Source organism: Streptococcus oralis (genome assembly GCF_001578935.1).
GTDB classification, from domain to species: Bacteria; Bacillota; Bacilli; order Lactobacillales; family Streptococcaceae; genus Streptococcus; species Streptococcus oralis_R.
In genome coordinates this window covers 415,906-464,119 of record NZ_KQ969521.1, presented here as the reverse complement: position 1 = coordinate 464,119, position 48,214 = coordinate 415,906, and the positions used below count along the sequence as shown (strand labels likewise).

The window sequence follows — 48,214 nt, the reverse complement described above, 5'->3', positions numbered from 1 at the left end:
CCGAGAGATCTATGGAGAAATCTCTCATATCAACTCCTTCCACCACCAGAGCATTAAAGATCTAGCCTCAAATCTTAAGGTTGTAGCACATGATCCTAAAGATGGAATCATTGAGGCTGTGACAACTACGGACGGCTTTCCTTATCTTGGTGTTCAATGGCATCCTGAATTTCTCTTTGAAAACCGCCCCAAAGATAAAACGCTATTTGACTATGTTGTTAATGAACTCTAAATCAAATCCGTCTTTTCACGGTAACTAAAGTAATCCGAGTGAGAGACAATCAGATGATCCAGAAACACAATTCCCATCAGTTCGCAGGCCTCCTTGACTAGCTTAGTGACATGGTCGTCATTTCGACTAGGAGATACAGCACCGGATGGATGATTGTGAACGAGAATCACGGAAGTTGCCATATGCTTCAAAGCATAGTGAAGGATTTCTCTCGGTTCAGCAATGCTGCGTGTCGCAGATCCGATAAAAATAGTTTGCTGATGAATGATTTGATTTTGAGTATTGAGATAGAGCGCCACTAGGTGCTCTTGTTTTTTGTCGCCAAGTTCCTGTTGCATTTTCTTGGCTAGCTTTTGACTACTGAGAATACTTTCCATCTCAAGGGTTTCATGTTTGTGAATGCGATGTCCCAGTTCAATCACCGCTTGTAATTCAATGGCCTTAATCCGTCCAATACCAGACAGACTCTGCAATTCCTGCAGGGTCATTTTTTTTTAAATCAGTAAGACTAGTCAGACTATTCAAGACTTTCTGAGCGATTTCAAAAACGTTGGCCTGACGCGTTCCCGTTCTGAGCAGAATAGCTAGTAATTCTTGATTGCTCAGAGCCTCTACTCCTTCTTTAACTAGCCTTTCTCTCGGTAAGAGTGAATCTTCTTGGAATGAAATACTGTACATAAAAATCCTCCTCACTTTATTATTCGTGAGAAGGATGAAAAATTAGATTTTTTTCTCAATTGGGGCTACACTAGCTAAGAGTTTTTTCAGACCGACTTCTGGGAAATTTATTTTCAATTCCTGAGTAGCGCCACTACCCGACACTTCAAGGACTGTTCCTTCACCCCACTTTTTGTGAAGTGCAATATCTCCAATAGACCAACTTGTACTAGTCGAATCTTTTTTATTTCCAGCTGCAAACTGTCCAAATGGGAGACCACTTGACTGGATAGAGCTTGGTGCAGCATTGCGTTTCCGTTCTTGAAGGGCCTGAGCTAAGCTCATACCTTGACCGAAAGCAATCCCACCACTGCTATAAGAGGCTTTAAAGCTAGTATTCGCTGGACGGGCCAAACCTTGATACTCAAGCAAGTCCGAACTAATTTCATTGATGAAACGAGTTGGACGATTGTAGCTAGTACGACCAAAAAGCAAGCGTGAGTTGGCATTGGTCAGATAGAGGATCTTTTCTGCGCGTGTGATACCGACATAGGCCAAACGGCGTTCTTCTTCTAGCTCATCTGGATCTTCAGCTGCGCGGCTAAGCGGAAAGACATTTTCCTCCATCCCGATGATAAAGACAACTGGGAACTCAAGTCCCTTAGCTGCATGGAGTGTCATCAAAGTCACTTCTGATGTCTCCTGACTGCCTGAATCTGTGTCTGCAATCAAAGCCAAGTCATTCAAGAAACGACTGAGTTTATCTAAACCTGTTTCCTCTTCTTGACTATCAGGGTTGTCATCAAAGTTTTTGGTAACAGATAGGAACTCTTCGATATTTTCAACCCGAGCCTTGCTTTCTAAGGTCGCTTGGGCATTGAGAATATCGATATAACCTGTTTTTCTAGAACAGCCTCCACCAGCTCGGTGATGGTTAATTGATCCAGTTTTTCCCGCAAATCCAGAATCATATTGGCAAAGTCCCAAATTGACTGTGCTGCTTTTCCTTTGATGCCAGACAACAGGATATTGGCTGAAGCATCCAGCATAGACATATCTTGCATATTCGCAAAGTCGCGAATTTTCTCAACGGTTCCTGGGCCGATTCCACGTTTTGGTTCGTTAATAATGCGCTCAAAACTGATATTGTCACTTAAATTAGCAATAAGATTCAGATAAGCAATAATATCACGGATTTCCTTACGGCTGTAGAACTTGGTCCCGCCGACCATAGTATAAGGAATATTGGACTTTAGGAGGGCCTCCTCAATAGTACGGGATTGTGCATTAGTCCGATAAAGAACTGCAAAATCCTTGTGGAGGAAGTTTTGACTGCGACCAAGTTCATCGATGGTTTTGGCTACAAAAACAGCCTCGTCTTGTTCGTCATTTGCGCGATAGTAAATAATCTGCTCTCCATCCGCATTCTGGGTCCAGAGATTCTTGGGGCGACGGTTTTTATTGTTTTTGATGACGTCATTGGCGGCTTGGAGAATGGTTTTGGTTGAACGATAATTCTCCTCTAACAAAACAACCTTGGCTTGAGGATAATCCTTTTCGAAGTCCAAGATATTCTGCATATCAGCACCACGCCAACCGTAGATAGACTGATCCGCATCTCCAACCACACAGATATTTTTAAAGCGTGAAGCCAAGAGTTTAACCAGTTGGTACTGAGCATGGTTGGTATCTTGGTACTCATCCACATGGATGTACTGGAACTTCTGCTGATAGTAGGTCAAAACGTCAGGATTTTGATCAAAGAGACGCAGGGTCAGCATAATCAAATCATCAAAGTCAACGGACTCTGACTGACGAAGCTCTTTCTGATAGGCTGTATAACACTGGGCCACGATTTGCGTGTACATATCACCAGCTTGGGCAGCATAAGCCACATCATCAATTAGGTCATTCTTAGCATTGGAAATGGTTCCCAAAATAGTCCGTTCATTCCATTTTTTCGGATCTAAGTTTAATTGCTTGAGAATGCGTTTCATGAGGGTTCGCTGTTCTCCGGGATCTACAATGGTGAAGTTCCGGTTGTAGCCAATATGATCCGCATCGCGACGCAGGATACGAACACACATGGAGTGAAAGGTCGCAATCAGACAGTCCTGGGTGGCTGGGTTGAGCCCATAGGCACGCTCCTTCATCTCACGCGCCGCCTTATTGGTAAAGGTAATGGCCAAGATATTCCAAGGATTGACCATCTTTTCATCGATCAAGTAAGCAATCCGATGAGTCAAGACCCGTGTTTTCCCAGATCCGGCCCCCGCCATGATCAATAAAGGGCCTTCTGTTGTTTGAACGGCTTCTGCCTGACGGTCATTCATCCCGTTTAATAGTGGGTTCATTCTTTCTCCCCTTGTTTTGAAATCAATATTTCTATTATACCAGAAATTAGGGAAAATATCTTTACCTAGACTGGTTGCGTGTTGAATTCTATTCTCTCATATCATTAGGAGGAGTCAGTGACTTTTGCATCCAAACGATATCATGCCATTTTCCAAACTTATAACCTATCTTAGGGAAATGAGCTACTTGTTCATAGCCCCTCTTTCGGTGAAGAGAAATGCTCCTATCATTTGGCAAAGCGATACAAGCTAAGAAGCGTAAGTAACCCCTAGACACTAGTTCCTCCTCCAGACAGTCATAGAGTAGACTCCCTAACCCTCGACCTTTGGCTTCTTGATGCAAGTAAATTGACACTTCAACTGACCAATCATAGGCTTTCCTATCATAATAGGTGGAAGCATAGGCATATCCCAAAATTTTGCCTTCTTCCTCTAGCACTAGATAAGGATATTTGAGCAATGTCTTTTGGATTCTTCCTTGAAATTCTTCAACACTTGGCACCTCGTATTCAAATGTAATGGCTGTATTAAGGACATAGGGAGCATAAATAGCAAGTAGTTCTGGAATATCAGACTCCCTTACTGTACGAATCGTTGGCATAAATTCCCCTCTCTAAAATCGAAAATGAGCTTGGAAAGCTTTTCCAAACTCATTTGAAATCAATTGCAATTTACTAGAACAAGCCTAGAACAGTTCCATCGCTTTCAACATCCATGTTAAGAGCGGCTGGTCGTTTTGGAAGTCCAGGCATGGTCATCACATCACCAGTAAGTGCTACGATAAAGCCTGCACCGAGTTTTGGTACCAATTCACGAATGGTAATTTCGAAGTTCTCTGGTGCTCCAAGGGCATTCGGATTGTCTGAGAAACTGTATTGAGTTTTAGCCATACAGATTGGCAATTTGTCCCAACCGTTTTGAACGATTTGAGCGATTTGCGTTTGAGCTTTCTTCTCAAAGTTCACTTTACTACCGCGATAGATCTCAGTAACAATCTTTTCAATCTTTTCTTGGACAGAAAGGTCATTGTCATAAAGACGTGTATAGTTGGCTGGATTTTCAGAGATTGTCTTGACAAGCGTTTCGGCAAGCGCTACGCCACCTTCAGCCCCATTCGCCCAGACACTTGCTAGTTCAACTGGCACATCAATAGAAGCACAAAGTTCTTTCAAGGCTGCAATTTCAGCTTCTGTATCAGAGATAAATTCGTTAATCGCCACAACTGCTGGAATTCCAAATTTGCGGATGTTTTCAACGTGGCGTTTCAAGTTAGCAAAACCTGCACGAACTGCTTCTACATTTTCCTCTGTAAGAGCGTCCTTAGCTACACCACCATTCATCTTAAGGGCACGGAGGGTTGCGACGATGACAACAGCATCTGGAGATGTTGGCAAGTTTGGTGTCTTGATATCAAGGAATTTCTCAGCACCAAGGTCTGCCCCAAAACCAGCTTCAGTAACTGTGTAGTCCGCTAAATGAAGGGCTGTGGTCGTTGCTAAAACAGAGTTACAGCCATGAGCAATATTGGCAAATGGACCACCGTGTACAAAAGCAGGTGTTCCGTAAATTGTCTGAACCAGATTTGGTTTGATAGCATCCTTCAAAATCAATGCTAAAGCCCCCTCAACCTGCAAATCACCAACAGAAACTGGCGTACGATCGTAACGATAGCCGATAACGATATTCGCCAAACGACGTTTCAAGTCTTCAATATCGGTTGCTAGACAAAGAATAGCCATGATTTCAGAAGCTACGGTAATGTCAAAACCGTCTTCACGTGGAATCCCGTTAAGCGGACCACCAAGTCCCACTGTCACATGACGAAGCGCACGGTCATTCAAGTCCACAACCCGCTTCCAAAGGATACGACGTTGGTCAATTCCTAGCTCATTTCCTTGGTGTAAGTGGTTGTCAATCAAGGCAGAAAGAGCGTTGTTAGCAGTTGTAATGGCATGCATATCACCGGTAAAGTGAAGGTTGATGTCTTCCATTGGCAACACTTGGGCATAACCACCACCGGCTGCACCACCCTTAATCCCCATTACTGGGCCAAGAGACGGTTCGCGAATAGCAATCATGGTTTTCTTACCAATCTTGTTCAAGGCATCCGCAAGACCAATGGTAATAGTTGATTTCCCTTCACCTGCTGGCGTTGGGTTAATGGCAGTAACCAAAATCAATTTTCCAACTGGATTGCTCTCAACTGCACGAATTTTATCAAAGCTGAGCTTAGCCTTGTACTTCCCGTACAATTCCAAATCGTCGTAAGAAATACCAAGTTTCTCAACAACATCAACGATTGGCTTCAACTCAATACTCTGTGCGATTTCAATATCTGTTTTCATTCAAAACTCCTCTAACCTCTAATATGATAATTCATTATAACACAAAACAAGATTTTTAACATCATTAAACTCTCTAAACGTTCGTAAATATCCTGGATTTCAAGATTTTTAGGGCCCTTTGAAAAATTTTATATGGCTTTATAGTTATAAACTATAGTGTAGCTTTGTTTTAGCAAAATTTTATCGCTTTCATTTTACTTACTGTTTATTTTTGTGTACAATAGTCCTATGAAAATTTTAGTTACGTCAGGCGGTACCAGTGAAGCTATTGATCAGGTTCGCGCTATTACCAACCACTCAACCGGTCAGTTGGGGAAAATTATCACAGAAAAGTTACTAGCAGCAGGTAACGAAGTTTGTCTGATTACAACGAGACGAGCTGTCAAACCAGCCCCGCATCCTCAGCTAACGATTCGTGAAATTATCAATACTCAAGATCTCCTAGAAACCGTTAAGAGTGTTGTTCAAGATTATCAGGTCTTCATTCATTCAATGGCTGTGTCTGACTACACACCTGTTTATATGACAAGTTTAGAAGAAGTCGCAAGTATCCCGAATGTAGCAGACTTACTCAGCAAGAAAAACGAAGAAAGTAAGATTTCCTCAAAAGAAGAAGTGCAGGTGCTCTTTCTCAAGAAAACACCCAAAGTCATCTCTCTCATTAAAGAATGGAATCCTGCTATTCATCTGATTGGTTTTAAACTGCTGGTTGATGTCTCTGAGGATTATCTCATTGAGATCGCACGAAAGAGTCTTATCAAGAACCAAGCAGACTTAATCATCGCAAATGACCTGACACAAATTTCAGCAAACCAGCATCATGCAATCTTTGTTGAGAAAGAGCAACTTCAAACCGTTCAAACCAAAAAGGAAATAGCAAACCTCCTTCTTGAAAAAATTCAAGCATACGATTCATAGAAAGGAAAGCTATGGCAAATATTCTCATCGCAGTGACAGGTTCCATCGCCTCCTATAAATCAGCTGACCTAGTCAGTTCCTTGAAAAAACAAGGCCATCAGGTCACTGTCTTAATGACTGAGGCAGCGAGAGAGTTTATCCAACCGTTGACACTACAGGTCCTCTCTCAAAATCCTGTCCACCTTGATGTCATGAAGGAACCCTATCCTGATCAAGTCAATCATATCGAACTAGGAAAAAAAGCTGACCTTTTTATTGTTGTCCCTGCTACTGCTAATACCATCGCAAAGTTAGCCCATGGATTTGCGGACAACATGGTGACAAGCACAGCGCTTGCTCTGCCAGACCACATCAAAAAGTTAGTCGCACCAGCCATGAATACAAAGATGTATGACCATCCGGCAACTCAGGCTAATCTAAAAACATTAGAGACCTATGGTTATCAGATTATCTCTCCAAAGGAATCTCTACTAGCCTGTGGCGATCACGGCAAAGGCGCCCTAGCTGACCTGAATACTATTTTACAAAACATAAAGGAAACCCTCGATGAACAAACGCTCTAACATTGCACCAATTGCGCTCTTTTTTGCCAGTATGATTGTGCTTCATTTACTGAGTTCCATTCTTTTTAATCTCCTACCCTTGCCCATCAAACCAACCATCGTTCATATTCCAGTAATCATTGCTAGTATCATCTATGGCCCTCGAGTTGGTGTTACACTTGGTTTCTTGATGGGGCTACTTAGCTTAACGGTCAACACGATCACCATCCTTCCAACCAGCTACCTCTTCTCACCATTCGTACCGAACGGAAACATTTACTCTGCGATTATCGCTATTGTTCCTCGAATTTTGATTGGTCTGACACCTTACTTGGTTTATAAATTATTAAAAAACAGAACAGGTCTCATCTTTGCTGGTGCTCTTGGTTCCCTTACAAACACCGTCTTTGTCCTTGGTGGAATCTTCTTCCTTTTTGGAAATGTCTTCGATGGCAATATTCAAAAACTCCTGGCAACCGTTATTTCTACAAACTCAATTGCCGAGCTTGTCATCTCTGCCGTTCTAACAGTAGCGATTGTTCCCCGTCTCGAAACCTTGAAGAAATAAAAAATAACTCCACTTTCATCCTGAAGGTGGAGTTTAGCATTTAAAACATGAGAAACAGCAATAGAATGTGAAAGCCAAAGCGCAGGAGCTGATATGAAAGAGGTGTAGGTTGCTGACTTTTTTGGCTATCCAAGTATAGGGTTAGAGATAGTAAAACCAAACCAAATGCAATCACCAATCTGACGAAATAAGCAATTTCTAGTATTGCTGCCATCAAAAGAAAACCTAATAAAGGAAGGCTAAAGAGTGAAACAGCCAGACTGCTTGCTAATAGAGAGAGTAGCGACAGGACCAATAAACTATAAACTAGGAAGCGAGTCCAACCTGAGACTACTTTCCCTTCACTTTTCTGTTTTGACATCATCACGATTACCACGATTAGGTAAACAAAAAGTATCATCACAATTTCTCCTCAGTTCCTATTATTCTTTACCACATTTTAACCAAATTTTCCTGAAAAATCAATAATGCTTCTTGACTTGATTGGTGATTTATTGTACTATACTTGTGTATATACAGATAAATGGAGGTTCTTATGGATATACGGAAAAAAACGCAGTTTATGACCATGACTGCACTGCTCACAGCAATCGCGATTTTGATTCCAATCATTATGCCTTTTAAAATCGTCATCCCACCAGCTTCTTACACTTTAGGAAGCCATATCGCCATCTTTATCGCCATGTTCCTATCACCTTTGATGGCTGCTTTTGTGATTATTGCTTCGAGTCTAGGCTTCCTGATGGCAGGCTACCCTATGGTTATCGTACTGCGCGCCTTTTCTCACATCGTTTTTGGTATTTTGGGAGCATTTTACTTAAAAAAATTCCCTGAAACCTTGGATAAACCAAAGGCATCTTGGATTTTTAACTTTGTTTTGGGTGTTGTTCACGCTATCGCTGAAGTACTAGCTTGTATCATCTTTTATGCTACTTCAGGGACAAACGTTGAAAATATGTTTTATGTTCTCTTCGTCCTAGTTGGTTTTGGAACAATTGTCCATAGTATGGTAGACTATACATTAGCACTAGCTGTCTATAAAGTGCTTCGAAAACGTCGCTAAAAGGAAAAACTATGACAACGGATCGCAAACAAGCTCTTCTAAAACTATTAAAAGAGGCGCCAAAAGCCCTCAATGGTCAAACCTTGGCTGAACACTTCCATGTCACGCGCCAGGTCATTGTACAGGACATCGCTATTCTCCGAGCAGATGGAGCTCCTATCCTATCCACCAATCGTGGCTATATCTACAAAGAAAATGATGCCAGTCCCTACGTCCACAAACTCTTTAAAGTGAAACATGAACTGGAAGAAATCGGTCAGGAACTACTAGCTATTGTAGACAATGGCGGACGCGTTCAAAATATCTTAATCGATCATCCTGTTTATGGCGAAATTGAAACCCTGCTCAAACTCACCTGCCGCCGAGATGTCCAGCACTTTCTGGAGCAAGTCGAGAATTCAGACTTTAGACCCCTTTCTGAATTGACAGACGGCATCCATTACCATCTTGTTGAAGCTGAGACACAACAAGACCTCCACTATATCGAGGAGGCCTTGGATCAGTTAGGTTATTTGGTAAAAGACTAGAAAATTTCTTTCTCCCAGCCGTCCTCTGTACGGTGACGATAGAAGAACTCAGACTTGTCAGGTGCTTCCATCATTTCCATCAAAGGCAACATATCATAGGCCAGTTCCAAGTTTGGAATCTGGTCTTTTTGCACCCAAGATACTTCTCCTTCCTCTGAGGATTGGAGACTTCCAGTAAACTCTGTCGCCTTGTAACAAAAGACGATGTAGCGTTCACCTGTATCCAGAGGCCAATTTTTAATACCGACCAGTTGGGGATTCTGAATCGTTAGACCAGTTTCTTCATAAATCTCACGAATGACAGACTCGGCAAAGGCCTCGCCATTCTCAACATGTCCTCCTGGAAAGGCATAGCCAGACCAGCGATTGTTTTCGGGTGAACGATACTGCATCACCACGCGCTGGGTTTCGAGGTCTTCAATCAGACAGATGTTGGTTAAAATGGTTGCTTGGGCACGGGACATAGATTTGCTCGCTTTCTAAGTTATTAAAATGTATCTTCGTTGTATTTTACTTCTGACTTCATGATAAAGGGATTAATCAATTCATGATGTTCATAAGTACTATGAACCACAAAACCTCTAACAATGATGATTTCCTTATCTTGTATGTGATAGTCTATATTGATGGAAATGGCTGGATCCGACATAATTGACAAAGCAAAAAATGCTGCAAACCAAAGGTAAAGTGCCACTAATCCACTAAATAATTGAAAAATAAGGTGGTACCATTGAAAATCTCTTGTTTTATAAAAGATTCTCCAGGGATGGATTAAGAAGGTCAAACAAAGAATAAAAAACCAACTATTCCACAAAACTGGAGTAAAGGATAGGCCAAAAACTAACAGTACCAAATGAAGAATCACAAAAGCTAGCAAAGCCAAATAAAGTGTTTTAAATGAAAATAACCTAGTTCGATTTTCTTTTGTCATGATTTTTCCTCTTTTTGTCCTTATATTTCAAAATCACCATCAATATCGCTGGAATGATGAAAAAGATTAGATAGGTAGCAATTGGAAGCCAGATGTAGCGATAATCGATAGATAATAGGGAAGGAATTTTTTAACATTTCTCCCTTTCACCCCAACAAGTAAGTGGAGGAGAAAAATAGGTCCGTTTATGAATAGAAAAGTTTTTAAAAATCCTTGTACTGAAGCCTTATTGCTAAAACCATCTCTAAAAATACCTTGATAGAATGTGTGCACCAAAAAGACAAAATTCATAATAATTGGCAAGACATAGGACATTTCTTGATACGGTTTCGGGATAAGTGGCGTCCCGAACAACACATACATGATACCAAAAATAGATAATAATATTGTACCACCATCCATAAAAGAAGCAATCTTTGAATGTCTTTCCAGCCACAATTGGACGTGAGCTATCAAAGAATACTTTTTCTGGATTTTTCTCATTTGTCTGTTCTGTTGTTTGATCTTCTTTGGTTTCTTAATCTTTCGTTCCATTTGCGCCTCCTTCTTCTCTTTTCTATCTGTATAATCAAAAGCAGAATGCCCAGCCCCAAGAAAAAGAAAAAGAGATAACTTACAATAGGAACCCAGACATAGGCTGGATCCATAGAAATTATAGGAGGGAAATTCGTTGACTTACGACGTCCTAGCCAATTCAGACCTACCAAGAGATGAAAGGGAAAAAGAAGACCATTGAACCCAATAAATCCCCATGAAAAGTAACGCCATTTCTGAAGTTTATCACTACTAAAACGAAAGACAAGGAAATAGGTTGATAAGATCAGAAGGATAAGATTGAAGCTTAAGGGGGAAAGATAGTTTATGTTCGGTAATGGATAACTAATGTAAGAGGCGGTAAGAAATGATACAAACATAGATCCAAATAATACACTCGTATCCAAAAGTTGACCAATCCTTCTGTGCCTTTCCATCCAAAGAAAAATCCTCTTAGTCCAAGAAGACCTTTCTTTTGTCTTGTACTTCATTTGTCTACTCATCTTCATTTTCATCTACTCCTTTTTTTGAGCCTTTAGAGAGAAAGAAGATTGCCAGAGTTAACATCAAGGCTAGAAGGTAGATGACAATAGGAAACCAGATATAGGATGACTCCAGTGAAAACAAAGGTGACAGAACAACTCTTCCTCTTTTTCTCACACCAATCAGTTGAAAAATGAAACTAAGAATATTGATATAAATAAAGGGTTCACAAAATCTTTTAAGGGTCTTTTCTTTTTCCGTTTTCACTGACAAAAAGATAGCATAAAACCTGTTACCCAAGATAAAAAGATTCAATTGCAAGGGAAACAAGAGCTCTCTGTACCGAAAATCAGCTGGAATGATTTTGTTCTGTGATGTTGTAAATTCTATAACTAGGAACAAGATGATATAAAAGAACATATCAAGCATAAATTTGACAAATCGATGCCCTTGTAACCAAAAACGAACAGAATCTAAGCCCAATGAGTTCTCATAAGTTTTCTCTTTCAATTTCATAATAACTTCCCTCTATTTAAAATATATTCTAAAACGTAAAGGTGGTATAGGTTCAAAGTTAAATTTTAAGATTTAAAATTTTTCAATTAAGTTTGCATTATCTATTTTAATCTCACTAAATTCTCTCAAACCACCTTCTGCTTTATGTCACCCTCAACTTAACGATAAGGGATTTTTGAACTTTCTATCTCTATATCAGGATTGGCAAGTTTGAGATAAGGAGCAATATAGTCTGCATCCGTAACCTTTGGACCTAGAATAACTTTTGAGTATTTCAAGGGAGCTAGATTAATGTATACAAATAAATCATATCTGCCATTGTCTTTCGAGCTTAATACAATATACTTTCTGAAATCATGATAGTTAACTTTATCAAAAACTTCTAACCCAATTTCTTCTTTCTTCAAGTATTTCTCATTTGATGAATCATTAGCATCTCTATTAATAATATTTTGTATCGCTGTATCATCTAAATTAATTAAAATACGATACTCCATTTCATACTCATAGTCTTTAACTTTAAAAAGGTAAGAAATCTTCTTCAATTTCTCAGCAAAACTTTTTAATTCTTTTTCAGCTTTCAGCTCTTTCAATTTTTTAAATATCTGTTTTAAATCATCAAGAGATTTACCAACATCTGTTTCATCTTTATTCTCTGACATTAAATCTAAATAATGAACTTTAACAAACTCTATCGATTTATGAGCAACTATATCTTCAAGATAAGATAGATCATATTCAAGGAAGGCGCCTTGAGATGAATCTGCATATTCCTTCCACATAGGTAAACTATCAGATACAATGGTTAGAGAAGATATAAAAACATTTGAAGCTTGATATTGTTGGAAAAACGTATTATCTATACCCAAATAATCATATATTACTCTTCCTTCCATCGGGTCATTTAGTTGCTTGAGATTAGTCAATCGTAAAAATGGAGATTGAGTTTCAGAATTTTTTTCATTTTTCCAGTCAGCTTTTATGAGGTAGTTTGTTAAAGTGTCAATCTTAGTATAATGTCCAAAGGAACCAATTTCTTTCAACTCTTCAGCGTCAACAGTTAATTTAGAACGTATATAGTATATAATCTTATCCGCTTGTTCTAAAAGTTGATTAGCATCAAATGACAGGATGAATTCTGAATCACTTTTCTCATTCAAAATATCATGATCATACTTCTCATTTAACTTAATAGCTTGGTTGCGAATTATATCCGAATCATTTTCTTCTGCTATCTTTCGAACAACATCAATCGAATCTTCAATTATATCATCAAAATGCCTTGATACAAAATCCAAGTATTTCTCAACATAATTAGATTGAGGGTTATTGAAATAATGGTTATTAATTTTTTCGAGATGTTCATTTTTAAAAATAGATAGCAACTTATCTAATTCAAAATACCAATAACAAACAACACTATCAATATCGTAATTTTCAAATATGAATCTGAATAATGATTCTAATTCACTCTTAAAATACATTCTCTTTTCTTCTGGTAAACTATTTTGTCTAAATAGCTGAAGAAAAACTGAAAGTAAATCCGAAATAAAGTATTCTCCATCCTCTAGATTTTCATTTAAAATTAAATCAAGGATTTTAAAGAAATAACTATCATTTTCAAACAGTTTAGAATATTCTTCATATCTTTCGGTTTTAAATAAATAGAAATAAAGAGTATCTAAATAATAAAATATTGCATTCCAACTATATACTTGTGAATTTTTTGATAGTATTTTATTTATGGACTCTAAAATCTCTTTTTGGATAATTTTATCAATATTCTCTTCAAAATCTCTAAAAATATAAAGAATAGGTTCAGCATATTTCAATTGTTCTTCTTCAGATAACTTTAAATATTGATTACTAAAATTTTCAAGTTGGTATTTCAGTTTTTCTTCATTTAAGGAATCAAAATAATTCTTTAATTCGGATTCACTAAATTCACCAGTGAAATAATTTAACTTTTCCATTTCACACTTCCCCTCTCTACCCCAACGCCTTCACTTCCAACATCATATCACGAATCTGAGCTGCGAGTTCAAAATCAAGTACTTCGACGGCTTCTTGCATTTGTTTTTCGAGTTTTTTGACGAGTTCTTTGCGTTCTTGTTTGTTAAGGCTATTGATATCGACTTCCTTGTCCTCTTCCTTAGCAACTGCCTTAGTTACAGCAATCAGGTCACGGATTTCTTTCTTGATTGTTTGTGGGACAATACCATGTTCTTCATTATAAGCCATCTGGATTTTCCGACGACGGGCCGTTTCATCGATAGCACGTTGCATAGACTGAGTCATGGTATCAGCATACATGATGACATGACCTTCACTGTTACGAGCGGCACGTCCAATGGTCTGGATGAGGCCACGTTCGTTGCGAAGGAAACCTTCCTTGTCGGCATCGAGAATAGCTACGAGGCTCACTTCAGGAACGTCAATTCCTTCACGAAGTAGGTTTATTCCGACCAAGACATCAAAGACACCCAAGCGTAGGTCACGGATAATCTCCGTCCGCTCCAAGGTCTTGATATCCGAGTGCATGTACTTGACTTTGATACCCATTTCTTTGAAATAGTCGGTTAAGTCCTCTGCCATTTTCTTGGTCAAGGTGGTAATAAAGGTCCGTTCATTCTTTTCAACACGGGCATTGATCTCACCTAGGAGGTCATCAATCTGTCCCATAGTTGGACGGATTTCCACTTCAGGATCCAAGAGCCCTGTTGGACGAATGATTTGCTCGATCACTGTCTCGGTCTGTTCATTTTCATAGTCACCTGGTGTTGCTGAAACGTATACAATCTGATGCACATGACTTTCAAACTCCTCCCGACGGAGAGGACGATTATCTAAGGCAGACGGCAAACGGAAACCATAATTAACCAGCATTTCCTTACGCGAACGGTCTCCATTGTACATACCTTTGATTTGCCCCATGGTCATGTGACTTTCATCAATCATGATCAAGAAATCATCAGGGAAGAAGTCGAGAAGCGTATAAGGAGGCTCTCCTTCGCTACGACCATCCATATGACGAGAGTAGTTTTCGACGCCGTTGGTATAACCCATCTCACGCAGCATCTCAATATCATACTCTGTTCGCTGTTTCAAACGCTGGGCTTCCAGCAGTTTGCCTTCCTTCTCAAAGACAGCTAACTGCTCTTCTAACTCTGCTTGAATCTTGGCAATCGCAACTTCCATGTGGTCGTCATTGGTCACAAAGTGAGTGGCAGGGAAAATCGCCAAATGATCCACTTCTCCCAATACCTGACCTGTCAAAGCCTCAACTTCACGGATACGGTCAATCTCATCCCCGAAAAATTCTACTCGAAAAGCGTGTTCATCACGAGAAGCTGGGAAAATTTCCACCACATCCCCGCGAACGCGAAATCTTCCCCGTTGGAAATCAATATCATTGCGTTCAAATTGGATATCAACCAAGTCATTCAAAAGTTTATCACGAGAAATCTCCAGACCTGGACGAAGACTAACGACGCTATCAGAATATTCCTTGGGCGAACCCAAACCATAGATACAAGAGACTGAAGCCACGACAATGACATCATTTCGCTCCAAAAGAGCCGAAGTCGCTGAGTGGCGGAGCTTGTCAATCTCATCATTGACAGAGCTGTCCTTCTCAATATAGGTATCACTCGAAGGGACATAGGCCTCAGGTTGGTAATAATCATAGTAGGATACGAAATACTCAACAGCATTCTCAGGGAAAAATTCCTTGAATTCTCCATATAGCTGTCCTGCCAGAGTCTTATTGTGGGCGATAACCAGAGTGGGTTTATTGACTTTGGAAATGACCTGACTCATGGTATAGGTCTTCCCTGTTCCAGTCGCCCCCATCAGAATCTGAGCTTTTTCTCCACCCTCGATATTATCAACCAACTGCTCAATCGCTTGTGGTTGATCTCCTGATGGTTGGTATTTTGATACTAGTTTAAATGTATTATCTGTAATGCGGTTAATCATAAGAATCCTCTCTCGATATGCTATTCCTATTTTAGCATACTTATATCATTTTCACGAAGAAAAGGACGGCCCTAAGTCACATCCTTTCATTTTCTTTCTTTAATTGATAGGCGAGATAGACAATCAGCAGTAACAAGACCAGACTTGTCATGAGGGAACCCTCTAGGCCGAAATCCCCACCTAATAGCCAGCCTTGATCGCCTTGTGGTAAAAAGGTCATCAGCGATGTTCCTGACGGCTGACCGCTAACTAAAATCCCAAAAAGATTTCCCTGAGCAAAATTCCAGGCGCCATGAATACCTGCAACACCCCAAACTGTATCGGTTTTGAGAAGGTAAAGAGCCATGGCAACTCCGAATAAAAAGAGATTCACTAGAGATAGTGGTGTTAGACCAGAATTCCCCATATGAAGCAGGGTAAAGAACAGGCTAGATATAAGAACAGCTAGTTTTAGATTGGTTCTTGAGGCCAATTGAGGAAGGAGCCAAGCACGGGCCACCACTTCTTCTGTTGCCCCCTGTAAAATCCAAAATGGAATGGTAAAAATGACAAAGGTAAGCGAATAAGGATTCAAGTGAAGGGACTCAAAACGATATTGCCCTAAGGCTACTAAACCTAACAAGGTCAGAAGGAAAAGTGCCAGACCTAGCCCAAATCCTTTAAGGAGATTGCTGAGGAAATTTTCTTTATAAAATCCTAAAGTTCGAATAGGTCTTTTCTCAACTTTTCTAGTCCATCTGAACACAGTGTTGAGAATAAAACCGAAGGCCAGCAATTCTAAAATTAAACGAAAGTCACTTGTTTTATCCGTCAAGCTCTGCTGCAAGGTCTGTAAGTAGCTTGCAAGATTTTGATCAGCCTCTCCAAGATTTCTAGCAAGTCCAATGAGAGCTAACAAACTGATACCATACAGACTATAAGCCACAAACTCTCCTATGAAGACAAAAAGAAAGGCTAACAAGGGGCTTGTGTAAATGTTTAAACTCATTTTTGAAGTTTGGAAGTCATTAAATATTCTTTTGTTCTTCATATCCCCGTCCTTTTCTCTTCTATTATATACTAGTATTATAGCACTTTATAGTAGCAATTCAAGAAAGAAAAGAAATAACATATGTTACATTTTCTGACACAGAAATATAAAAATTTGCCTTTTTCTACTTTTTCTGCTATAATGGGAAAATATTCGGAAAAGGAGACTAAAAATGAAGAAAAAAATTCTAGCATTTTTGCTAATTTTATTTCCAATTTTCTCATTAGGTATTGCGAAAGCTGATACTGTTAAGATTGTGTCTGATACAGCTTACGCACCTTTTGAGTTTAAAGATTCAGATCAAACCTATAAAGGGATTGATGTTGATATTATCAATAAAGTCGCAGAAATCAAAGGATGGAACATCCAAATGTCTTATCCTGGCTTTGATGCAGCTGTAAATGCAGTGCAGTCAGGTCAAGCAGATGCTATTATGGCAGGTATGACAAAAACTACTGAACGGGAAAAGGTCTTTACCATGTCTGATACTTATTATGATACAAAAGTTGTCATTGCTACCACAAAGGCAAATAAAATCACCAAATATGAGGAACTTAGCGGAAAAACAGTTGGAGTTAAGAACGGAACTGCCGCTCAACGTTTCCTCGAAAGTATCAAAGATAAATACGGTTTCTCTATTAAAACCTTTGATACTGGTGATTTGATGAATAACAGTCTAAGTGCTGGTGCTGTAAATGCCATCATGGATGATAAACCTGTTATTGAGTATGCGATTAACCAAGGACAAGATCTCAGCATCAATATGGATGGTGAGGCTGTTGGAAGCTTTGCCTTTGGTGTCAAGAAAGGTAGCAAGTATGAACACTTGGTTACCGAGTTTAATGAAGCTCTAGCACAAATGAAGAAGGATGGTAGCTTGGAGCAAATCATCCAAAAATGGACAGCTTCTACAACTACGGCACCCCCAACGACAACTACTGCTGCTGGACAAAAAGCTACTCCAGTGAAAAGCAAGTACATTATTGCCAGCGACTCATCTTTCGCCCCATTCGTCTTTCAAAATTCAAGCAATCAATACACTGGTATTGATATGGACCTCATCAAGGCCATTGCCAAAGATCAAGGTTTTGAAATTGAGATTACCAACCCAGGATTTGACGCAGCCATTAGTGCTGTTCAAGCAGGACAAGCAGATGGTATCATTGCTGGTATGTCTGTAACGGATGCTCGTAAGGAAACCTTCGACTTCTCAGAATCATACTACACAGCAAATACGATTCTCGGTGTGAAAGAATCAAGCACGATTGCTTCTTATGAAGACCTCAAGGATAAAACTGTCGGTGTTAAAAACGGAACTGCCTCTCAAACGTTCCTTACTGAGAATCAAAACAAATACGGCTATAAGATTAAAACCTTTGCAGATGGCGCATCAATGTATGACAGTCTGAATACTGGATCTATTGATGCCGTGATGGATGATGAGCCAGTTCTCAAATATTCTATCAGCCAAGGTCAAAAATTGAAAACGCCAATCGCTGGAACTCCAATTGGTGAAACTGCTTTTGCAGTAAAAAAAGGCAGCAATCCTGAACTCATCGAAATGTTTAATAATGGACTTGCCAACCTAAAAGCTTCTGGTGAATACCAACAAATTTTAGATAAGTACTTGGCTAATGGAACCAGCCAGGCTACTACTTCTACTGTAGACGAAACGACAATCTGGGGCTTGCTTCAAAACAACTACAAACAACTTCTTAGTGGACTTGGAATCACGCTTGCACTTGCGCTTCTATCTTTTGCCATTGCTATTGTGATTGGGATTATCTTTGGAATGTTTAGCGTCAGCCCTTACAAATCCCTCCGCGTGATTTCAGAAATTTTTGTAGACGTTGTTCGCGGGATTCCATTGATGATTCTGGCAGCCTTTATCTTCTGGGGAATTCCAAACTTTATCGAATCCCTAACAGGCCAACAAAGTCCGATTAACGACTTTGTTGCTGGTACCATTGCACTCTCTCTCAATGCAGCCGCTTATATCGCTGAGATCGTTCGTGGAGGGATTCAGGCCGTTCCAGTTGGTCAGATGGAAGCTAGCCGGAGTTTAGGTATTTCTTACAGCAAGACCATGCGTAAGATTATCTTGCCACAAGCAACCAAACTCATGCTCCCTAACTTTGTCAACCAGTTTGTAATTGCCCTCAAAGATACCACTATCGTATCAGCAATCGGACTTGTTGAACTCTTCCAGACTGGTAAGATTATCATCGCACGGAACTATCAAAGTTTTAAAATGTATGCAATCCTAGCTGTCTTCTATCTCGTTATTATCACACTCTTAACCAGATTAGCCAAACGTTTAGAAAAGAGGATCCACTAATGGCAAAATTAAAAATCGATGTCCATGACCTCCATAAACAGTATGGAAAAAATAAGGTTTTAAAAGGAATCACGACCCAATTTTATGAAGGAGATGTTGTATGTATTATTGGACCATCAGGGTCCGGTAAATCAACTTTCCTCAGAAGTCTCAACTTACTAGAGGAAGTTTCGGGGGGTCACATCACTGTAAACGGCTATGATTTGACTGAAAAGTCCACCAATGTTGACCACGTTCGTGAAAACATTGGAATGGTCTTCCAACACTTCAACCTCTTCCCCCACATGTCTGTTTTAGACAACATCACCTTTGCTCCTATCGAGCACAAGTTGATGACTAAGGAAGAAGCTGAGAAATTGGGAATGGAGTTGCTTGAAAAGGTTGGACTAGCAGATAAAGCTAATGCCAACCCAGATAGCCTATCAGGTGGGCAAAAACAACGTGTGGCCATCGCTCGTGGACTAGCAATGAATCCAGACATCATGCTCTTTGATGAACCAACTTCTGCCCTTGACCCTGAGATGGTCGGAGACGTACTGAACGTTATGAAGGAATTAGCTGAGCAAGGCATGACCATGATTATCGTAACCCATGAGATGGGATTTGCTCGTCAGGTTGCTAACCGTGTTATCTTTACTGCAGATGGCGAGTTCCTTGAAGACGGAACACCCGATCAGATCTTTGATAATCCACAACACCCACGTCTAAAAGAATTTTTGGATAAGGTGCTAAATGTTTAAACACTAACTGCGAGGTATTCCCTTGCAGTTTTTTTCTAACTTTGTATTGGATTTTTATTTTTTTGGAAAATTATGATAGAATAAAATGTAAATTGACCTCTCCCAATTAGGTTGAAAATAAATAGAAATTAGGTAGCTTATATGTCCTCAAAAGCTGTTATTACCATATTTGGAGCCAGTGGAGATTTGGCAAAACGTAAATTGTATCCTTCACTGTTTAGACTCTATAAATCAGGCAATCTTTCCGAGCATTTTGCAGTTATCGGAACAGCTCGTAGACCTTGGAGTAAGGAATATTTTGAATCTGTGGTAGTCGAGTCCATCCTTGACTTGGCAGACAGCACCGAGCAAGCGCAAGAGTTTGCGAGTCATTTCTACTATCAGAGCCATGATGTCAATGATACAGAACACTACATTGCTCTACGTCAATTGCAGTCTGACCTGAATGACAAATACCAAGCTGAACACAACAAGCTCTTCTTCTTGTCTATGGCACCTCAGTTCTTTGGAACCATTGCTAAGCACCTCAAGTCTGAAAACATTGTAGATGGTAAAGGTTTTGAGCGTTTAATCGTTGAGAAACCATTTGGTACAGATTACGCAACTGCAAGCAAGTTAAATGATGAACTCCTAGCAACATTTGACGAAGAACAAATTTTCCGTATCGACCATTATCTTGGTAAGGAAATGATCCAAAGTATCTTTGCAGTTCGCTTTGCCAACTTGATTTTTGAAAATGTTTGGAACAAGGACTTTATCGACAATGTTCAAATTACCTTTGCTGAGCGCTTGGGTGTAGAAGAACGTGGTGGCTACTATGACCAATCTGGTGCCCTCCGCGACATGGTACAAAACCATACTTTGCAACTTCTTTCTCTGCTTGCCATGGATAAGCCAGCCAGCTTCACAAAAGATGAGATTCGTGCTGAAAAAATTAAGGTCTTTAAAAACCTCTATCATCCAACTGATGAAGAGCTTAAAGAACACTTTATCCGTGGTCAATACCGCTCTGGTAAAATCGATGGCATGAAATACATTTCCTATCGTAGCGAACCAAATGTCGATCCTGAATCTACAACAGAAACCTTCGCATCTGGTGCCTTCTTTGTAGACAGCGATCGCTTCCGTGGTGTTCCCTTCTTCTTCCGTACTGGTAAACGTCTGACTGAAAAAGGGACTCATGTCAATATCGTCTTTAAACAAATGGACTCTATCTTCGGAGAACCACTTGCTCCAAACATTTTGACCATCTATATCCAACCAACAGAAGGCTTCTCTCTCAGCCTAAATGGGAAGCAAGTCGGTGAAGAATTTAACCTCGCACCAAGCTCTCTGGATTACCGTACAGATGCTACTGCTACTGGAGCTTCACCAGATCCATACGAGAAATTAATCTACGATGTCTTGAACAACAACTCAACCAATTTTAGCCACTGGGATGAGGTAAGTGCTTCGTGGAAATTGATTGACCGTATCGAAGAGCTCTGGGCTGAAAATGGTGTCCCACTTCATGACTACAAAGCCGGAAGCATGGGGCCACAAGCTAGCTTTGACTTACTTGAGAAGTATGGAGCCAAATGGACCTGGCAACCAGATATCGCCTATCGTGAAGATGGTCGTTTAGAATAGCAAAAATATCCTGCAAGATTAACTTGCAGGATATTTATTTTGTATTAAATCAAGCCCTCTAAAAGACCCTTCATAAAGTTTTCTGAGTTAAATTCCCCGATATCATCGATTTTTTCACCGAAACCAATCAATTTTACAGGGATATTGAGTTCTTCGCGTATAGCTAGTACAACACCTCCTCGGGCAGTTCCATCAATTTTTGTCAAAACAATTCCTGTCAATGGTGTTATCTTAGAAAATTCCTTAGCTTGTACCAAGGCATTCTGTCCAGTTGACGCATCAAGGGCCAGGAAGGTTTCATGAGGTGCTTCTGGAACGACACGCTTGATAATGCGACCAATCTTTTCCAACTCGGCCATCAGGTTGTCCTTGTTTTGCAGACGACCTGCTGTATCAATCATGAGAATATCAATCCCTTCAGCTACAGCACGTTCCATCCCATCAAAGACCACGCTTGCTGGATCAGCCTTTTCAGGCCCCGTCACAACAGGAACATCCACACGTCGACCCCATTCAGCTAGCTGGGCCACAGCACCCGCACGGAAGGTATCTGCCGCAACCAACATGACTTTCTTGCCAGCTTGTTTGTAGCGATGAGCTAGTTTTCCGATAGAAGTTGTTTTCCCAACACCATTAACACCGACAAAGAGCATGACTGTCAATCCCTCTTGGAAATGGATACTTTCATCGTAGTTGCCATCCTTCTCATAGAGTTCAACCAATTTCTCGATAATGACACGACGGAGTGCGTCAGGCTTCTTAGCATTTTCGAGTTTGGCTTCATAACGTAGTTCTTCTGTTAAATTTGAAGCAACTTGCACACCGACATCGCTCATGATGAGCAGTTCTTCCAATTCCTCGAAGAATTCTTCATCGACAGAACGGAAGTTGGCAAAGAAGGCATTCAAACGAGCTCCGAATCCCGTACGGGTTTTCTTTAGACTGCGGTCATATTTTTCCTGCACGGTTTCTTCAACCTGAGGAAGTTCTTCTACTACTTCTGACGCTAGTTCTTCTTCAGTTTCTTGGCTCTCTTCTTCTAAAACTTCTTCAGGCTCTTGGAATTGTTCCAGTTCATCAACTTCTAGCTCAAGCTCTTCCTGATTAGTTTCCTCGACTGCTTCTGGTTCAATGACTTCTTCTGTTGAGATCTGAGGAATTTCTTCTTGAGCTGGTGTTTCTTCCACTTTGTCTCTCGATGTCTCTTCCTGAAAAGTTTCTTCGACTGCCGTTTGGTTTTCTTCAACCTCTTCTGACAAATCAAGATTTTCCAGAGCTTCTTTAACAATATCTTCGATTTTCGGCTCTTCTTTTTTCCCGAATAGACGGTCAAATAATCCCATATTTTAGTTCTCCTTTAGCACGTATTCTTCGATAGCCCAGGCAACGGCTTCCTCGTCGTTGGTCATTGGGGTAATCACATTGGCAACCGCCTTAACCGCTGGAACTGCATTTTGCATGGCAACTCCCAGACCCGCCCATTCAATCATTGAAAGGTCATTGGCCTCGTCCCCACAAGCCATGACTTGACTTTGATTGATTCCTAAGTGTTTAATTAATTTCGCTAAACCTGTTGCCTTGTGGACATTTTTCGGTGACCATTCCAATAGCATTTCACGCGATTTGAAGATTTCATATTGGTCAAACAATTCTGGAGAAATCTTTTGGATCCCCGCATCCAAAGGTTCTTGAGCGAAGGCAGTCACGCATTTGTTGTAGGCCATTTGACTAGACAGATCTTCAAAGTCAACTGGTACAAAAGTTAAAGCTGGATTGAATTTGGCATAAAGACTCTCTTGGTCAGATTGGATTTGATAAACAGTTCCTTCTGAAATCGCGTCAAGAGGCAGTGATAATTTCTCTGTTTCTTCATACAAGCGTGCCACATCATCATATGAAAAGACTATCTTATCAAGGATTTCACTTGTATTTTTCTGAACCAAACCACCATTAAAGGTAATAGTATACTCATCTTCGTGACCGTCAATCCCTAACTCATGGAGGAAGAAATCCATGGCTTTTAAGGGACGACCAGTTGTCAATACGACCTTGATACCACGATCACGCGCAGCTTTCAAAGTTGCCTTGGTACGATCCGTCAGCCTTTTATCAGTAGTCAGCAAAGTCCCGTCCAAGTCCAATGCAATCAATTTTATATCCGCCATTATAAACCCTCCATATAAGCTATAACCGACTGGTCCTTATGGTGGCCAATCACTGTCTCTGCTAATTCTAAAATCTCTGGTCGCGCATTTTCAGGAGCGATTGGGTGCCCAACTACCTGCATCATGTGCAAGTCATTGAGATTATCACCAAACGCCATAACCTGATCCATGGTTAGACCAAGTTTTTTTGCCAGCTCAACAATGGCCACACCCTTATCAACATAGTCCAAGACAATATCGATGGATTCAAAACCTGTGGTCATGGCTTTCACACCAGGAACATTTTCGTTGACCCAGGCCTCACCAACTTCTATCGTTTCTTCAGTAAAGTTAGTAGTGAATTTAAAAATATCATCTGTGATATCTTCCAAACTCGCTACTTTTTGAATATTTTCATTGTAGTGACGGCTAAACATCAGATAGGTCTCATCCACAGTGTCCAAAACATAACAAGCTTTTTTCCCAGTCAAGAGCATTTTTCTTTCATCAAAATAAGGCGATTTCTTTAAAGCTTCAAAAGTGCTCAAGTAAAAATCCCGAGACATAGTAGCCTCATACATATCCTCACCATGAAACTCAACATAGCTCCCATTTTCAGCTATAAAAATCACTTCATCACGCACATCCGCAAACAACTTTTTCAGGGACAGAATACCACGACCTGAAGCCACTGCAAAATAAATCCCCTTTTCTTTGTAGGAAACAAGTACGTTTTTGAGGCGTTCCATATCAAACCGACCCTCTCCATCTAGAAAGGTTCCATCCATATCGGTTGCTACAAGTTTAATCATAAAATCCTTCATTCTCCAATTGATAAATCTATCTTCTATTATACCATAGATAAGTTTAAAAAGTTCCAGTACAGTAGGATAGCACTACTTTTTCGAAGAAACTTCAAAGATCCTAAAAATTAGAATCGTAGAACTTTTTTCAGATAGTTTAAAAAGTTTGTATTCCCCTACTCTTTTCTCTATAATGGAGAGAAAGGAGATGACTATGACAGAAATAAAACATGAAATTGATGCTAACTTTGCAGGCCGACTCAATATCCTACGCGCAGGTGTTCTGGGTGCCAATGATGGGATTATTTCCATCGCTGGTGTGGTTATCGGCGTTGCCAGTGCGACAAGCAATATCTGGATTATCTTTTTATCAGGATTGGCAACTATCCTCGCTGGTGCTTTTTCTATGGCAGGGGGAGAGTATGTCTCTGTATCCACTCAAAAAGACACGGAAGAAGCCGCTGTCTCTAGAGAGCAATTACTCTTAGATAAAGACATCGAATCTGCAAAACAATCCCTCTATGCTGCTTACCTTCAAAATGGTGAGTGTGAAACGTCAGCCCAACTCTTGACCAACAAGGCCTTTTTAAAAAATCCACTCAAAGCCTTGGTTGAGGAAAAATACGGTATCGAGTACGAAGAGTTTACCAATCCTTGGCATGCTGCAATCTCTAGCTTTATCGCCTTTGTACTGGGAAGTCTTCCTCCTATGCTTTCAATCACCGTCTTTCCAAGTGACTATCGCATTCCTGCTACTGTTTTTATCGTGGCCCTTTCCCTTCTCGTCACTGGCTATACCAGTGCTAAACTAGGCAAGGCTCCTACGAAAACAGCTATGATCCGTAATCTCTGTATCGGACTTCTGACCATGGCAGTGACTTACCTGTTTGGACAACTCTTCAGCATTTAAGATAAAAGAAATACCTCGATAAATATCGAGGTATCTTTTTTACATTTGCACGATCTTGCGATAGCTTCTTGAGGTAATCATAAAGATTAAGACATAGACAATGAGGAAGATAGCACAAATGGACAATGTAACGGTCAGCATCATGGTCGCATCTAGCACCCCAATGACTTTTAGGATAAGGCTAAGCATATGATAGGCAAAGGCGAGGTGTAGGAAGGCAAAGAGCAATGGGAGGAAGAAAACAGTTAGGACCTGTTTGTTGATGGTTTGCTTGATTTGCTTTTGATCGAGACCGACTTTTTGCAAAATGATAAAGCGTTCACGATCTTCATAGCCTTCAGAGATTTGTTTGTAGTAGATAACAAGAACTGTTCCCACCATAAAGATGATAGAGAGGAAGATACCGATGAAGAAGACTCCACCAAAGAGAGCACTCATCTGCGCACTACTATCAGCCAGATTGCTTCCGTAAACATAGCTTCCTTCTTTGCTTAATTCTCTATTAAAATCATCAAGGAATTTTGAATAGTCGTTGGCAAGTTTGAGTTGCTCTTCCTCACTAGCCGTTACATTCATACCACCATAGTATTGATTAAAGATGGAAGAATTAGGATGCTGGTCAAGAAAGGCTTGTAGGTCAGGAACAACCAGATAGTTATAGTCCGAAGTTAGAATATTGTACTGGTTTGGGACATGTTCAAGAATAAAATCTTTTTTGATTTCTTCTTTGATCGTGTAGGTCTGGTCACTCAGAGTCAGTTCTTTCTGTCCTTGAAGTTCCTTGTTTTTAGTAAACAATCCCACTTCCTTTCCTGAAAGTGCGAGTTTTTGACCCGTCATATTCTCGTAGTCTTTTTGGTCAAAGACCATAAAAACAGTTTTCGGTTGAACACGATTTTGACCTTTGTCAAAGATTGTCAATTTCGTACCTTCTTGATTTGCTACACCAAAGCTACTGTATGTAAGGACTTCTTTCTTTGTAACAGTCAATCCCTTATCACTAGCATACTGGTCTAGGAGTTTATTTATATCTTCTTTTTCAACATTCTGTCCTGTAATTCCAAAATCATGTGGATTCATGACTTTCTTGAAAGTTTCAGAGCCCTTAAAGATACTTGTTGCAGCAGACATAGTCACCAAGACCATGGTTGAGAGAATAGCAATCGTCGCCAGACCAACCGCATTTTTCTTCATACGGAAAATGAGATTGGATACGGAAATCATGTTGTTGGGTTGGTAATAGTAAGTCTTGTTTTTCTTTAAGATTTGTAAGAAAACTGTAATCCCCGCATTGAAAAGAAGATAAGTTCCCAAAATAACTAACAAAACTGCTACGAAGAAAATCAGAACAGCAGAAAGTGGATTTTCAACTGTTACTGCTAGGTAATAACCCGCTCCCAAACTAATTAGACCTAGGATGGTTTGGAAACCTAAGAAACGTCCTTTTTTCTCACCACTGGCTTTTTCACGAGAGAGCTGAAGGGAATTCATGCGTGCGATGCGAAAGGCATTGATAAAAATCAAACCCAGGAAGATAGCTCCAAAGACGATGAGAACTAGGATAAAGACAGTTGGTTGGAAAGTCGAAACGAGCTCCACTTTCATTTTCATCAGCTTCAGAAGAAGGGCAAAGATTAGCTTATCAAAGAGAGCTCCTAGACCAAGACCAGCTGTCAAGGTTAAGGAACCAAAAATAAGAAGCTCCTTAAAAACCATACTGATCAAATGGCGCTTTTCAAGCCCCAGCATACCATATACACCCAGCTCCTTGGAGCGGTTCTTCATGACAAAACTATTGGCATAAAGGACAATAATTCCAGAAGCGATGGTAACAACCACCATACCGAGAGCCAGGGTCATAGAGATAGTTTCTCCCCCTCGGATCTTGCCAATATTAGGATTAAGTGACAAAGAGTAAAAAAGATAGGTGATGGTCACTGCTAAGAGAACAGCTAAGGCAAAGGGATAGTAGAGTTTGCGGTTTTTAATCAAGTTGGATACCGCTAACTTATTGGTTAATCGGAACATACTAATTCACCTCACTTGCCATAACAGTCAAAGTATCAGAGATTTCTTGGAACATTTGACGCTCTGTCTTGTCTCCACGGTAGATTTGGTTGTAAAGAATGCCGTCTTTAATAAAGAGAACGCGCTTGGCCCTGCTGGCTGCTGCCGTTGAGTGAGTTACCATGAGAATGGTTTGGCCGCGTTCATTGATTTCATCAAATACATCCAGAAGAGCTGCAGATGACTTGGAGTCAAGGGCTCCTGTTGGCTCATCCGCAAGGAGAATTTCAGGTTCTGTGATGATGGCGCGTGCTACTGCTACCCGCTGTTTTTGACCTCCTGAGATCTCGTAAGGGTACTTCTCTTGCAATTGGTTGATGCCCAGATTTTCAGCGGTTACTACCAATTTCTTCATCATCTCTGTGATAGGTTTTCGTGATAGAACTAACGGAAGCAAGATATTGTCCTTAACAGACAGGGTATCTAGCAAGTTAAAGTCTTGGAAGACAAATCCCAACTTCTCACGACGGAAACTCGAAGCCTGTGAATTTTTAATAGTGGCTGTGTCGGTTCCGTTTAGGTAAACCTGCCCGCGAGTTGGTTTGTCCAACATAGCTAGGATGTTGAGTAAGGTTGATTTCCCAGAACCAGACTCCCCCATGATAGCAACGTAGTCACCCTTATCTACGGTAAAGTGAATATCCTTGAGGGCCTCAACTTGGTTGCCTTGGAAACGTGTTTTGTAGATTTTTTGAACGTGTTTTACATCTAAAAGTGTCATGATTTTCTCCTTCTTAATATCCCATCATTTGAAACTGTGCTTGCATCATAGCGCATCCCAGTTGAACACGCTCGATATCTTTTTGACTTGGTTTTCTTGTTTTCTTTTGTAAAATTCTTTTCATGGTTTTGCTCCTTTGTTCTTTATGAGTCTAGTTTATCGCAAAAAAAGGTAGCCTGCCATAACCTAACCTTACAAAAGAGACTTTAATCTTACATTTTTGTAAGATTGAAGAATATCAAGCAATTTCGCTATCAATATTTTACCATAAAAGAAAGTCAAGAAGAAAACCCTTGCGGATACAAGGGTTAAGGTTCGCTTCTTTTTCTGACCTCTTTGAGAAATAAGGAAAGTATCTATAAACTATTTCAAAATCTGACTCACCAAAACCGTCCATCATTGTCATCAATGGCCTCGGCTTCCTTGCGTTTGCGTGGTCCTGTTCCGTACATTTCGGCTTCGATTTCTTCCTTAGTTGGCAGGATAGAGGCTAGGATGATGTAGATAATCACACCAATCCCAAAATTTGATATGGTAAAAATAGCAAAGAGAAAGCGGACTAGAGTTACATCAAAATTCCACTTGTCTGATAGACCAGCTAAAACTCCCGATACCATGCGATTTCGTCTCATTTTATAAAATTTTGTATTCATGATTGTTTCCTCTTTCGGTATTCTTACAAGTAGTATAGCATGAAACGGGGCCACAAACATCAGTCCTTAGGCCGATTTAAGATGACAAGATTGCCACGGCAGACGCCACAGCGGTAGCGTTTGGTATCAATCCTACGCTTGCGCTGATAAGTTTGCTGGCAAGATTGGCAACGATAGAGCTTGATTGACTTGGAGTTGCTATTAGGCAAGGTTGCACAAAGCGTAATCCATCTACTGCTCTCAACAGTTCCTTAAAATCCCGATCCTTGTGTTGATAGCCCTTCCCTTGAAAATAGAGGTGATAGTGACAGAGTTCATGGCGCACGATTTTCCGAAAGACCTCCAAACCAAGTTCATTATAAACCTTGGGATTGAAATCCAAATGCCCATCCTTAGGGAAAAATCGCCCACCTGTCGTTCGCAGACGAGAATTCCACTGGGCATTGTGACTAAAAGGTCTCCCGAAGTCTTCTAGCGAAACCTGCTTGACATAATCAGTCAGTTTCATTTGGTGCCAGGAGCGACAGATTAACTTTTTCCCGTTCAGTATCAATTTTCTTAACCCAAACCGTTACCAAATCTCCAACTGAAACCACTTGACTGGGATGTTTGATAAATTTGCGACTCATATGCGAAATATGAATCAAGCCGTCCTCGTGAATCCCAATATCAACGAAGGCACCGAAGTCGACAACATTCCGCACCACACCTTCCAGTTTCTGGCCGACTTTTAAATCCTTGATATCCAAGACATCTTGACGAAGCACAGGTGCATCAAATGAGTCACGGAAATCTCGACCTGGTTTGAGAAGATCAGCAATGATGTCTTTAAGAGTTTCTGGACCGAGGTCTAGTTCTTGCGCCATCTCCTTAACTGAAAGGAACTTAAGCTTACTTTGTGCCTCTTCATTCAAGTCTTTGATATCCAAGCGTTTGAAGAGCTCCTTAACCGCAGCATAGTTTTCTGGGTGAACTCCTGTATTATCAAGGATATTGCTACTTTCAGGGATACGAAGGAAACCAGCTGCCTGCTCAAAGGCCTTGGCACCGAGGCGAGGAACTTTCTTGATTTGAGCGCGTGAAGTGATTTTTCCTTCTTCCTCACGGTATTTGACAATATTTTCAGAGATGGTTTTATTGAGTCCAGCTACGTGGGAGAGAAGTGCTGGGCTGGCAGTATTGATATTGACACCGACTTGGTTAACTACAGTATCCACGACAAAATCCAGACTTTCAGACAATTTCTTCTGACTGACATCGTGCTGGTACTGACCGACACCGATTGACTTAGGATCAATTTTGACCAATTCAGCAAGCGGATCTTGCAAACGACGGGCAATAGAGATAGCAGAGCGTTTTTCAACGGTTAATTCTGGAAATTCCTGACGAGCAAGTTCACTGGCAGAGTAGACCGAAGCGCCACTTTCATTGACGATAACATAGCTGACTTCTGGAAAATCTTTCAGAACTTCCGCCACAAAGGCTTCACTTTCACGACTGGCCGTCCCATTTCCGATAGCAATAATTTCCACGCCGTATTGAGCAATCAAGTCTGCCAAATCTTTCTTGGCTTCTTCGATTTGGCGAGCTGATGCTGGTTTGACAGGATAAATGACTTGAGTCGTCAGCATTTTCCCTGTCGCATCAACGACAGCCAGCTTGGCACCTGTACGAAAGGCAGGATCAAAACCTAAAACCACGCGCCCTTTCAGCGGAGCAACCAAGAGGAGATTGCGCAGGTTGTCAGAAAAGAGTTGGATAGCTCCTTCTTCTGCCTTCTCAGTCAATTCTGTCCGAATGCGTCGCTCAATAGCAGGCAAGACCTTTTTCTTAACTGACTGTTGAACAACTTCATCTATATAGGCATTTTTGACTTTGAAACGAGCAGCAAAGAAAGCTAGGATACGATCCGTCGCATGTTCAAAACCGACCTTCAAAATCCCTAGTTTCTCCCCACGGTTGAGGGCCAAGGTACGATAACCCTGCATGTTGACAACTGTCTCTGAAAAATCATAATAAATCTGAAAAATTTGCTTTTCATCGAGACTTTCATCCTTGATTTGCGAAGTGATTTTAGAGTGTCTCAGCACTTCCTGATAGGTCAGTGAACGCAAAGTCACATCTTCAGATAGGGCTTCTACCAAAATATCAACTGCCCCAGCCAAGGCTTCTTGACCAGTCGCAAATCCTTCACAGACAAACTTCTCAACTTCTTTCTCTAAACCATCTACATTCTGCAAAATCAAGCGGGCGAGAGGAAAGAGTCCAGCTTCACGGGCAATGGTTGCCTTGGTCCGATGTTTTTCCTTATAAGGAAGATAGAGTTCTTCAACGTCTGCTAATTTTTCAGCTGCCAAAATAGCTGCTTCCAATTCCTTGGTTAGCTTGCCTTGTTCTTGAATCTTAGCCAAGACAGCTTCTTTACGGTCGTTGAGATTTGTCAGACTTTTATCCAAGTCGAGAATGGCCTTAATCGCCACCTCATCCAGACTACCAGTCATGTCCTTGCGATAACGGGCGATGAAGGGAATCGTCGCCCCTTCTGCTGTCAAACTTAGAACAGTATCGATTTGCTTTAAGGTTACTCCCAAATCTTGGGAGATTTTTTCATATTTTTTGTCCATATACCTATTATACCATAAGGGAACAGCTCTTGTTTTGCCTTACCTGTTTTTGCATCTTTGATTATCAAAATAATCCCATTTCCACAAAATAATAGTATAATAGAAGTAGAATGTAGAAAAGAGGTAGGCCAATGGCTGTTAAATTTACAAAAACGGATGACTTGGACAAGATGTTTGAAGAATTCGCCAAACTTCCTGACTTAACACAAGTCACTTTCCCGGATGACAAAAATAAAAAGAAAAAGTTGAGAAGAAAAAATAGATGACGATTTTCCAATCTCTTCCTCCTAGCATCTTACAAGCGGGGGCTATTTTTCTCTCCATCATGATTGAAGCCCTTCCTTTTGTCTTGATTGGGAGTCTCATTTCGGGATTGATTGAGGTCTATATCACACCTGATAAAGTTTATGAGTTTCTTCCTCGCAATCGTTGGGGGAGGATCTTTTTTGGTACCTTCATCGGCTTTCTCTTTCCATCCTGCGAGTGTGGTATCGTTCCGATTATCAATCGTTTTCTGGAAAAGAAAGTGCCCAGCTACACGGTCGTTCCCTTTCTGGTGACTGCTCCCATCATCAATCCTATCGTTCTTTTCGCCACTTATTCTGCCTTTGGCAATTCATTAAAATTTGCCTTCTTGCGAGCTCTGGGAGCCATTGTGATTGCTTTGGTGCTTGGGATTTTCTTAGGATTTTTCTGGAAGGAACCCATTCAAAAAGAGAATCCTATCACTTGTCATGAACATGACTTTTCACACTTGAGTCCCGCTAGAAAAGTGTTTCAGGTCTTTATACAAGCTATTGATGAGTTTTTCGATATGGGGCGTTACTTGGTCTTTGGCTGTCTCTTTGCGGCTATCGTGCAGGTCTATGTCCCGACTCGGATCTTGACCTCTATCAGCGCAAGTCCAGTCCTTGCGATTCTCTTGCTCATGTTTCTAGCCTTTCTCCTCTCTCTTTGTAGCGAGGCGGACGCCTTTATCGGCGCTTCTCTCCTCTCGAGCTTCGGCCTAGCGCCCGTCCTTGCCTTTCTGGTCATTGGCCCCATGCTTGATATCAAAAATCTCCTCATGATGAAACACTATCTCAAAGCGCGCTTCATCTTGCAATTCATGGGCATCGTGACAGTGCTTGTCTTGCTTTATTCTTACATGATAGGAGTGATTCTATGATCCGATTTTTCATTTTACTGGGTTATTTTGCCCTAACTCTGTATCTGCAGCTATCTGGCAAGCTCAGTCACTACATCAACCTCCACTATTCCTATCTAGTCTATATCTCCATGGTCCTTTCTCTTCTATTGGCCCTAGTCCAATTCTATATCTGGATCAAGAAAATCAACTCTCACAGCCATTTAGAAAGTCGTCGAGCTAGACGAATCAGCTTCTTTTTACTGTCGCTACCTCTGTTGATTGGAGTTTCCTTTCCTACCGTAAGTTTGGACTCGAGAACTGTTTCTGCTAAGGGATACCATTTCCCACTTGCTGAGGGAATCAACACAGCTATTCAGGCAAGTGAAGGAACATCCAGTCAATACCTCAAACCCGATACCAGCACCTATTTTTCCAAATCTGCTTATGAAAAGGAAATGAGGGCTACAGCCGATAAATACCTCTCCCTGCCAACCATTCAAGTTACAGATGAAAACTATATGGAGGTCATGGAAGTTCTCTATGACTACCCTCAAGAGTTTGAAGGAAAGAAAATCGAGTTTACAGGCTTTGTCTATAACGATCCTAGCCATCCAGATAACCAATTCCTCTTTCGCTTTGGAATCATCCACTGTATCGCCGACTCTGGTGTATATGGACTCTTGACAAAGGGGAACTCACGCCAGTATCCTGACAATACCTGGATCACTGCTAGAGGAACCCTGACACTCCACTACCATAAAGAACTCAAACAAAAACTCCCCACACTAGAGGTTGAGAGTTTCACAAAAGTAGACAAACCAGAAAATCCTTATGTCTATCGTGTGTTTTAATAAAAAGTAGCCTGACAAGGCTACTTTTTTTGTCCATTATATGAATTTCATTCTATCTACTCTTTCGAATTGATAGCAAACTCTTACTCTCCATCCTTCCAGTTTCGAGCAATCTCTTCGTCTTTCTGGAGTTGGTCTACCAGTTCCTCTACGGAGTCAAATTTGACCATATCGCGGACACGGTCCAACCAGTAGACCATGACTGTCTCACCGTAAATATCGTCTGAAAAGTCGAAAATATTGACTTCAAAACGTGGTTCTTCTCCATCAAAGGTAACATTTTTGCCAACGCTCGCCATGCCACGATATCTTTGACGTTGCACCTCGACATCGACCACGTAAACACCGTCCGCTGGCATGTAAGTTCGGTCTCTTAGGACCAGATTGGCTGTTGGATAACCGATAGTCCGCCCACGGGCATTTCCATGAACGACCATCCCACGAGATGGGAGAGGTGTGCCGAGCAAATGATTGACTTCCTTTACATCTCCATCAAGAATAGCCTGACGAATCCGTGTGGAACTAATCTTGCCCTTTTCGTCTTCAACCGGAGGAACAATGATGATCTCTCCATCAAAATAATCCTTCAGGTCATCCGCAGTTTTCTTATCAGAGCCAAAAGTATAGTCAAATCCTGCTACAATAATAGCTGGTTTTAAAGCTCGAACATAGGTATCAAAGAATTCTTGACCCGTTAAACTAGCAAATTTGCTACTAAAGTCAAGTAGGAAAAGAGCCTCTACCCCATGCCACTTCATCTTGTGCTCCCGTTCCTCGTGATTGACGATATGAAGCATTAGTTCAGGTTGATAAGGTTGTAAGGCAAGTTTTGGCGACTCTGTAAAGGTCATCACGACAACTGGCAGATAATCCTTCATCGAAGCCTTACTGGCCACTTCAAAAAGTTTCTGATGTCCCTTGTGGATGCCATCAAAATAACCTAGTACAAGGACTGTTTTCCCTGGTACTGCAATATCTTTTTCGTTCTTAATAGGTACTGTTGTAATCATAAAACTATTATATCATAGAGAAAGTCTTTTCGCTAAGAGGAAATCCCAAATGTCGTTTTTTGCGCCTGAACTGACCGTAAGAGAAAATTTAGGACTTTAGCTTTAAAAAATAGCACCTTCTATGAGATGCTATCATTTGGTAACTAGTCTACTGTTTCTTCCAAATCTTTTAACTTAACCGAAACAATCTTAGAAACACCTGATTCTTGCATAGTAACTCCATAGATAGAGTCCGCTGCCGCCATCGTCCCCTTACGGTGGGTTACGACGATGAACTGACTATCCTTGTCAAAGCGGTTGAGGTAATCCCCAAAGCGTTTAACATTGGCTTCGTCCAGAGCCGCCTCTACCTCGTCCAAGATGACGAAAGGAATTGTCTTAACTCGGATGATAGAGAATAACAAGGCTAGAGCTGATAGGGCTTTCTCCCCACCACTCATGAGGTTGAGAGATTGGATTTTCTTACCTGGTGGTTGGACAGAAATCTCCACACCAGCGGTTAAAAGATCGCCCTCAGTCAATATCAAATCTGCCTGACCTCCGCCAAACATCTGTCTAAAGGTCACTTTAAAGGACTCACGAATAGCTTCAAAGGTTGATTTGAAGCGCTCCTTGACCTCATCATTCATCTCTGTAATAGTCTCAAGAAGCAGATTTTTCGCAGACAAAATATCATCTCGCTGGCTATTTAGGAAATCCAGACGGTTGTGGACTTCTTCGTACTGGTCAATAGCGTCCAAGTTGACAGGCCCCAGTGAGCGAATAGCCTTCTCTAAATCCTTAACCTCTTGCTCTGCCAGATTGAGATTTTCCAGTTCATGAGCCTTTTCTAGCGCCTCTGTGTAACTGATCTGGTACTGGTCAGTTAATTGAGCTTGTAGATAGCGCAAGCGTTCGCTGACCTTTTCCTTCTTGGCTTCAGCCCGAGTTTGTTTGCGAATCAGCTCCTCGTTCTGCTGGCGAGCTTGGTCCAAATGACTGGCAATATCATCCAGTTGACCCTCGATATCATCCAATTCAAACTGCTTGCGAATCAGACCTTGTTGAAGATTGGCTTTCTGAGTTTTGGCCTCTTCCACCTGCTGGCTTAGCAAATCCGTATCCACTTTCTCAAGATTATCAACCTTTTCTTGGAGGAGGCGCTGGATTTCCTCTTGCTCTATATCCAGATTATCCAGTTCCTTGCCTAAGCGTTCAATATCAGTAACTTCGTACCGCTTCTGTCCTTGCAGTTCGGACTTAAGCAAGCGCGCATGAGAAATCTGTTCCTGCAAGTTTTGATAGCGTTCTTGAATAGCGTTTTTGTTAGACTTAATCTCTTCAATCTCAGCTTCCAGATTTTGCTTTTCACTGGCAATAATAGCAAGGCGCTCTTGGCATTTTTCCTTATCCGCTTGCCAATCTCCTTCAGTAAGGCGATTTAATTCCTCTTCTTGAAGTTTCCAAAGCGTTTCCAGTTCTTCGACCTGCTGATTGGTTTGTTGATAAGCAAGATACAAACCTTGCTCCTGAATACGAGCTTGCTCACCCTGAGATTTGATAGCTTCTAATCTTTCTGCCAATACCGCCATCTCATCTTGCAAGGTCTTCAAACTCGCTTCTTCTGACCGCAAGTCAGCTTCTTCTTCAGCAATTTCTTTTTGTAATTGTTCCAGCTCTGGCTTGATGAAAATACTGTTATTTTGACGATTGGCACCACCCGCGTAGGAACCACCTGTACGCAATTCGGTACCATCAAGCGTCACCATACGAACCTGGTAACGAACTTGACGAGCTGCGGCACGCGCATGTTCTACGGTGTCAAAGATAGCCGTCGTAGCAAGCAAGTTTTTGAAAATGGCTTCTAGTCTCTTGTCAAACGACACCAAGTCATCAGCCATACCAAGAAAGCCTGAACTTGATGCGATAGCATCTTGATTCTGACTAGAAATCGTACGAGCCTTGATAGTCGTCAATGGAAGAAAAGTTGCACGACCAGCTCTATTGCGTTTGAGGAAATCAATCGCCTTGGTTGCCGCGTTTTCATCTTCTACGATGATATGCTGACTGCTAGCTCCAAGTGCAATCTCCAATGCGGTTTGATAATGCACATCAAAGGTCAGGTGCTCACTGACCGCCCCAATAATCCCACCAAGGCGGGCTTTTTCTTGGAGAACACTCTTGACACCTGCATAAAAGTTACTATGATTTCTTAGGATGTTTTCCAAACTCTGGGCTCGAGCCTGCTTGTTTTTGAGACTGTCCAGACGGTCAAAGAGTTGGTTCTGCTGGGCTTGGAAAGAAACTTGCTGTTCCTCTTGTTCCTTGGCACTAGCTTGGTAGTCTGCCAATAATTTCTGAACTTGCTCCTTGGCAGTTTCAAGTTCATCCTTTTGCTGATCAGCCTTCTCTTTAGCTGTAGCCAGTTGTTCTTTCAGCTTTTCTAATTGATCTGCTTGTTTTTGAGATAGTTGACGGCTGTTTTCCAACTCATTCTCGATGCGGGTCAGTTGGTTTGAGACATCCGCTTCTTCTTGTAAAAGCGCCACAAAACGTTCACGCAAGAGCTCGATCATTTGGTCAGGATCATCTGAAAATGCCAACAACTCCGCTTCTAGGCGATTGAGTCCCTTGTTGTTTTCAGCTAGATTTTCCTCTAACTGTTCTAAATTCTCTTCTTTTTCAGCCTTTTCCTTACTTAGAGCCTTTCTCTTATCTTCTAAAGTCGCCAAACGGGCTTGTGCTTCTTGTTGATTGAGGGCTACTTGCTCGGATTCCAGTTTTGATAGGGCTAATTTTCGCTCTAAGTCACTGATCAAACTAGTCAAATCCATCAAACTTCCTTGATCCTTGGCCATTTGAGCTTGGAGATCCTGGCGTTTCTTTTTAAGAGTTTGATTTTCCTCTTCTAACTCTTCACGCTTTTGGTAATAGCTAGTCAAGAGTTCCTGAACCTGCGTTAGCTCTTCTTCTGTTAGCTCTAGTTCAGTCTTGTTTTCCTTGATTTGAGCAACCAGTACATCCAAGTAAATCGCCTTGCGTTGACCATCCAAGTTAAGAAACTTACGAGCATTTTCAGCTTGTTTTGCAAGGGGCTTGATTTGATTGTCCAACTCATAGATAATGTCTTCTAAGCGGTCTAGATTGTCTTGAGTTTGTTGCAGTTTGCTTTCTGTTTCTTTTCGACGAGTCTTGTATTTTAAAACTCCAGCAGCTTCTTCAAAAATAGCTCGGCGTTCCTCTGGCTTGGAATTAAAAATCTCCTCAACCTTCCCTTGGGAAATGATGGAGAAGGAATCCCGTCCCAAACCGGTATCCAAGAAAAGGCCATGAATATCACGCAAGCGCACTTTCTTGCCATCAATTCGATACTCGCTATCTCCACTACGGTAGATATGGCGTTCTACCTTAATGACTTGCCCCGCATCCTTGATAAAGCCATCTTCATTGTCCAAGGTCACGATAACAGAGGCATAATTGAGTGGTTTGCGACTTTCTGTTCCAGCAAAGATAACGTCAGGCATCTTACCACCACGAAGGCTCTTGATACTGGACTCCCCCAAGGCCCATCGTAGACTTTCTGTGATATTTGACTTCCCAGAACCATTGGGCCCAACGACAGCTGTCACACCTTGGTCAAAGACGACCTTGGTCTTGTCAGCAAAGGACTTGAATCCCTGAATCTCAATCTCCTTTAAATACATGAATCCAGCCCTTTCTCAACTGCATTTTTGGCGGCTTCTTGCTCTGCTAATTTTTTAGAACGGCCTTGGCCTTTTCCGATACTCTTGCCCTCAACCAGAACTTCTACATCAAAAACCTTATCATGGGCAGGTCCCGTTTCAGAGGTCACCTGGTAGCGAATATCCACATCGCCATTAACCTGGAGCAGCTCTTGCAGGTGTGTCTTGTAATCCTTAATCATTTCAAAGTCACCTGCTTCAACCTTGGGGATCATGACTTGATAGATGAACTCTTTTACCCTAGCAACATCCTTGTCTAAAAGCAACGCTCCCAAAAAGGCTTCAAAGGCATCTCCAAGAATGGTGTCACGATTGCGCCCACCAGACTTTTCTTCCCCTTTCCCTAGCTTGATAAACTGATCAAACTGGCAATCACGCGCAAAACCAGCCAAACTCTCCTCACGGACAATCATGGCACGGAGTTTAGACAAATCTCCCTCTGGTTTCTTAGGATATTTTTTATACAGATATTCTGAAATCAATAATTGCAGAACAGCGTCTCCTAAAAATTCCAAGCGCTCATTGTGTGAAATTTTTAAGAGGCGGTGCTCATTGGCATAACTCGTATGGGTAAAAGCCGTTTCCAGTAAATTTTTGTCTGCAAATTCAATTGCAAAACGCTTCTTTAGTACAGTTTGTAATTCTTTCATACCAACCTCTTTCTAACTGATAACAGTCTCTTTTATTATATCAAAAAAAGCCCCCTGAGTCACTTTAAAACGGGACTAGAGGGGATTTGAATATTCATTGAAATGAGATTTTCAGTTTTATACTCAATGAAAATCAAAGAGCAAACTAGGAAACTAGCCGCAGGCTGTACTTGAGTACGACAAGGCGACGTTGACGTGGTTCGAATTTGATTTTCGAAGAGTATTAGGGGCAAATTTGAGGCAGGATAAATAAAAAGCCTTAATTAAGGCTTTCATAGGCTTTTTACATCCACCCTGAGGGAATCGAACCCCCCATCTCAAGAACCGGAATCTTACGTGATATCCATTACACTAAGGGTGGAAACTTGTCTTATTATAACAGAAATTTGCTCTAATAACAAGTTTTTTATGGGTAGACTAACCATCCATTAGTGGGAAGCATCCCCGTTCCAGATAGAGTTTTTCACGATAACATAATCAACATGTTTAAGGTCAGCAAGCCTGCGTCCACCTGCGTAGGAAATAGCACTTTGCAAGTCCTGCTCCATTTCAGTAAGGGTGTCTTGCAAATGCCCTTTGGCAGGAAGCAAAATGCGTTTACCTTCCACGTTTTTATATGCTCCTTTTTGGTATTGAGAAGCTGAACCATAGTATTCTTTGAACTGTTCGCCATCGACTTCGATTGTCTTTCCTGGGCTTTCGATATGTCCTGCAAAAAGGGAACCAATCATGACCATGCTAGCACCGAAACGGATAGACTTGGCAATGTCACCATGGGTACGAATCCCACCATCTGCAATAATCGGTTTGCGCGCAGCCTTAGCACACCAGCGTAGGGCAGCCAACTGCCAGCCTCCTGTACCAAAACCAGTCTTGACCTTAGTGATACAAACCTTACCAGGACCGATTCCAACCTTAGTAGCATCCGCTCCAGCATTTTCCAATTCACGCACAGCTTCTGGTGTCCCAACGTTGCCAGCGATGACAAAAGTATCCGGCAATTCTTTCTTGATGTGCTGAATCATTGAGATCACACTATCCGCATGTCCGTGAGCGATGTCAATCGTGATATATTCAGGAGCATCAGCCTTGAGTCGGCTAACAAAGTCATACTCGTAATCCTTAACACCGACTGAAATAGAAGCAATGAGCCCTTGATCGTGCATGCGTTTGATAAAAGGAATGCGCCCAGCCTCGTCAAAACGGTGCATAATGTAAAAGTAACCGCCTTTAGCAAGTTGCTCTGCTACATTCTCATCCAAAATCGTCTGCATATTTGCTGGCACAACAGGTAGTTTAAAGGTGTGATTTCCTAGAGTGACACTTGTATCTGCTTCTGCACGGCTTTTAATGACACATTTGTTTGGGATCAACTGAATATCTTCGTAATCAAAAATTGGAAATTCATTTAACATATCGATGTCTCGTTTCTTTTGTAATAACCTACCTATGCTCTCGCATCACTACGCCTTTTTCCGACGTTTCCTTAATTTATTATAAACTAAAGTACAGTTTTTGTCAAATATTTTTAATAATCAAATTATATAGTTCGGTTTTCTCTTTGAAAATAGAAAAAAAAAGAGAGATTAAATTCTCTCCTCTTCTTCAATCTTAATAATACTCACCCTGACGGTAGTCCCATGAGTTAAAGGTATCTGACAAATGCATCATGATTTTATCAATGTCAAGCCCTTTGCGGATCACAACTGGAGCTGGTGAGATTGAACGGTCTCCTCCTTGTTCTGGGATGAGTTTTCCGTCCTTATCGACCATAGAAACCATCACACCTTGCTCGTAGCGAGTTTCAATCGTTTTGTCTGGTTGGATTGAAGCAACGTAGTCATCTGCTTCGATGACAAGGTCCACTGCTCCTTCGATCCGTTCTCCGATACCTTCCACCTTACCGCGGTTTCCTTTTCCAGATGGGTTAGCTGATGAGGCGTAGACCATTTTACCTTCTTCCCAAAGTTTGGCAGCTAATTGTTCTCCAGCTTTCCCGAATTTGATAACAAAACAGCTAGTACCACGCACGTCAGTCATAAGTTCTTCACGGCCATCACCGTATGCTTTAAGTTTTTCAAAAGCTTCTGGTTTCCATGGAAGGATACAACCGAGGAGAATGTCTTCGTCCCAATGTTTTTGGTAGAAGGCTTCAATTTCTGGGTTGAGTTGTGCTAAAGCGCGTAGCTCGTCCATGCTACCACAAAGTACAACACCTGGTTTGTTACGGTTACGCTCTTTAGCTTCAAATTTGCGTTCAAGACCTGACTTGTCGCTAGTCATGATGATGTAACCAACTTTAGTAGGGCACACGATACATCCGCCCTCACCTTTTAAAATGTCATAGCCTTCTTGAGAAAGTGTTCCGTTCCATTGAATGTGTTTTGTCATAGTTCTATATTTCCTTTTCTATTTTTACTAATCCTGCCAGTAGGCTGGACGTTGTTTTTCATAGGCAGCAATCAAATCTTCATACTGCAAAGTAATACCGATATCATCCAAACCATTTAAAAGCTTGTGTTTCCATTCACTATCGATTTCGAAAGTGAATTCTCCAACTGGTGAGATGATTTTTTGTTGTTCCAAGTCTACAGTCACTTGATCGGTCGGTTTGAGTTGGGCTAGTTTCTCTCTCACCTCTCTAGGCTGAACAATGGGCAACATGCCATTATTGAGTTCATTATTGTAATGAATGTCCCCGAAAGATCCTGCAATCACAACCTTAAAACCATAGTCAGCTAGAGCCCAAGCTGCGTGTTCCCTCGAAGAACCCGCCCCAAAGTTATCCCCCGAGATAAGAATACTGGCTTTACGATATTCAGGTCGGTTAAAAACAAAATCTGGATCCTCAGTGTAGTCATCGTCCAGATAACGCCAAGCATACATGAGGTATTTACCAAAGCCTTTTTTATCAATCAACTTGAGAAACTGCTTGGGGAGTATTTGGTCGGTGTCGATGTTATCATTCATGAGAGGAACGGTCGTTCCCGTATAAACTGTAAATTTCTCCATATCCTCTCCTTACTGGGCCTCTGGCATTTGCCGAACATCTACGAAGCGCCCTGCGATAGCCGCCGCAGCTGCCATAGCTGGACTGCAGAGATGAGTCTTAGCACCAAATCCCTGTCTGTCTTCAAAGTTGCGGTTACTGGTTGAGGCACAGTGGACCCCATCAGGGACCTTGTCAGGATTCATCCCTAGGCACATAGAGCAACCTGGGTCTCGCCACTCAAAGCCAGCATCTAAGAAAACCTTATCCAAGCCCAACTTCTCAGCAGCTCGTTTGACAGGACGAGAGCCTGGAACCACGATAGCAGTTAAGTTGGGAGCTATTTTCTTCCCTTTGACAAATCGCGCAGCCAGCTGTAAGTCACTGAGCCGAGCATTGGTACAAGACCCGATAAAGATATAGCCTAGTTCAATGTCCGCTGGCTTTTGACCAGGCTCCAAGTTCATGTAATGATAAGCACGTTCATCGTTCATATCCTTAATTTCTGGAAAACTACTGTCAAAGTCGACGCCCATAGCAGGATTGGTTCCCCAGGTCACCATAGGAGCCAAGTCTGAGACATCCATCCGGATAACCTTATCATAAACAGCATCATCATCGCTGACAAGCGTCTTCCAGTCAGCAACCGCCTCCTCAAAAGCTTCAGGAACGCATTCCCGTCCCTTGAGATAGTCATAGGTAGTCTGATCTGGATTCATGATTCCCATCTTAGAGCCAAACTCGATGGACATATTGCAGATGGTCATTCTCTCTTCCATGGTCAGTGCATCAATTGCTTGCCCACGATATTCCACCACATAGCCAACACCACAGGCAACGCCATACTTGGCAATTAAGGCAAGGATGTAATCCTTAGAATAAACTCCTTTTTGAGGAACACCAGTGAACTCTACCAACATTTTCTTGGGTTTAACCTGCCAAAGGGTCTGGGTAGCAAAGACATGCTCGACTTCACTGGTCCCAATCCCAAAAGCGATAGCTCCGAAAGCTCCGTGAGTAGCTGTGTGGCTATCTCCACAGACGATGAATTTCCCTGGTTGGGTCCGTCCTGTTTCTGGACCTACCATGTGAACGATGCCCTGCTTTTCAGAACCGTGGGCAGCATGTTCAATCCCAAACTCCTCAACATTTTCAGCAAGCTTATCAATTTGGGCCTTAGAAATCACATCTCGAATATCGTAGATATTGACCGTCGGGACATTGTGGTCAAAGGTTCCAAATGTCAAGTCTGGTCGTCTCAATCTGCGGCCCGCATCTCTTAATCCTTGAAAAGCTTGGGGACTGGTCACTTCATGAATATAGTGCTGGTCCACATACATGAGTTGGGGCTGCCCCTCTTCTCCTGTGATGACATGGCGGTCCCATAATTTATCAAAAATCGATTTTCCTGCCATCCATTACCTCCAAATAAAATATAAGGCTACTAGTGTAGTTACCATCCCGAGAAACCAAACTGTTTTAAAATACCATTTTCTAGTCTTGTGGTGAAAGGTGATTCCTGCCAACCAGGCGCCAAAACCACCACAAGTAAGGGCTAAAATGAGTAAGATTTTCTCTGGGATGCGCCAAGCACCTCTTCTTGCCTTGGATTTGTCAATGCCATAAATCAAGAAAATCAGCAAATTCCAAATCAAGAGGGTAAGCGTGATTCCTTCATTTATCTTCATAATCTTTCAATGATGGCTTCTGTCATTTCCCTGGTCGAAGCCTGTCCTCCAATATCTCTTGTTAAAATGCCAGCGGCTAAACTAACTTCAACAGCACGCTCAATACGCTCCGCATCCTCGTAATGTCCAAAGCTATCTCTCAACATCATGGCAACTGACAAAATCATAGAAATAGGATTGGCAATTCCTTGACCTGCAATGTCAGGCGCTGAACCATGAATAGGCTCATAAAGACTTGGTCCATTTTCAGAATGACTGGCTGATGGCATGACTCCAAGCGTGCCAGATAGAACGCTTGATTCATCAGATAAGATATCTCCGAAAAGATTCTCCGTCACGATGACATCAAACTTGGCAGGATTGGTAATCATAAGCATGGCAGCTGAGTCGACTAGCTGGTGCTCCAAGGTTACATCTGGGAAATCCTGCGCGACTTCCTCAGCTACTCTCCGCCAGAGTTTTGATGTTGCTAGAACGTTTTGCTTATCGATACTAGTAACGATTTTTCTGCGATTTCTTGCAATTTCAAAGGCTCTGCGAAGAATCCGCTCCACTTCCTCATAGCTGTAGTCATTGATATCACGCGCTTTTCGCTCTTCAAGAATATGATCTCCAAAGTAAATCCCACCTGTCAACTCACGCACCACGACAAAGTCTACACCAGCAATTCGTTCCGATTTGAGTGGTGACAAATGCTTGAGACTGTCAAAGATTTTTACAGGCCGAATATTGGCATAAAGATTGAGTTCCTTACGAAGAGCCAGCAAGCCTTGTTCAGGCCGAATCGCTGCACTATCATACTGGGGACTACCGATAGCCGCTAGGAGAATAGCATCTGCTTCTCTACTTGCCTTGAGGGTTTCATCAGGTAAGGGATGCCCCGCAGCATCAATACCTGCACCTCCGAAGGGGCGTCTGTCAATCTCATAGTCAAAACCTGTTTTTTCAGCTAGAGCTTCCAGAACCGCTAAACCAGCCTCCATGATTTCTGGGCCGATTCCATCCCCTGCTAGAGCTACTATTTTCTTTGTCATAGCCTTCTCCTTTACACACTAGGCATGTCTCGGTAGGAAACGCTGCGCCCCATCTCACCTGCATTCTCTTTTTGAACAAAAGTATTGGCATTAATATAAGCAATAGCCGAAGCCTTCAGTACATCGAAATCAAGACCTGCTGCGTTAAAGATGGTCTCTGTATCTCTGTTTTCAACAGTGACCAAAACCCGAGCCTGGGCATCAATTCCATCCGTTACCGCATCGATGGTATAGGATACCAAGCGGACAGATTGGTTAAAGAACTTATCGATAGCGTTAAAGATCGCTTCAACGGAACCTTGCCCTGTCGCATTAAATTCGACTTTCTCACCATCCATATTAGCTAGGCTAACGAGGGCTTCAATGTCATTGTCTGCATGGGTTTGAAGTTGTAAATCATCAAAGTGGAATCCTTCTGGATTTTCAACCATGGTTCCAGCTACCAGGGCTCGAATATCTGCATCCGTGATTTCTTGTTTCTTGTCCGCTAGTGCCTTGAACTTAGCGAAGAGTGGTTTGATATCCTCTTCTGTAAAATCTAGGGCCAGTTCTCTTAGTTTTTCAACAAAGGCATGGCGACCTGACAATTTTCCAAGCGGAAGACTATTACTCTGAACACCGACCAGTTCCGGTGTAATGATTTCATAGGTAAGCGGATTTTTAAGGACTCCGTCTTGGTGAATACCAGACTCGTGAGAAAAGGCATTACCACCAACCACAGCCTTGTTTTTAGGAACTGGAATACCAGAGAAGCGAGAAACCATTTCTGACGTATTAATGGTTTCATTTAGGACAATACTGGTCTCTGCCTGATAGTAATCTTGACGAATATTAAGCGCCACTGCAATTTCTTCAAGCGCAGCATTCCCAGCTCGCTCCCCAATACCGTTGATGGTTCCTTCGACACGTCCTGCACCGTTCTTGACAGCAGCAAGGCTGTTAGCCACTGCCATTCCGAGGTCATCGTGACAGTGAGGCGAATAGATAATCTGACGATTCGTCTTGACATTCTCAATCAAGTATTTGAAGATAGCTCCGTATTCTTCTGACGTCGTGAATCCAACCGTATCAGGGATATTGATATAAGACGCCCCTGCATCGACCGCTGTTTGAACGACTTGCAAGAGGAAATCCAACTCTGTTCTAGTCGCATCTTCAGGAGAGAATTCGACGATTTCAAACTTTGAACGAGCATAAGAAACATGCTCCTTAATAGCTTCTAAAATCTCTTCCTTGCTCTTATTGAGCTTATACTTACGATGAATCGGACTGGTAGCGATAAAGACGTGAACCTGTGGATACTTGGCATCCTTAAGCGCCTCGTAACAAGCATCAATATCAGACTTGACCGAGCGTGCTAGACCAGTTACCGCCGTTTTTTTCAAGACTTTAGCAATCTCCTGAACTGCCTTAAATGAGTCTGGACTAGCAGCTGGAAAACCAGCTTCAATGGCTGAAATGCCCCATTTTTCCAACTGCCTTGCAATGGCAATTTTTTCCTTGATTGAAAAGTTAACACCTGGTGTCTGCTCTCCATCCCGAAGGCTGGTATCTAGAAATTCAACTGTTCGCATACGATTTCCCCTTTTCCAAATGTGGTTTTAAAAAAACATCTCGCTTAGAAACCCAAGCGAGATGTTGATTTACTCCCGCTTGGTAAGCCAAACAGGACTAATGCTTTTGCACTAGCCCGAGTACCTCAACAACAAAGTAAATTGATTAAACTTAGCTGTTTTCATGTTTGACTTTCTCCTTCGTTTGATATCTTGTCTAGTATTCTAGCATAGCTAAAAACACTTGTCAAGAAAAAATCCATTATTTTCTGAAAATTTCTTCAGTAAAGAATATTTTGCTAATTGAAAGTATTTGAAAATTCAAGCGAATTCCCCTATTTTTTTCACGGTTAGGTTCCAACTTCTTTCTATCAATTTCAGTACCATTTCATCTGACAAAGTATCATCAAGTGCCAGACTAAGCCAGTAGCGTTTGTTCATATGAAAGGCTGGGTAAATCCCCTTTTGTGAAAGCAAATCAGCTACTTGGTCATGTTTAATATTGACTGCTTCGACTAGCTCTTCTCTCCCCTTATCTAGCCTATCCCAAGGAATTCTCATCAAAACGGCATACCACTTTTTATTACCTTCATGTCTTAACACTGCTGTATCAGGCGATTTTTCCCACAGATACTCCAACTGATTACCATACTTTTCCTGAACTTTAGTCATGATCCGCTTAGTCTGAGGGCAGATAAAATCTTGCACATCAAAACAAGCCTTCCGAATCTGGTAGAGAATCTCCAAACAAGCCTCACGGACACTTCCGACAAAACTTCCCCTCATGCTTTCCATGTGTACTTGAGGATAGAGGTCACCCGTTTCCTGGTCAAAGACCTGAAAGCTCACATTATCAGGAGTGATAGAGACTGCCATGAAAAAGTCGCCCTGCAAAATCTGGCAAGTATAGGTCCATACTTCCTCATTTTCTACAAAACCATAGGCACGAGCCTTTTCTTGATTAAACTGATAGGATTTAAAAATTTCAAACATAAGTGAAAACTGCTACCCAAAGCTAGCAGTTCCTTTCTATTTTTTAAAAGACAACCTTAGTTCCATGTAATTGTGTTACACCCAGCTGGTCGATAAAGGTTTGACGGTTGTCCAAGTCAATCCCCCCACCTGGTAGAATTTCAATCTTACCTTTAGCATATTCCAAAATTCTGTGGTAGTGAGCAAAACGCTTGTCTAGCGAGTCACCAGATACTCCAGCACGAGTCAGAATACGAGTGACTCCAGCTTGGCTAAGCCAGTCAATAGCTTCCAACTGGTCTTCATCACTTAATTCATCAAAGGCCATGTGAAAGACAATTTCCATTCCTTTTGATGCAGCAATCAACTTCTCAAGATTAGGCTTATCCAACTTTTTATCAGCAGTTAATACCCCAAAAACAACCCCTTGACTTCCAGCCTGAGCAGTCAAACGAATGTCTTCTAGCATGATCGCTATTTCAAGATCATTATAGACAAAGTCGCCACCACGGGGACGAATCATGGTCATAATGGTCGTATCGTAGTTGGCTGCCAGTTCAACCGCTGCCTTGGTCACTCCATAGCTAGGTGTTGTTCCTCCTACTGCTAGATTGTCACAAAGTTCGATTCGACGAGCTCCAGCCTGCATCGCTTTTTCAAGCAAAGTTACATTTTCAGCACAAAATTCGTAAATCATTTGATTCTCCTTGATGTTTTCTTCAAAATTATTATATCATGTTACTGTGAATATGCTTTCAATTTTATCAAGGGAAATAACTACTATTTTAACTATTCTTTGTCTGGAATGACTTTAAAGAGGTAATAGGTGATAAAAATAGTCAAGGCTCCCAGACCGATTTTAACTGGCAAGAGAGGGGCAAAATAAATAGAAATCCCCATCAAGATGTAGATAGATACGATGATTTTTTTCTTACGTTCTCGCGCGATTGACTTGGTTTCCCGAAAGTCAGCTACATAAGTCTGATAAAGCTTTGTATGATAAAGCCAGTCTTCAAAACGCTTAGAAGATTTTGAAAAGCAAGCGATAGACAGCAAAAGAAAGGGAGTTGTTGGTAAGAGCGGCAGGACAACACCTACAAGAGCTAGAGCCAAAGAAATAAAACCAATACAGAAATAAATAATGCGCATAACTTCTCCTAGATAAATTACTCTTCCTCTAGTTTCGCACACAAGGGGGAAATTTGTCAAGCTCCAACCAAAAAGAGCCTGAAATTCATTTTCAGGACTCTACATTTTATTTGATCTTTTCCTCTTCGTAGTCGCCATTACTACATACAACCTGCTTGCC

Annotated in this window: 43 protein-coding genes, 1 tRNA gene and 3 pseudogenes; 13 read left to right on the top strand and 34 right to left on the bottom strand. The window is 41.5% G+C overall.

Going from position 1 to position 48,214, the window contains the following annotated elements; genetic code table 11:
- A partial coding sequence (locus SORDD15_RS02295) for a gamma-glutamyl-gamma-aminobutyrate hydrolase family protein (RefSeq protein WP_196756204.1) occupies positions 1-232 on the top strand: 232 nt, incomplete at its 5' end.
- Here the strand turns inward: SORDD15_RS02295 and radC are convergent.
- The 4 genes and pseudogenes from radC to SORDD15_RS02275 all read right to left on the bottom strand — a co-directional run bounded on the left by radC (position 229) and on the right by SORDD15_RS02275 (position 5,588).
- Positions 229-910, bottom strand: a pseudogene (gene radC / locus SORDD15_RS02290) (RadC family protein). The gene SORDD15_RS02295 and the pseudogene radC sit on opposite strands and share 4 nt — an antisense overlap.
- 42 nt (positions 911-952) lie before the next feature.
- A pseudogene (pcrA, locus tag SORDD15_RS02285) lies at positions 953-3,243 on the bottom strand (DNA helicase PcrA).
- 88 nt (positions 3,244-3,331) lie between these two features.
- A complete protein-coding gene (locus tag SORDD15_RS02280; protein WP_061413970.1) occupies positions 3,332-3,844 on the bottom strand; it encodes a GNAT family N-acetyltransferase in 513 nt (170 codons plus the stop codon).
- A 73-nt stretch (positions 3,845-3,917) separates the two neighbouring features.
- Positions 3,918-5,588: a formate--tetrahydrofolate ligase gene (locus tag SORDD15_RS02275; protein ID WP_061413968.1), complete on the bottom strand. Its 1,671-nt coding sequence runs from the start codon at positions 5,586-5,588 to the stop codon at positions 3,918-3,920.
- A 228-nt stretch (positions 5,589-5,816) separates the two neighbouring features.
- Between SORDD15_RS02275 and coaB the strand changes: the two genes are divergently transcribed.
- Genes coaB through SORDD15_RS02260 form a run of 3 tightly spaced genes read left to right on the top strand, consistent with a single transcriptional unit; the run spans position 5,817 to position 7,616 of the window.
- Positions 5,817-6,506 (top strand): phosphopantothenate--cysteine ligase, encoded by a 690-nt coding sequence (gene coaB, locus SORDD15_RS02270; RefSeq protein WP_061413966.1) that lies wholly within the window; start codon positions 5,817-5,819, stop codon positions 6,504-6,506.
- Positions 6,507-6,517: 11 nt separating this feature from the next.
- The gene (coaC, locus tag SORDD15_RS02265; RefSeq protein ID WP_061413964.1) at positions 6,518-7,069 is read left to right on the top strand and encodes a phosphopantothenoylcysteine decarboxylase; all 552 of its coding nucleotides are present in this window, start codon (positions 6,518-6,520) and stop codon (positions 7,067-7,069) included.
- Positions 7,053-7,616, top strand: a complete 564-nt coding sequence (locus tag SORDD15_RS02260; protein WP_061413962.1) for an ECF transporter S component — start codon at positions 7,053-7,055, stop codon at positions 7,614-7,616. Before coaC ends, SORDD15_RS02260 begins: the two co-directional genes overlap by 17 nt.
- Before the next feature lie 40 nt (positions 7,617-7,656).
- Here SORDD15_RS02260 and SORDD15_RS02255 read toward each other — a convergent pair whose 3' ends face one another.
- Positions 7,657-8,016, bottom strand: coding sequence for a hypothetical protein (locus tag SORDD15_RS02255; RefSeq protein ID WP_061413961.1), 360 nt, complete (start codon positions 8,014-8,016; stop codon positions 7,657-7,659).
- Positions 8,017-8,151: 135 nt separating this feature from the next.
- Between SORDD15_RS02255 and SORDD15_RS02250 the strand changes: the two genes are divergently transcribed.
- Entirely contained in the window at positions 8,152-8,679 is a 528-nt protein-coding gene (locus tag SORDD15_RS02250; RefSeq protein ID WP_000354636.1) for an ECF transporter S component, read from the top strand.
- An 11-nt stretch (positions 8,680-8,690) separates the two neighbouring features.
- Positions 8,691-9,206 (top strand): transcription repressor NadR, encoded by a 516-nt coding sequence (locus tag SORDD15_RS02245; protein WP_061413959.1) that lies wholly within the window; start codon positions 8,691-8,693, stop codon positions 9,204-9,206.
- Here the strand turns inward: SORDD15_RS02245 and SORDD15_RS02240 are convergent.
- From SORDD15_RS02240 to SORDD15_RS02205, 7 genes are all read right to left on the bottom strand, one after another.
- A complete protein-coding gene (locus SORDD15_RS02240; RefSeq protein WP_061413956.1) occupies positions 9,203-9,670 on the bottom strand; it encodes an 8-oxo-dGTP diphosphatase in 468 nt (155 codons plus the stop codon). The genes SORDD15_RS02245 and SORDD15_RS02240 overlap by 4 nt on opposite strands.
- A 23-nt stretch (positions 9,671-9,693) precedes the next feature.
- A complete protein-coding gene (locus SORDD15_RS02235; protein WP_061413955.1) occupies positions 9,694-10,137 on the bottom strand; it encodes a hypothetical protein in 444 nt (147 codons plus the stop codon).
- 66 nt (positions 10,138-10,203) lie between these two features.
- On the bottom strand, positions 10,204-10,671 hold the full coding sequence (locus SORDD15_RS02230; RefSeq protein WP_231097609.1) for a hypothetical protein: 468 nt from the start codon (positions 10,669-10,671) through the stop codon (positions 10,204-10,206).
- Between the two features lie 495 nt (positions 10,672-11,166).
- Positions 11,167-11,670, bottom strand: coding sequence for a hypothetical protein (locus tag SORDD15_RS02220; protein ID WP_061413950.1), 504 nt, complete (start codon positions 11,668-11,670; stop codon positions 11,167-11,169).
- A gap of 158 nt (positions 11,671-11,828) precedes the next feature.
- Positions 11,829-13,643: a DUF2971 domain-containing protein gene (locus SORDD15_RS02215; protein ID WP_061413948.1), complete on the bottom strand. Its 1,815-nt coding sequence runs from the start codon at positions 13,641-13,643 to the stop codon at positions 11,829-11,831.
- 16 nt (positions 13,644-13,659) lie between these two features.
- Positions 13,660-15,648, bottom strand: coding sequence for an excinuclease ABC subunit UvrB (gene uvrB / locus SORDD15_RS02210; RefSeq protein WP_061413947.1), 1,989 nt, complete (start codon positions 15,646-15,648; stop codon positions 13,660-13,662).
- A gap of 76 nt (positions 15,649-15,724) precedes the next feature.
- Positions 15,725-16,678 (bottom strand): CPBP family intramembrane glutamic endopeptidase, encoded by a 954-nt coding sequence (locus SORDD15_RS02205; RefSeq protein WP_061413946.1) that lies wholly within the window; start codon positions 16,676-16,678, stop codon positions 15,725-15,727.
- A gap of 172 nt (positions 16,679-16,850) precedes the next feature.
- Here SORDD15_RS02205 and SORDD15_RS02200 point away from each other — a divergent pair, with 172 nt between their 5' ends.
- The 3 genes from SORDD15_RS02200 (at position 16,851) to zwf (ending at position 21,385) form a co-directional block, all read left to right on the top strand.
- Positions 16,851-19,016: an ABC transporter substrate-binding protein/permease gene (locus SORDD15_RS02200; protein ID WP_061413945.1), complete on the top strand. Its 2,166-nt coding sequence runs from the start codon at positions 16,851-16,853 to the stop codon at positions 19,014-19,016.
- Positions 19,016-19,756: an amino acid ABC transporter ATP-binding protein gene (locus SORDD15_RS02195; RefSeq protein ID WP_061413944.1), complete on the top strand. Its 741-nt coding sequence runs from the start codon at positions 19,016-19,018 to the stop codon at positions 19,754-19,756. Before SORDD15_RS02200 ends, SORDD15_RS02195 begins: the two co-directional genes overlap by 1 nt.
- A gap of 141 nt (positions 19,757-19,897) precedes the next feature.
- On the top strand, positions 19,898-21,385 hold the full coding sequence (zwf, locus tag SORDD15_RS02190; RefSeq protein WP_061413942.1) for a glucose-6-phosphate dehydrogenase: 1,488 nt from the start codon (positions 19,898-19,900) through the stop codon (positions 21,383-21,385).
- Positions 21,386-21,429: 44 nt separating this feature from the next.
- Here the strand turns inward: zwf and ftsY are convergent, their stop codons facing one another.
- The 3 genes from ftsY to SORDD15_RS02175 are packed head-to-tail and all read right to left on the bottom strand — an operon-like array spanning position 21,430 to position 24,341.
- On the bottom strand, positions 21,430-22,728 hold the full coding sequence (ftsY, locus tag SORDD15_RS02185; RefSeq protein WP_061413941.1) for a signal recognition particle-docking protein FtsY: 1,299 nt from the start codon (positions 22,726-22,728) through the stop codon (positions 21,430-21,432).
- Positions 22,729-22,731: 3 nt separating this feature from the next.
- Complete coding sequence (locus SORDD15_RS02180; RefSeq protein ID WP_061413938.1) at positions 22,732-23,550, bottom strand: Cof-type HAD-IIB family hydrolase; 819 nt, start codon at positions 23,548-23,550, stop codon at positions 22,732-22,734.
- Positions 23,550-24,341, bottom strand: coding sequence for a Cof-type HAD-IIB family hydrolase (locus SORDD15_RS02175; RefSeq protein ID WP_061415628.1), 792 nt, complete (start codon positions 24,339-24,341; stop codon positions 23,550-23,552). Before SORDD15_RS02175 ends, SORDD15_RS02180 begins: the two co-directional genes overlap by 1 nt.
- Positions 24,342-24,546: 205 nt before the next feature.
- Here SORDD15_RS02175 and SORDD15_RS02170 point away from each other — a divergent pair, with 205 nt between their 5' ends.
- Positions 24,547-25,242, top strand: a complete 696-nt coding sequence (locus tag SORDD15_RS02170) for a VIT1/CCC1 transporter family protein (RefSeq protein ID WP_061413936.1) — start codon at positions 24,547-24,549, stop codon at positions 25,240-25,242.
- A gap of 39 nt (positions 25,243-25,281) precedes the next feature.
- Here SORDD15_RS02170 and SORDD15_RS02165 read toward each other — a convergent pair whose 3' ends face one another.
- From SORDD15_RS02165 to SORDD15_RS02145, 5 genes and pseudogenes are all read right to left on the bottom strand, one after another.
- Entirely contained in the window at positions 25,282-27,270 is a 1,989-nt protein-coding gene (locus SORDD15_RS02165; protein ID WP_061413934.1) for an FtsX-like permease family protein, read from the bottom strand.
- Between the two features lies 1 nt (position 27,271).
- Positions 27,272-28,030 carry an ABC transporter ATP-binding protein gene (locus SORDD15_RS02160; protein ID WP_061413932.1) on the bottom strand — a complete coding sequence of 253 codons (759 nt, stop codon included), beginning with the start codon at positions 28,028-28,030 and terminating at the stop codon, positions 27,272-27,274.
- A gap of 380 nt (positions 28,031-28,410) precedes the next feature.
- On the bottom strand, positions 28,411-28,683 hold the full coding sequence (locus tag SORDD15_RS02155; protein ID WP_061413929.1) for a PspC domain-containing protein: 273 nt from the start codon (positions 28,681-28,683) through the stop codon (positions 28,411-28,413).
- Between the two features lie 59 nt (positions 28,684-28,742).
- Positions 28,743-29,191: pseudogene (locus SORDD15_RS02150) on the bottom strand (SprT family protein).
- Positions 29,178-31,307, bottom strand: coding sequence for a Tex family protein (locus tag SORDD15_RS02145; protein ID WP_061413927.1), 2,130 nt, complete (start codon positions 31,305-31,307; stop codon positions 29,178-29,180). The pseudogene SORDD15_RS02150 and the gene SORDD15_RS02145 overlap by 14 nt, the downstream one beginning before the upstream one ends.
- Positions 31,308-31,438: 131 nt before the next feature.
- On the opposite strand from SORDD15_RS02145, the gene SORDD15_RS10605 reads away from it, so the two are divergent.
- The 3 genes from SORDD15_RS10605 to SORDD15_RS02130 are packed head-to-tail and all read left to right on the top strand — an operon-like array spanning position 31,439 to position 33,287.
- A complete protein-coding gene (locus SORDD15_RS10605; protein WP_061413925.1) occupies positions 31,439-31,573 on the top strand; it encodes an SPJ_0845 family protein in 135 nt (44 codons plus the stop codon).
- Positions 31,570-32,475: a permease gene (locus SORDD15_RS02135; protein WP_061413923.1), complete on the top strand. Its 906-nt coding sequence runs from the start codon at positions 31,570-31,572 to the stop codon at positions 32,473-32,475. The genes SORDD15_RS10605 and SORDD15_RS02135 overlap by 4 nt, the downstream gene beginning before the upstream one ends.
- Positions 32,472-33,287, top strand: a complete 816-nt coding sequence (locus SORDD15_RS02130) for a TIGR03943 family putative permease subunit (protein WP_061413921.1) — start codon at positions 32,472-32,474, stop codon at positions 33,285-33,287. Before SORDD15_RS02135 ends, SORDD15_RS02130 begins: the two co-directional genes overlap by 4 nt.
- A gap of 83 nt (positions 33,288-33,370) precedes the next feature.
- Here the strand turns inward: SORDD15_RS02130 and SORDD15_RS02125 are convergent, their stop codons facing one another.
- The 14 genes from SORDD15_RS02125 to SORDD15_RS02060 all read right to left on the bottom strand — a co-directional run bounded on the left by SORDD15_RS02125 (position 33,371) and on the right by SORDD15_RS02060 (position 48,054).
- Entirely contained in the window at positions 33,371-34,297 is a 927-nt protein-coding gene (locus SORDD15_RS02125; RefSeq protein WP_000633642.1) for a bifunctional riboflavin kinase/FAD synthetase, read from the bottom strand.
- 143 nt (positions 34,298-34,440) lie between these two features.
- Entirely contained in the window at positions 34,441-37,980 is a 3,540-nt protein-coding gene (gene smc / locus SORDD15_RS02120; RefSeq protein ID WP_061413918.1) for a chromosome segregation protein SMC, read from the bottom strand.
- Positions 37,971-38,669 (bottom strand): ribonuclease III, encoded by a 699-nt coding sequence (rnc, locus tag SORDD15_RS02115; protein WP_000661472.1) that lies wholly within the window; start codon positions 38,667-38,669, stop codon positions 37,971-37,973. The genes smc and rnc overlap by 10 nt, the downstream gene beginning before the upstream one ends.
- 288 nt (positions 38,670-38,957) lie before the next feature.
- A tRNA-Arg gene (locus SORDD15_RS02110) sits at positions 38,958-39,030 on the bottom strand.
- Between the two features lie 67 nt (positions 39,031-39,097).
- Positions 39,098-40,084, bottom strand: a complete 987-nt coding sequence (locus SORDD15_RS02105) for a GMP reductase (RefSeq protein WP_061413916.1) — start codon at positions 40,082-40,084, stop codon at positions 39,098-39,100.
- A 196-nt stretch (positions 40,085-40,280) separates the two neighbouring features.
- Positions 40,281-41,060, bottom strand: coding sequence for an L-threonylcarbamoyladenylate synthase (locus tag SORDD15_RS02100; RefSeq protein WP_061413914.1), 780 nt, complete (start codon positions 41,058-41,060; stop codon positions 40,281-40,283).
- A 27-nt stretch (positions 41,061-41,087) separates the two neighbouring features.
- Positions 41,088-41,681 (bottom strand): 3-isopropylmalate dehydratase small subunit, encoded by a 594-nt coding sequence (gene leuD, locus SORDD15_RS02095; RefSeq protein ID WP_061413912.1) that lies wholly within the window; start codon positions 41,679-41,681, stop codon positions 41,088-41,090.
- 9 nt (positions 41,682-41,690) lie between these two features.
- The gene (gene leuC, locus SORDD15_RS02090; protein ID WP_000907571.1) at positions 41,691-43,073 is read right to left on the bottom strand and encodes a 3-isopropylmalate dehydratase large subunit; all 1,383 of its coding nucleotides are present in this window, start codon (positions 43,071-43,073) and stop codon (positions 41,691-41,693) included.
- Positions 43,074-43,076: 3 nt separating this feature from the next.
- Positions 43,077-43,346: a DUF1294 domain-containing protein gene (locus SORDD15_RS02085; RefSeq protein WP_061413910.1), complete on the bottom strand. Its 270-nt coding sequence runs from the start codon at positions 43,344-43,346 to the stop codon at positions 43,077-43,079.
- On the bottom strand, positions 43,343-44,380 hold the full coding sequence (leuB, locus tag SORDD15_RS02080; RefSeq protein WP_061413908.1) for a 3-isopropylmalate dehydrogenase: 1,038 nt from the start codon (positions 44,378-44,380) through the stop codon (positions 43,343-43,345). Before leuB ends, SORDD15_RS02085 begins: the two co-directional genes overlap by 4 nt.
- A gap of 11 nt (positions 44,381-44,391) precedes the next feature.
- Positions 44,392-45,954, bottom strand: coding sequence for a 2-isopropylmalate synthase (locus SORDD15_RS02075; RefSeq protein WP_061413906.1), 1,563 nt, complete (start codon positions 45,952-45,954; stop codon positions 44,392-44,394).
- 300 nt (positions 45,955-46,254) lie between these two features.
- A complete protein-coding gene (locus tag SORDD15_RS02070; protein WP_061413904.1) occupies positions 46,255-46,926 on the bottom strand; it encodes an MmcQ/YjbR family DNA-binding protein in 672 nt (223 codons plus the stop codon).
- A 43-nt stretch (positions 46,927-46,969) separates the two neighbouring features.
- Entirely contained in the window at positions 46,970-47,602 is a 633-nt protein-coding gene (locus SORDD15_RS02065) for a copper homeostasis protein CutC (protein WP_061413902.1), read from the bottom strand.
- 92 nt (positions 47,603-47,694) lie between these two features.
- A complete protein-coding gene (locus SORDD15_RS02060; RefSeq protein WP_001220344.1) occupies positions 47,695-48,054 on the bottom strand; it encodes a YbaN family protein in 360 nt (119 codons plus the stop codon).
- Between the last annotated feature and the right edge of the window lie 160 nt (positions 48,055-48,214).

What these genes read in the sequence shown, in the direction of transcription:
- SORDD15_RS02060 (WP_001220344.1), bottom strand. Translation starts at nt 48,054, where the DNA reads ATGCGCATTATTTATTTCTGTATTGGTTTTATTTCTTTGGCTCTAGCT.
- SORDD15_RS02125 (WP_000633642.1), bottom strand. Translation starts at nt 34,297, where the DNA reads ATGATTACAACAGTACCTATTAAGAACGAAAAAGATATTGCAGTACCA.
- SORDD15_RS02280 (WP_061413970.1), bottom strand. Translation starts at nt 3,844, where the DNA reads ATGCCAACGATTCGTACAGTAAGGGAGTCTGATATTCCAGAACTACTT.
- SORDD15_RS02165 (WP_061413934.1), bottom strand. Translation starts at nt 27,270, where the DNA reads ATGTTCCGATTAACCAATAAGTTAGCGGTATCCAACTTGATTAAAAAC.
- SORDD15_RS02160 (WP_061413932.1), bottom strand. Translation starts at nt 28,030, where the DNA reads ATGACACTTTTAGATGTAAAACACGTTCAAAAAATCTACAAAACACGT.
- SORDD15_RS02100 (WP_061413914.1), bottom strand. Translation starts at nt 41,060, where the DNA reads ATGACAAAACACATTCAATGGAACGGAACACTTTCTCAAGAAGGCTAT.
- SORDD15_RS02245 (WP_061413959.1), top strand. Translation starts at nt 8,691, where the DNA reads ATGACAACGGATCGCAAACAAGCTCTTCTAAAACTATTAAAAGAGGCG.
- rnc (WP_000661472.1), bottom strand. Translation starts at nt 38,669, where the DNA reads ATGAAAGAATTACAAACTGTACTAAAGAAGCGTTTTGCAATTGAATTT.
- SORDD15_RS02130 (WP_061413921.1), top strand. Translation starts at nt 32,472, where the DNA reads ATGATCCGATTTTTCATTTTACTGGGTTATTTTGCCCTAACTCTGTAT.
- leuD (WP_061413912.1), bottom strand. Translation starts at nt 41,681, where the DNA reads ATGGAGAAATTTACAGTTTATACGGGAACGACCGTTCCTCTCATGAAT.
- SORDD15_RS02250 (WP_000354636.1), top strand. Translation starts at nt 8,152, where the DNA reads ATGGATATACGGAAAAAAACGCAGTTTATGACCATGACTGCACTGCTC.
- SORDD15_RS02085 (WP_061413910.1), bottom strand. Translation starts at nt 43,346, where the DNA reads ATGAAGATAAATGAAGGAATCACGCTTACCCTCTTGATTTGGAATTTG.
- SORDD15_RS02135 (WP_061413923.1), top strand. Translation starts at nt 31,570, where the DNA reads ATGACGATTTTCCAATCTCTTCCTCCTAGCATCTTACAAGCGGGGGCT.
- smc (WP_061413918.1), bottom strand. Translation starts at nt 37,980, where the DNA reads ATGTATTTAAAGGAGATTGAGATTCAGGGATTCAAGTCCTTTGCTGAC.
- SORDD15_RS02205 (WP_061413946.1), bottom strand. Translation starts at nt 16,678, where the DNA reads ATGAAGAACAAAAGAATATTTAATGACTTCCAAACTTCAAAAATGAGT.
- SORDD15_RS02220 (WP_061413950.1), bottom strand. Translation starts at nt 11,670, where the DNA reads ATGAAATTGAAAGAGAAAACTTATGAGAACTCATTGGGCTTAGATTCT.
- SORDD15_RS02155 (WP_061413929.1), bottom strand. Translation starts at nt 28,683, where the DNA reads ATGAATACAAAATTTTATAAAATGAGACGAAATCGCATGGTATCGGGA.
- uvrB (WP_061413947.1), bottom strand. Translation starts at nt 15,648, where the DNA reads ATGATTAACCGCATTACAGATAATACATTTAAACTAGTATCAAAATAC.
- SORDD15_RS02170 (WP_061413936.1), top strand. Translation starts at nt 24,547, where the DNA reads ATGACAGAAATAAAACATGAAATTGATGCTAACTTTGCAGGCCGACTC.
- coaB (WP_061413966.1), top strand. Translation starts at nt 5,817, where the DNA reads ATGAAAATTTTAGTTACGTCAGGCGGTACCAGTGAAGCTATTGATCAG.
- SORDD15_RS02200 (WP_061413945.1), top strand. Translation starts at nt 16,851, where the DNA reads ATGAAGAAAAAAATTCTAGCATTTTTGCTAATTTTATTTCCAATTTTC.
- SORDD15_RS02255 (WP_061413961.1), bottom strand. Translation starts at nt 8,016, where the DNA reads ATGATACTTTTTGTTTACCTAATCGTGGTAATCGTGATGATGTCAAAA.
- SORDD15_RS02075 (WP_061413906.1), bottom strand. Translation starts at nt 45,954, where the DNA reads ATGCGAACAGTTGAATTTCTAGATACCAGCCTTCGGGATGGAGAGCAG.
- SORDD15_RS10605 (WP_061413925.1), top strand. Translation starts at nt 31,439, where the DNA reads ATGGCTGTTAAATTTACAAAAACGGATGACTTGGACAAGATGTTTGAA.
- SORDD15_RS02240 (WP_061413956.1), bottom strand. Translation starts at nt 9,670, where the DNA reads ATGTCCCGTGCCCAAGCAACCATTTTAACCAACATCTGTCTGATTGAA.
- SORDD15_RS02145 (WP_061413927.1), bottom strand. Translation starts at nt 31,307, where the DNA reads ATGGACAAAAAATATGAAAAAATCTCCCAAGATTTGGGAGTAACCTTA.
- SORDD15_RS02065 (WP_061413902.1), bottom strand. Translation starts at nt 47,602, where the DNA reads ATGATTTACGAATTTTGTGCTGAAAATGTAACTTTGCTTGAAAAAGCG.
- SORDD15_RS02105 (WP_061413916.1), bottom strand. Translation starts at nt 40,084, where the DNA reads ATGTTAAATGAATTTCCAATTTTTGATTACGAAGATATTCAGTTGATC.
- SORDD15_RS02195 (WP_061413944.1), top strand. Translation starts at nt 19,016, where the DNA reads ATGGCAAAATTAAAAATCGATGTCCATGACCTCCATAAACAGTATGGA.
- SORDD15_RS02275 (WP_061413968.1), bottom strand. Translation starts at nt 5,588, where the DNA reads ATGAAAACAGATATTGAAATCGCACAGAGTATTGAGTTGAAGCCAATC.
- coaC (WP_061413964.1), top strand. Translation starts at nt 6,518, where the DNA reads ATGGCAAATATTCTCATCGCAGTGACAGGTTCCATCGCCTCCTATAAA.
- SORDD15_RS02235 (WP_061413955.1), bottom strand. Translation starts at nt 10,137, where the DNA reads ATGACAAAAGAAAATCGAACTAGGTTATTTTCATTTAAAACACTTTAT.
- leuC (WP_000907571.1), bottom strand. Translation starts at nt 43,073, where the DNA reads ATGGCAGGAAAATCGATTTTTGATAAATTATGGGACCGCCATGTCATC.
- SORDD15_RS02175 (WP_061415628.1), bottom strand. Translation starts at nt 24,341, where the DNA reads ATGATTAAACTTGTAGCAACCGATATGGATGGAACCTTTCTAGATGGA.
- SORDD15_RS02230 (WP_231097609.1), bottom strand. Translation starts at nt 10,671, where the DNA reads ATGGAACGAAAGATTAAGAAACCAAAGAAGATCAAACAACAGAACAGA.
- SORDD15_RS02215 (WP_061413948.1), bottom strand. Translation starts at nt 13,643, where the DNA reads ATGGAAAAGTTAAATTATTTCACTGGTGAATTTAGTGAATCCGAATTA.
- ftsY (WP_061413941.1), bottom strand. Translation starts at nt 22,728, where the DNA reads ATGGGATTATTTGACCGTCTATTCGGGAAAAAAGAAGAGCCGAAAATC.
- SORDD15_RS02070 (WP_061413904.1), bottom strand. Translation starts at nt 46,926, where the DNA reads ATGTTTGAAATTTTTAAATCCTATCAGTTTAATCAAGAAAAGGCTCGT.
- zwf (WP_061413942.1), top strand. Translation starts at nt 19,898, where the DNA reads ATGTCCTCAAAAGCTGTTATTACCATATTTGGAGCCAGTGGAGATTTG.
- leuB (WP_061413908.1), bottom strand. Translation starts at nt 44,380, where the DNA reads ATGACAAAGAAAATAGTAGCTCTAGCAGGGGATGGAATCGGCCCAGAA.
- SORDD15_RS02180 (WP_061413938.1), bottom strand. Translation starts at nt 23,550, where the DNA reads ATGGCGGATATAAAATTGATTGCATTGGACTTGGACGGGACTTTGCTG.
- SORDD15_RS02260 (WP_061413962.1), top strand. Translation starts at nt 7,053, where the DNA reads ATGAACAAACGCTCTAACATTGCACCAATTGCGCTCTTTTTTGCCAGT.